The sequence below is a fragment of the Allosphingosinicella sp. genome, assembly GCF_035626655.1.
In the GTDB taxonomy this organism is placed as follows: domain Bacteria; phylum Pseudomonadota; class Alphaproteobacteria; order Sphingomonadales; family Sphingomonadaceae; genus Allosphingosinicella.
In genome coordinates this window covers 1-51,071 of record NZ_DASPNF010000019.1, presented here as the reverse complement: position 1 = coordinate 51,071, position 51,071 = coordinate 1, and the positions used below count along the sequence as shown (strand labels likewise).

The window sequence follows — 51,071 nt, the reverse complement described above, 5'->3', positions numbered from 1 at the left end:
CCGTGTCGGTCAGGTAGAGCCGGCCCAAAGTCTCGAAGACGACGCGGCGGCCGTCGGGCGAGACGGCGGCGAAGCGCGGCATGCGGGTGGTGACGGTTGCGGGCGCGGCGTCCACCTCGGGCCGTGGCGGATCGATGACGACGCGGTTGTCGGCGACCCGAAAGGGGATTTCCGCGGCGGCGGAGCCGTCGCGGTTCACGCGCCGGATCTTGCCTCCGGCCCAGAACACGATGGCGTTGCTGTCGGGCGTCCAGGCCATGTTCGGATAGACGCCGTGCACCGCCCAGGTCTCCTGCAGGTCCTGGTCGAGATCGGCATAGACCTGGCGCTGCTCGCCCGAGCGCAGGTCGCGGACGAACAGCCGCGAATGGCCGCCGGTGCGGTGGACGAAGGCGAGCCAGCGGCCGTCGGGCGAGGGCGTCGGGCGGACGGCGCCGCCGGGCCCGCCGGCGATCGTGCTGCGCTCGCCCGTGTTCATGTCGAAGCGCTCGATCGCGAACACCTGCTGGTTCGAATCCTGCGCATATTCGAAGGTGTTGCCGGGGGTGGTGTTGCGGCTGAAATAGATGGCGCGGCCGCCCGGCGCGAAGGCCGGCTCGCCCAGCTCCTTCTGAAATTGCGGATTGGGCCGCTCGACCAAAGCGACGCCTTCGCCGACGCCGGAGACGTGATAGAGCCAGATCTCCCCCGTGCCGAGCGAGCGCTGCGTCGTGAAATGCTTGCGCGCGGCGATATACTGGCCGTCCGGGCTCCAGGTCGGCGCATTCAGGAGGCGGAAATTCTCCCGGGTGATCTGGCGGACGCCGGTGCCGTCGGCGTTCATCACCCAGATATTGTCGCCGCCCCCCCGGTCCGAAGTGAAGGCGATCAGCCGGCCGTCGGGCGAGAAGCGCGGCTGCATGTCGAAGGCGAGGCCCGAGCTGATCCGCCGCGGCGTGCCGCCGCCGATCGGCATGGTGTAGATGTCGCCGAGCAGGTCGAAGGCGATCGTCGACCCGTCCGGGCTGACGTCGACGTTCATCCAGGTGCCTTCGGTCACGTTGATCGGCACCTGCCTGAGCCGCTGCCCCGGCGGCGCGTTCACGTCCCAGGCCGGCGCATCATTGTTGCCGCCGCCCCGGCCGCCGCGCTGCTGGGCGATCGCGGCGGTCGCGGTGGTGGAAAGAAGCAAAGCGGAAAGCGCGGCAAGGCTGCGGAACATGAGCAGAGACCCCCTCAGGACTCGGACGAAGAGCGGGGTTGGTGCACTATCCGCGCAACACAGGCAAGGCGGTGTCGACGGGCGACCTGTGAGAGGCTAATCTCGCCTCATGAAGCGGTTCATTCTCGCCGCGCTCCCTGCAGCCGTCCTCCTGCTGCCAGGATCGGCGAGCGCCTGCGGCATTCATCCGGCCTATGCGCTCATTCACAGCGCCTTGCCCAACCCGCTTCCCGCCGGGACGGTCATCGCCGACGCAGAGATAGCCCCGGACGGCGCAGGACCGGCTCCCGTCCTCCACGCAACCTTTGCCCGGGTGCGGCGCATGATCCAGGGTGAGGCCGCGCCGATGCTCATCCTGCGCACTGGTCGTCCGAACAGCTGCAAGCATCCGCTCGCCAATGGTAGGACAGGCCTGATCATTGCCACTCCGGAGGGCCGTCAGGACGGCATCCCGGTCGTCAGGGCGATATTCGTGCATGCCAACGACGGCTTCCGGCTTCCGGATGGCTATCAGCTTCCTCCGCCCGGCCCGCCCTGTGAGCCTTCCGACGACGAAGTGTGCATCGTGGACTGAAGAGCTAGTCCCCGAACGCCGCCTTCAGTTCATCCAGCCACGGCCCCGCATTGCCGTCGCTCGGCGCGCGCCAGTCGCCGCGGGGCGAGAGCGCGCCGCCGGCCGAGACCTTGGGCGAATTGGGGATGGCGCTGCGCTTGTACTGGCTGAGCTGGAAGAAGCGGAACAGGAAGACCTCGAGCCATTTGCGGATCGTCGGCAAATCATATTGCCGCTTCAGCGCCTCGGGATAATCGAGCGGCCAGAGCCCGGCCCCCGCATCCTTCCACGCCTCGTGCGCCAGGAAGGCGACCTTGGAGGGCGGCTGGCCGTGGCGCAGGATGTGCCAGAGGAAGAAATCGTGCAGCTCGTAGGGGCCGATCCGGTCCTCGGTCGACTGCATGCCGCTCTCGCCGTCGGCGGGGATCAGCTCGGGCGAGATCTTGGTGTCGAGGATTGCCTGCAGCACGCGGTTGGTGGCCTCGTCGAACTGGCCGGTCTTGATCACCCATCGGATCAGATACTGGATCAGGGTCTTCGGCACGCCGGCATTGACGCCATAATGGCTCATCTGGTCGCCGACTCCGTAGGTGGACCAGCCCAGGGCGATCTCCGAAAGGTCGCCCGTGCCGACGACGAAGCCGCCGCGCTGGTTGGCGAGGCGGAAGAGATAGTCGGTCCTCAGGCCCGCCTGCACATTCTCGAAGGTGATGTCGTAGACCGGCTCGCCGCTGGCGAAGGGATGGCCCATGTCGCCGAGCATCTGCGTGGCCGCCGGGCGGATGTCGATCTCCTCGCCGGTGATGCCGAGCGCGTTCATCAGCAGCCAGGCATTGCCCTTGGTCTGCTCGCCGGTCGCGAAGCCCGGCATGGTGAAGCCGAGGATCGTCGAGCGCGGCAGGCCGAGCGTGTCGCAGGCCTTGGCGGCGACGATCAAAGCGTGGGTGGAATCGAGCCCGCCCGAGACGCCGATGACGAGATGCGTGCCGCTCGTCGCCTCGAAGCGGCGGACCAGGCCCTGCACCTGGATGTTGAAGGCCTCGTAGCAATCCAGGTCGAGCTGCTCGGGCCGGTTCGGGACGTAGGGGAAGCGGCGGAGGGTGCGCGCGAAGCCGATCTCGGCCATGGCCGGCTTGTGCTCGAACCAGCAGGTGCGGAAGCGGCGCTCGGGATGGCCTTCGAGCCGGGCATTGTCGTGGAAGGTGCCGAAGCGCATCCGCTCGAGCCGCAGCTTCTGCACGTCGATGTCGGCGATGGCGAGCTCGGAGCCGCGGTCGAACCGGCTGGTCTCGGCGAGCAATTCGCCCAGCTCGTAGATCGAGCCCTGCCCGTCCCAGGCGAGGTCGGTCGTGCTCTCCCCCGGGCCCGAGGCGGAGAAGACATAGGCGGCGGCACAGCGCGCCGCATGGCTCGCGCAGAGCAGTTTGCGCTCGTCCGCCTTGCCGATCGTGATGTTGGAGGCGGAGAGGTTGGTGAGAATCAGGGCCCCGGCCAGCGCGCCCAGGGTCGAGGGCGGCTGCGGCGCCCAGAAATCCTCGCAAATCTCGATATGGAAGATGAAGTCCCGGAGGTCCTCGGCGGCGAAGAGCAGGTCGGTGCCGAAGGGCACCACCTGGCCGGCAATCTCCGCCTTCAGCCCCTCCAGCCCGGCGCCGCTCGCGAACCAGCGTTTCTCGTAATATTCGCGGTAATTGGGGAGGAAGATCTTCGGCACGGCGCCGAGGATCGTGCCGCGCGCGATGGCGAGCGCGCAATTAAAGAGCCGGCCGTTCCGCCGCACCGGGGCGCCGACCAGCAGCACCGTCCCGAGTTCCGCCGTTTCCGCGGCGAGCCGCCTGATCCCCGCCTCGACCGCTTCGAGGAAGGCGTCCTGAAGAAACAGGTCATCGACAGCGTAGGAGGAGAGGTTGAGCTCCGGGAAGACGGCGAGGTCGACGCCCTTCGCGTCCGCCTCGCGGGCCAGGGCGATCGTCTCCTCGACGTTGAACGCCACGTCGCCGGCCGAGGCGCGCGGACTCGCCGCGGCGACGCGCACGAAGCCGTGGCGGTGGATCGCCCCGAACGGCGGTTTCGTGCTTTCCGCCTCACTCATTTACAGCATCTCCGTCATCATCCCGACCGCGACCTCCAGCGCCGCGATCCGCGTGGCGCCCCGGCCGACCGGGCCGAAATGCGCCTCGCGATGCGCCGTTATACGTCCGTTCCGTGCGCAGGCGAAATGAACGAGCCCGGGCTCCTCGCCCGTATCGGCGAAGCCGGTGATCGCCAAGGCGATATTCGCGCGGCTGCGGGACAAGGCGCCCTCCGCCATCGCCACAGCGACCTCCTTCGAGACCGCCCCCCTCGCCGCGATCAGGGCGGCGGGGACGCCGAGCATCTCCGTCTTGGCCTCCTCGCTATAGGTGACGAAGCCGCGGTCGAAGGCATGGGCGACGCCCTGCACGTCGGTCAGCAGGCTGGCCAGCATCCCGCCCGTGCAGCTCTCCGCCGTGGCCAGCACCAGCTCGCGCTCGCAGGCCTTGGCGAGCAGCCGCCGGGTCGCTTCCTCCAGCGCATTGGGCAGGACCGGGGAAAGGGTTTCGGTCTCGCTCAAGATTCCTCCTGATCTCGTTGAAACAGGCGGAACCGGCTCCCGCTCCGGTTGTTCCACTTGCGCAATCAGGAGCTGGCGTCATGCCGACCAAAACCCCCCGTCGCCCGGCCGCCGCGCCGCGCGAAACCGAAACACGAGACGAAAGCGAGCCTCTCATGAAGTGGAACCGCAAGACCGGGATCATCGCCGCCGGCGCGGCCGCCGTCGTCGGCCTCGGCGCCGCCTTGTTCGTCCGCCGCCGCTGGCGCCGCGACGAGGAAGAGGTGCCGGCCCCCGCCACCGCCCGCGGCAAGACTGCGCCCGGCCCGGTCGGCCAGTCCGGCGCCGCCCGCTCGGCCGGCCCCGAGGCGATGCGCGACCCGCCCAGGGACTGGGAGAAGGTCGATCAGGCCGTGGACGAGAGCTTCCCGGCGAGCGATCCGCCGGCGGTCAGCCCGCACGTCGATTGAAGCGAATTATCCACAGGTCATCGCAAAGACTTCGGTAAGGTTTCGGGCGCATTCTCCCCTGGCTTGGGGGAGGGAATGCGATGGCGTCAGCCGCCCAGATCATCGAGCCGGAAGCGGACCGCCGCAGCGAGCCGCGCCTGGCCTGCGCCGGCGAGGAGTCGGTGCTGGTTTTCCGCGGCGCCTCCTATCCGGCGCCCGTGCTCAACATCTCCTCGCGCGGCACGATGATCGAAAGCGACATCAGCCCCCGGCTCGGCGAGAGCGTGATGATCCATTTCGCGGGCTGCAGCCCGATCTACGCCTTCGTCCGCTGGGCGAAGGACGGCCGCGTCGGCCTCAATTTCGGCTGCGAGCTGATCGTCGGCTGAGCCCGGCCGTGCCGGCCCGCACTTGATCCCGGTCCCGCGCCGGTCCACACCCCGGCGCTGACCAGAGGATCATCGTATGCGTCTCGCTCCTTTGCTTTGCGCCACCGCGCTCGCGCTCGTCGCCGTCACCGCCGCCGCGCAGGGCGACGCCCCGCCCGCCGGCAACGGCCTCAACGGCCTGTCGGAAGCGCTGGAAGGGCTGAGCGACAACAACGCGCAGGCGGCCGAGCCGCCGCCGGCCGAACCCGCCGCCAACAGCCAGGAGGCAGTGGTGAGCGAGCCGGCGACCGCGGCCCCCGCCGAGGCCCAGCCCGCCCCGCAGGAAACCCAGCCTGCCGCCGAGCAACCCCCGGCGCAGGATCCCGCACCGCCGCCACCGCCACCGCCTCCACCGCCCCCTGCGCGGCCGCCGATCGTGATGCCGCCCGAGCCGCTGACCCGCGCCCAGCTCGCCGAGCTGCAGGCCGCGGCCACGCGCGGGCGCCTGCTCGGCATGATCGAGCGGGCGGGCCGGGCCGGCACGCAGGACATGCTGAGCCACGTCTCCAATCCCGACGGCGCGGGAATCAGCGGCTGGATCGCCGAGGCCGAGGGCAACGGCACCTCCGTCACCTTCTATGCCGACACCGACGCCGGCCCGGTCATTGTCTACCGGGTGACGTTCAACGGCGGCCGCGCGGTCGACCGCGACATCCACCTCGCCGGCACGCGGCCGGCGCTCAATCCGCTTCAGGCGCGCATGGCCGCGGCCCGCGCCGTCGCCGCGCGGCAGGAGCACCGGCCCTGCGGCGCCGACCAGTTCAACTATTTCGTGGTGCCGCCGCTCACCCCGGACGGCCCGGTCGACGTCTACCAGATCAGCCCGCAGACGCAGCGCAACGTCTACCCGCTCGGCGGCCATTTCCGCACGTCGGTCGCGGCGGACGGCAGCGTCGTCGCCACCCGCGGCTATACCAATGCCTGCGTCAGCGCGACGGTCACGGATCCGCCGGCCGGCGCGCGGCCCGCGCCGATCGCGGTCACCCATCTGATGGACCCGCTGCCGCAGGACATCCATCCCTTCCTCTCGGCCTGGACCGGCCATCCGCTGCTGGTGGTGGCCGGCGATCCGCAGCGGCTGTTCGCGGTCACCCCGGAGGGCATTGCCGAGGTGCCGCGGAGCGGCCCCGGGCGCTAGTCGCCCCGGTCGCCCTCATTGCGGGGCTTCTTCGTCCCGGCATGCTGGCGCACGTCCCGGCTCAGCGAGGCGCCGACGTCGTCGGACTCGCCGAACGTCCCGTCCTCGTTGCGCCGCTGGAAGCGTTTGTCGCCCTTGTGGGGCTCGATCAGTTCGCGCTGGCTCATCATCTTCTCCTTTCCCGCCGCCAACGGCTGAGGAGTCGGAACGATCCTGTTAACATACATCATATTCAGTTACTTAGCTGGAACGAGCACCGTTTCCTCTCGTTTGTCAGCCATCCCGTTCACCCGGACGGGCAGCAACGCAAGACAAACGAGGAAGCAGAAAATGGCTGACAACAATCAGAACCAGCAGGGCACCGGTGGCATGGCGCAAGGCGGCCAGGGCGGTCAGGACCAGGGCGGCCAGGGCGGCGGCCAGCAGGGCGGCATGGGCGGCGGCCAGGGCCAGCAGGACCAGGGCGGCGGCGGCCAGGGTGGCGGCCAGCAGGGCGGCCAGGGCGGCGGCCAGCAGCAGCAGCAGCAGCAGGAAGAGCGCGAGCGTGAGCGTGAGCGCGAACGGGAGCGTGAGCGCGAATAGCCCCTGACGTTAACTTCTCCGGGCGGCCGCCCTCGTTGGGGGCGGCCGCATTCTTAGGGAGGCAGAATTGGCCCGCGACGAACTCCAGGCGGAGGCCTGGCCAGACATTCTCGACCGGCCGCAAATCTCCTTGGTCGGCGACATCGACAAATATTCGGTCGAGCGGTTCCTCGACCAGCTGAGCAAGGCCGAGCAGGCCGGCGGCGACGTGGCGCTCGAGGTCACCACGCTCGGCGGCGACCCGGAAATGGCGCGCAGGATCGTGCTGGAGATCGACCGCGCCCGCGCCCGCCTGGCCGGCCGCTTCCTCTTCCTAGGCAAGACCGTCGTCTATTCGGCCGGGGCGACGATCATGTCCGCCTTTCCCTGCCGCGACCGCTGGCTCACCGCGGACACGATGCTGATGATCCACGGGCGCAAGCTCGACAAGACGGTGGAGCTCTCCGGCCCGATCCGCGCCAGCATCCCGATGGTCGAGGCCCTGCTTTCCCAGCTCAAGGTCGGCATCGCCCATGAGGAGGAGAATTTCCGCCGGCTGATCGACGGCTGCGACGTCAGCCCCGAGGAATTGCGGCAGAAGGCACTGCACAACTGGTATCTGAGCGCGGAGGACGCGCTCGGGCGCGGCCTCGTCGCCGGCATCCTTCCGAATCCGCAGGGGCCAGCCGGATGAGCTGCGCGGACGCAGGCTCGACGTGCCGGACCTTGCCGCGCTGATGCGCGTTGGACAGTTTACCTCCGATGATCTGCATATGGAACGAATAGCGGCATGATCGACGCCTACCTTCTCAAGCTCCGCGCCCGCGACGCGGTCAGCGAGGAGGAGGAGGAGGCGATCCGCAGCCTGTTTTCGGAGGTGAAGGAGGTTGCGGCGGACAAGACCGTGGTCCGCGCCGGCGAGCGCCTCCATTTCAGCATCATGCTGCTCGACGGGCTGCTCTGCCGTTACAAGGATCTCCGCGACGGCTCGCGCCAGATCAGCGAGCTGCACGTCGCCGGCGATTTCGCCGATCTGCACGGGTTCACCCTCAAGAAGCTCGATCACAGCGTGATGACCCTGACTCCCTGCCGGATCGCGCTGGCGCCGCACGAGCGGATCAGGGCGGTCGCGACGGAGCATCCGCATCTCGCGCGCCTGTTCTGGCTGACCACCAATATCGACGCCGCGATCCACCGCGAATGGGTGCTCTCGCTCGGCCGGCGCACCGCGCTGGCGCGGGTGGCGCACCTGTTCTGCGAACTGAGGGAGCGGCTCGCCATCGTCGGCCTTGCGGACGAGACCGGCTTCGAGCTGTCCCTGACCCAGACCGATATCGCCGAGTGCATGGGGCTGACTCCGGTGCATGTGAACCGCACGCTCAGGGAACTGCGCGAGCGCGGCCTCGTCGAGTTTCGCAGCCGGCGGGTGACGATCCTCGACCTTGCCGGGCTGAAGCGCGTCGCGGAGTTCGACCCCGGCTATCTCGATCTCGAGCCGGAACCGCGTTAGCGGGGGGAGCCTCATGCCGCTTTATTATTTCAACATCTACAATGGCAACGGCCTCACCGAGGACGAAGAGGGCCGCGAGCTGCCCGACCTGGAGCCCGCGCGCCTCGAGGCGCTGCAGGGTATCCGCTCGATCCTCGCCGAGGACGTGCTGCAGGGCCGGCTGGACCTGCGCGGAAGGATCGACGTCCTGGATGAGCACGAGGAAACCCTGTTCTCGGTCGCCTTCAGGGAAGCGCTCGAGATCAAGGATGCTGTCCCGGCTGCGGATAACGCCGGTTAATGACTTGTGTTGTGGCGAATCGGTCCGCGACAAGCATATGTTTTCCGTCGGTTTTTCAGCCAACGGGGGACCCGGAATGCCGGAATATCGGCTCTATCTGCTCAACCGGCACAGCGGCCATATCGACGGCGTGGAGGAGTTCCGCAGCGCCGACGATATCGAGGCGATCTGCCTGGTCGGCCAGAAGGAACGCGATGTGCCGACCGAATTGTGGTGCGGCGGCCACAAGGTTGCCCGGTTCGACACCCAGCCCGAAATCTCGACAAGGACACGCTAGCGTCGAGCGCGGTTCCGTCAGTCGTCGGACGAAATCACCTCGACCGCTTCGGTGAACGGCAACCCGTGGACGATCGCGCCCGAGCCGTTCTCCACGTCAATCCGCATGTGCAGCGGCACCCGGCCCTCGAGCACCTCCGCCGCCAGGATCGACCGCGCCGAGTGGCGCGCCTGATCGCGCGCCCGATCGAGCCCCTCCAGCTCCACGCCTTCGGGATCCAGGAGCACGTCCTGGCCGTCGCGCAGGTGGAAATAGAACCGGGCCATCACCCTCGCTTCGTCCAGCGGGTCTCTTCACGCGGCCCCTTGCCGCACCCGGAACAAACTAATGGAAATTATGCTCTATTTCTCAACATATGTTAGGCTTCGTGTTTGGACCTGTGTTAAGGCTGGGCCCCCGGCGGAGCGATAAGCGAGCGTTCTGGCAGGGAGAAGCGGATCGTGGCCTTCACCCCTCCGCGGAAGGCGCAATGACCGAGCTACGCCCAGAACTCCTGCAGATGCTCCGCAAGTTCCGGATGCGCGCACCTCTGGACGAGGGCGACGAGGAAGCGCTGCTTGGCCTCCCGTACCGGATGCAGACGATCGAGCCCGGCGTGTATTTCGTGCGCGAAGGCGAGCGGCCAGACCGATCCTGCCTGATTGTCTCCGGCTTCGCCTATCGCCACAAGGTGACGATCGAGGGGGCGCGGCAGATCGTCAGCGTCCACATTCCCGGCGACTTCATCGATCTCGAATCGGCCATGCTCAACGTCGCCGATCACAACATCCAGACCCTGACCCGCTGCGAGCTCGCCTTCGTCCCGGGGTCGGCGATTCGGGAGCTGGCCATGGCGCATCCCAATGTCGGCATGGCGATGTGGATCGATACGCTGATCGACGCTTCAGTCTTCCGTGAATGGGTGGTCAATGTCGGCCGTCGCGACGCCCGCTCGCGCATCGCCCACCTGCTCTGCGAGTTCGCCCGCCGGCTCGAGGTTGCCGGCCTGGCCGAGCAATATGGCTACCAGCTGCCGATGACCCAGGAGCAGCTCGCCGACGCGACCGGCCTCACGCCGGTCCACGTAAACCGGGTCCTGCGCGCACTCGACCGGGAAGGCCTGATCGAGCGCGACCGCCGCTATGTCGGCATTCCGGACTGGGAGCCGCTGCGCCGCGTGGCCGGCTTCTCCGAAACCTACCTGCACCTCGATCAGGTCCGCAGCGCCGCCTGAGAAGCCTGGCCGGTCCGACAACATTTATTTTCAGTTATTATCATATGATGGGATTTATTGCCGCTCATAGGTTAAGCAGGGTGATCGCCGGGCGGAACCTTCCGGGCCCCGGCGGCTGAGAGACCAGTGCGCTCCCGCCCTGTTGACGCGGAGTAGCGCGATGACCGACCCCAAAGCCGTCCTTGGCCTCATGCTGAGAAAGTTCGAGCGCCGTGCCCAGCTGGCCCGGGAGGATCTCCTGGCGTTGCTGGATCTCCCTTTCCGGCTGCAGACGATCGAGGCCTCGGCCTATGTCGTGCGCGAGGGTGAACGGCCGACCCAGTCCTGCCTGATCGTCTCCGGCTTCGCCTACCGCCACAAGGTCACCGCCGAGGGCGCCCGGCAGATCGTCAGCGTCCACATTCCCGGCGATTTCGTCGATCTCGAGGGCGCCTTGCTCAACGTCGCCGACCACAATGTGCAGGCGCTGACCCGGTGCGAGGTCGCCTATGTCAAGCGCGAGGCGGTGCGCGACCTGATCCTCGCTCACCCGAAGGTCGGCATGGCGATGTGGGTGGACACGTTGATTGACGGCGCCGTCTTCCGCGAATGGGTGGTCAATGTCGGGCGCCGCAATGCCCACTCGCGCATCTCCCACCTGCTCTGCGAGTTCGCGCGCCGGCTCGAGGTGGCCGGCCTGGCCGAGGAATATCGCTACGAGCTGCCGATGACGCAGGAGCAGCTCGCCGACGCCACCGGCCTCACCCCGGTCCACGTCAACCGCATCCTGCAGCAACTGACCCGCGAGGGGCTGATCTCGCGGCAGAAGCGCCACATCGCCATCCCGAACTGGGAGAAACTGCGCAGCGCCGCCGGCTTCACCGAAACCTATCTGCATCTCGACCAGGTCCCGCGTGGCCTTGTGGCGCCCGTCGCGGCCTGATTTTCGCAAGAGCGATCAAGCGTTTCGTCGAAAAAGGGCTTGCGAATCAACGCGCAGGCGCCAACGGGTGCGCGCGGGGACATTGGCTTTATGGGGGCGACGGGGGCAGGCTGCACTCGCCGCCTGGAGGGATATTCATGAAAAACAAGCGTTTCGCGCTGGTCTCGGCGCTGCTGATCACGGCTGCGACGCCGCTGGTCGCCCAGACGGGCGACGCGCCCGCGCCGCGCCCGAGCGCCGCCTCGCGCTTTGCGCCCTGGGGCGTCGATCTCGCCGCGCGCGATCCGGCGATCAAGCCGGGCGACGATTTCTGGCGCTACGCCAACGGCAACTGGTTCCGCGCCAACCCGATCCCCAATGATCGCCAGGCCTGGGGCGTGGGCTCGGTGCTCAGCGAGGACGTCGAGGCGCAGCTGCGGGACATCGTCGAGACCGCCAATCGCGGCACCGACCCGGTCAGCCGCCAGGTCGCCGCAATGTATGCGAGCTGGATGGACGAGGCGGGGATCGAGGCGCGCGGCGCCGCCGTGCTTCGCCCCTGGCTCGACCGGATCAACGCCGCGCAGAGCCGCGACGATCTGATCCGCCTGTTCGCCACGCCGGGCTTCCCGTCGCCGGTCGGGGTCGGCATCACCATCGATACCCAGGATCCGACGCGCTACGTCGCCGGCGCCGGGCAGGGCGGCCTCGGCATGCCGAACCGCACCTATTATCTGAACGAGGGTCCGCAGTTCGACCGCTACCGCGCCGCCTACCGGACCTATGTCTCGACCATGCTGCGGCTCGCCGGCATCGAGAATCCGGAGGCCAGGGCCGACGCGATCATCGCGCTCGAGCGCCGCATCGCCGAGGCGCACTGGACGCCCGAGCGCAGCCGCGACGTCACCCAGTCGATCAATCCGATGACGCCCGCCCAGCTGCAGGAGCTGGCGCCCCAGTTCAACTGGCCCTTGCTGCTCCAGACCCAGGGCCTCGGCAACGTGCAGACGATCATCGTCCGCCAGACCACTGCCATCCAGGCCGAGGGCCGGCTCTTCGCCGAGGTCGACCTGCAGACCTGGAAGGACTGGATGGCCTTCCAGTTCATCCGCGGCGCCGCGCAATATCTGCCGCGCGCGTTCGACGAGGCGAACTTCAACTTCTACTCGCGCACGCTCTCCGGCACCCAGCAGCAGCGCGACCGCTGGAAGCGCGGCCTCGGCGTGCTCAACCAGACGCTCGGCGAGGCGGTCGGCGAGATCTATGTCCGCCGCCACTTCCCGGAGACGAGCCGCCGGCAGATGGCCGAGCTGATCGGCGACCTGCGCGGGGCGCTCGCCGAGCGGCTGCGCGCCAATCCCTGGATGGACGAGGCGACCCGGACCGCGGCGCTCGCCAAGCTGGACAGCTTCGATCCGAGGATCGGCAATCCGGTGCGCTTCATCGACTACAGCTCGCTCCGGGTCGCGCCGGACGACCTGCTCGGCAACATGATCCGCGCCGCCGAGTTCCAGCGCAACCTGGCGCTGTCCCGCCTGCCCAACCCGGTCGACCGTTCGCTCTGGGCGATGACCCCGCAGACGATCAACGCCTATTACAGCCCGCAGACCAACCAGATCACCTTCCCGGCCGCGATCCTGCAGCCGCCTTTCTTCAACCCGACCGCGGACGCGGCGGTGAACTATGGCGCGATCGGCGCGGTGATCGGCCATGAGATCGGTCACGGCTTCGACGACAATGGCCGCCGCTTCGATCCGCAGGGCCGCCTGCGCGACTGGTGGTCGCCGCAGTCGGCCGAGCGCTTCACCGAGCTCACCCGGCGCCTCGGCGCGCAATATTCCGCCTTCCAGTCGGCCGGCCAGAACATCAACGGCCAGCTCACCATGGGCGAGAATATCGGCGACCTGGGCGGCATCGAAATGGCCTATGCCGCCTATCAGCGCTACCAGGCCCGCCACGGCCGGGCGCGCGTGATCAACGGGCTCACCGGCGACCAGCGCTTCTTCCTGGCCTATGCCCAGGCCTGGCGGAACCAGGTCCGCGAGGATGCGCTGCGCCAGCAGGTGCTGACCGATCCGCACAGCCCGCCCGAATGGCGGGTCAACGGCGTCGTCCGCAATGTCGACGCCTGGTACCGCGCCTTCAACATCCGCCCGGGCGACCGGCTCTACCTGCCGCCCGAGCAGCGCGTCCATATCTGGTAATGCAGCCACAGGGGTCGGGCGGATGCCCGGCCCCTTTTTCGAATCCCCGACCTTCAAGGAAAGACCTTCATGCCCAGCCGCAAATTCCTTCTCGTCGCCTCGCTCCTCCTCGCCGGCGCCGCGCCCGTCATCGCCGGCGCCGCCCAGCCCGCCCGCCCTGCGGCCGGCAAGGCCCAATATGGCAGCTTCGGCATCGACCTTGCCGCCCGCGACATGGCGGTGAAGCCGGGCGACGACTTCTTCCGCTATGCCAACGGCACCTGGCTCCGGGCGACGCAGATCCCGGCCGACCGGACCAGCTGGAGCCTGTGGACCGTCCTTTCCGAGGATATCGAGCGGCAGGTCCGCGCCATCGTCACCGAGGGCGCCACTTCCCGGGATCCCGGCCAGCGCAAGGTCGCCGACTTCTACGCCGCCTGGATGGACGAGGCGGGCATCGAGCGCCGGGGCACCGCGCCCCTGCAGCCCTATCTCCAGCGCATCGCCGCGATCCGCGACCGCGCCGGCCTGCTCGCCGTCTTCGCGACGCCGGGCTATCAGTCGCCGGTCGGCGTCGGCATCATCCCCGATCTCGCCAATCCGACGCGCTACACCGCGATCGCCGGCCAGGGCGGGCTCGGCATGCCGAACCGCGATTATTACCTCCGCGAGGGCGAGCAGTTCGACCGCTACCGCGCCGCCTACCGCAATTATGTGATCCAGCTCCACCGGCTCGCGGGCATCGCCGATCCGGAGGCCAGGGCCGACCGCATCATCGCGCTCGAGCGCAGGATCGCCGAGGCGCACTGGACGCCGGAGCGCAGCCGCGACATCCAGGCGATCAACAATCCGATGAACCGCGCCCAGCTCGCCCAGCTGGCGCCGCAGTTCGACTGGCCCAATTACCTGCAGCGCCGCGGCCTCGGCAATGTCGACATCGTCATCGCCACGCAGACGACGGCGATCACCGGCATCGGCCGGCTGCTCGACGAGGTGCCGCTCGACACCTGGAAGGATTATCTGACCTTCCACTTCATCAACAGCTACGCGCAATATCTGCCGCGCGCCTTCGACGAGGCGAAGTTCGATTTCTTCAACCGCACGCTCGGCGGCCAGCAGCAGCAGCGCGAGCGCTGGAAGCGCGGCCTCGGCTACGTCAACGCCTCGATGGGCGAGGCGGTCGGCAAGATCTACATCGAGCGCCACTTCCCGGCCGAGAGCCGGCGGCAGATGACCGAGCTGATCGGCAATCTGCGCGCCGCCTTCGCCGAACGGCTGCGCAACCTGGAGTGGATGGACGACGCCACCCGCCAGGCCGCCCTCGCGAAGCTCGACGCCTTCGAGCCGCGCATCGGCGGGCCGGCGGTCTGGATCGACTATACGAATTACCGCGTCGACCGGAACGACCTGCTCGGCAACATGGTCCGGGCGGCCGAGTTCAACTGGAACCTGCAGCTGTCGCGCCTCCCGAACCCGGTCGACCGCCGGCTCTGGGGGATGAACGCGCACATCATCAACGCCTCCTACAATCCGCTGCAGAACCAGATCACCTTCCCGGCGGGCATCCTGCAGCCGCCCTTCTTCGACCCGAACGCCGATCCGGCGGTCAATTACGGCGCGATCGGCGCGGTGATCGGCCATGAGATCGGCCACGGCTTCGACGATCAGGGCCGCCGCTTCGATCCGCAGGGCCGGGTGCGCGACTGGTGGAGCGCGACCTCGGGCCAGCGCTTCATGGAACGGGCCGCCCGGCTCGGCGCGCAATATAGCAGCTACCGGCCGCTGCCCGACCTCGCCGTCAACGGCCAGCTGACCATGGGCGAGAATATCGGCGATCTCGGCGGGCTGGAAATGGCCTATGCCGCCTATCGCCGGCATGTCGCCCAGCATGGCGAGCCGCCGGTGATCGACGGCCTGACCGGCGACCAGCGCTTCTTCCTCTCCTGGGCGCAGGTCTGGCGCAGCCTCGACCGCGAGGGCCTCGCCCGCCAGCGCATCCTGACCGATCCGCACAGCCCCGAGGAGTTCCGCGTCAACGGCGCGGTCCGCAACATCGACGCCTGGTACCGCGCCTTCAACGTCCAGCCCGGCGACCGGCTCTATCTGCCGCCCGAGCAGCGGGTTCACATCTGGTAAGACATGGAAGGGGCCGGGCGAAAATCCGGCCCTTTTCATTTCGGGCGCAGGGGCGGATGATGCCGGCATGACGCTGACCCTGCTCGCCGCCGCCCTGCTCGCGCATGCCCCGTCCCATGACGAGTTCACCGTACGGCAGGTGTACGAAGGGTGCACCCGGCTCATCCGGCGAGGTGCGGCGCTCCGGCATTCTTCGCTAAGCCCCGAAGAGGCGATGTGTGACGCGGTCGTCACGATGCAGCTCGCCGTCCTCGATGCGCAGACCTCGCTCGCCGAAGATGGCGAGGCAGTTAGCCGCAGCTTCTGTTTGCCGGACAATGTGCTTGGCAGCGCCGAGCCGGCACTGGCGCTGGCGGAGGCTTTTATCGCCTATGTCGACCGCAATCCCGCCGTTCGCGATAGCGAGCTAGCCCAAGTCTTCGATAAAGCCATGATCGAGACTTGGCCCTGTCCGGCCTGAACCGCGCCTCAGTAGCCTCACGGGTTCGGCCGGCCGCGCGGCCGCCTTGCCAGCCGCCCGGTCAGCGTCCAGCCGCGGCGGCCGGGCCTGACCACCTCGTCCAGGAACCAGCGCCCGCCTTCCCGCACGAAGTGGAAGCGGAGCAGGACGGGCCGGCTCAAGTTGCGGAAACGAGCGGTGACGGTCTGTCGGTCGGGCCGGCGCCGGGGCTCAAGTGCGAGGTCGAGGCCGGCCAGCCGCCAGTCCACGCCGTCGATCCAGAAGTCCGCGCCGTCCAGTTCCTCGCCGCCCGCCGCCTCGTCAAAGGCGTGGAGAAGGCGGCGCAGGCGGGTGCTCGCATAACTGTCGAGTGCGATGGTTCGGTTGCCGTGCTGATATTCGCCGTAGCGCGCCGCCACGAACGCCATCGGATCGGCGACGCCGGGATAAGCCGGCGGCTCCGCCCGGCCCAAGGCCACAGCCAGCGCGAGGATCGGGGTCCACATGCGGCAATCCTCCCCGGCCGCCAGTGCAGCCGGGAAGGGCTGAACGCAGGCTTAAAGCGGCAGGGTCCTCAGTCTTTCTCTTCCTCGAAGCTCACCGCGACGTCGGCATTGGCCGACAGCCGCACCGTGTCGCCCTCCACCCCGGCGACCAGGCCCTTTGAGAGGAAATGATGGTGACCCTCATGGCTGCCCTGGCCGCTGTCCTTTTTGGTCAGCTTGATCTTGTCGCCCTCGACCCGGTCGACGGTGCCGACATGCACGCCGTCCGCGCCGATCACTTCCATGCCTTCCTTCACGTCGTCGAAACCGGCCATGTCCTTCACTCCTTCCAAGGGGATCGCGGGAAATTCGTTACGCGGTCTGAACGGCTTTCACCGTCTGCTGTTCCGGCGGACGGTTGGCGAGCCAGGCGTGGAGCAGGGCCACGACCTGCGCCCCGTCGCCGACCGAGGCGGCGACGCGCTTGACCGAGGAGGCGCGCACGTCGCCGACCGCGAACACGCCGCACCGGCTCGTCTCCAGCGCCAGCCGCTCCTCACCGACCGTGGCGCCGGCCTCGGCGCCGGTCAGCAGGAAGCCGCGCGGATCGCGGGCGATGCCGGCAGAGGCCAGCCAGTCGGTGTTGGGCTCCGCGCCGATGAAGGAGAAGAGGTGGCTGACCGCCCGGCAGGTCTCCTCGCCCGAGGCGACGTTGCGCCAGCAGACCGAGGAGAGCCGGTCATGCTCGCCGTCGAGCCGCGAAATCTCGACCCCGGTCACCACCTCGATATTGGGCTGCTGCGCGATCCGCTCGACCAGGTAATGCGACATGGTCGCCGAGAGCGGCCGGCGGGTCAGCAGCCAGACCTTCTTCGCCTGCCCGGCCAGATAGACCACGGCCTGCCCGGCGCTGTTGCCGCCGCCGACCAAAGCGACCTCCGCCCCGGCGCAGAGATTGCCCTCCATCGGCGATGCCCAGTAATGGACGCTGGCGCCCTCGAACCGGTCGAGCCCCGCCACGTCGAGCCGCCTGTAGGTCGCGCCGGTCGCGATCACCGCCGCCCGGGCGCGGACCCGCTCGCCCGTCGCGAGCCGGATCTGCAGAGGATCCATGCCGCATTCCAGCTGCACGGCCTCGTCCGGGATCGCCATCTCCACGCCGAACTTCTGCGCCTGGTTGAAGGCCCGGCCCATCAGCGCCATGCCGGTAATGCCGGTCGGGAAGCCCAGATAATTCTCGATTCGGGAGGAGGCGCCGGCCTGGCCGCCGAAGGAGCGGCAGTCGAGCGTCAGCACTTTCAGCCCCTCCGATCCCGCATAGACCGAGGTCGCCAGCCCCGCCGGCCCCGCGCCGATCACGACGACGTCGTAGAGCATGTCGGGGTCGATCGGCCCGACCAGGCCGAGGCAGCGGGCGAGCTGGCCCTCGTCCGGGTTGCGGAGCAATTTTCCGCTCGGGCAGAGCACGATCGGGAGCTCCTCCGGCGTCACCTCGAACCGGACGACCAGGGTGTGGGCGCAGCTGTCCTCGTCCGGATCGAGCTGCTGGTAGGGATGACCGTTGCGCCGCAGGAAGTTCACCAGCCGCAGCACATTGCCGTTGCCGGCATGGCCGACGATCACCGGGCCGCCGCCGCCGCTTTCGATCAGGCCGACGCGGCGCAGGATCAGGGCGCGCATGATCCGCTCGCCGAGCACCGCCTCGGCGATGATCAGGGCGCGCAGCCGGTCGGGCGACACCGCCACCGCCTCGACGTCGGTCAGGGCGTCCGCGTCGACCAGCACCGGCCGGCCGGACAGCTGCGCGAGCTCGCCCATGAACGATCCGGTCTTGTGGGTGACGATGGGCACGGGCGCCATGCCCGGCATGCGCTGCGTCACCTGCACCTCGCCGGCGAGGATCAGCATCAGGCCATGCCCGGTCTCCCCGGTCCGCTGCAGCGGCTCGCCGGCGGCGAAGCGGACCGGCTCGCCGAAGCGCCGGAGCCGGGCCAGCTCGGCCTCGCTCAGGGTCGGGAACATCTGCGCGCCGCGCTCGGCGATCAGGCTCTGCTGCGGATTGGTCATGCGGGCTCCCGTCAGGCGACTCATGGCAAAGTGAGATGCTAGCACGCCCGTCAACCGCAACCGCAATGCGAGCTTGAAGCGGCCCCGAATTCCGCGCAGGCTGCCGGAAAACTGGGGAGTTTCCATGCGCCGCTTCGCCACCCTCGCCACCCTGACCCTGCTCGCCACCGCCGCCGCGGCCCAGCCCGGGCGCTGGACGCCGCGCCCCATCCCCAATGCCACCGAGCCGGCCGAGGTGATCGCCAATGCCCCCGCCGCGGTATGGCGGCCGATCGCGCCGGAAAATCTGCTGGTCATGGACCTTCAGGAAGGGGGCCGCGTGATCATCGAGCTGGCGCCGGCCTTCGCTCCCGTCCATGTCGCCAATATGCGCCGCTACGCCCGCGCCGGCTGGTGGAACAACGCCACCATCTACCGGGTGCAGGACAATTATGTCGCGCAATGGGGCAATGGCGACGCCAACGTCCCGCTCCCCGAAGGCGTGGTCCAGCGTCCGCCTGCCGAATATGAGCGTCCCACCGCCGGGCTGACCCCGCGCGCGCTGGGCTTCCCGGACAGCTATGCGCCGATGACGGGCTTCGTCGACGGCTGGCCGATGGCCTGGGATCCGGCCCGGCGCAGCGCCTGGCTCACCCATTGCTATGCCACGGTCGGCGTCGGCCGCGATCTTCACCCGGACACGGGCACGGGCGGCGAACTTTATGCGGTGATCGGCCATTCGCCCCGGCCGCTCGACCGCAACATTGCCAATGTCGGGCGCGTGATCGAGGGGATCGCCCTGCTCTCGGCCCGGCCGCGCGGCACCGGCAATCTCGGCTTCTACCAGGCCGACCGCGGCGAGACCCCGATCCGCATCGCCCGCGTCCGCATCGCCGCCGACATGCCCGCGGCCGAGCGCCCGCGCTTCGAGGTGATGCGCACCGACACGCCGACCTTCGCCGCCTATCTCCGCGGCCGCGCCAATCGCGGCGGCCAGTTCTTCCGGGTGCCGGCGGGCGGGGTGGATATCTGCAACGTCAACGTGCCGGTGCGGAGAAGGGCGGGCTGAACCTCATTCCGGCCGGTGCACGACGATCTCCAGGCCTTCTTCGGCCGAGGGGGGCACGAAATAGGAGGTGATCAGGTCGAAATGCGCGTCCGTCGGCGCGAATTCGTGCGCACCGCTGGCATTGCGCGCATGCATCCGCGCCCGGCACAGCTCGTCCGGCACGTCGAGCCAGTGCAGCACATGCGCCGCGCCCGCTTCCTCGGCGACGCCCTTCATCCAGGCGCGTTCGCCACCGTGTTCGCCGGAAAGTCCAGCACCACCGAGACGCCCGCCCGGAGCAGGTCGACCACATGCGGCCCCATCGCCGCGCGCAGCTTCGCCGCGCAGCGGACATAATCCGCCACCGTCGCCATCTCGGCGCCGAACAGGGGCGCGGTCCATTTGTCCTCGCTGACCACCACGGTCAGCGAGGCATCGCCGAGCTGCGCGGCGAGCGAGGATTTCCCCGCGGCGATCTTGCCGCAGAGCATGTGCAGGGTGGCGGCCATCCCCCAGCCTAACCCAGCCCGATCTCCCGAGTCACCCCGATCGCGTCCAGAAAGGCCGCGTCGTGGCTCACGACGAGCAGCGCCCCGTCATAATCCCCGAGCGCCGCCTCCAGCATCTCGATCGACTCCACGTCGAGATGGTTGGTCGGCTCGTCGAGGATCAGCAATTGCGGCGGCTGCGGGCCCGAAAAGGCGATGGCGAGGCCGGCGCGCAGGCGCTCGCCGCCGCTATAGCTTCCCGCCGGCCGCAGCGCCTCGCGGTTGCGGAAGCCGAACCGGGCAAGCGCGGCATGGGCGTGGTTCGCGGTCAGCGCCGGATGGTGGTGGCGGAGCTTGCCGACCAGATCGAGCGCCGGATCGAGCCCGGCGACATGCTGGTCGAGCATCGCGATGGCGCCCTCCGCGCGGCGCACCGTGCCGGACGTCGGTGCCAGCGCCCCGGTGACCAGCTTCAGGAGGCTGGTCTTGCCCGCCCCGTTGGGCCCCGAGAGCGCCAGCCGCTCCGGGCCGCGGATCGTGAAGGACAGGGGGCCGAACAGCCGGCGTCCGCCGAGGTCCAGCGCCACCTCCTCGAAGGCCAGCAATGTCCGGTTCGCGGGCAGGCCGGAGGCCGGCAGCTCGATGCGGAGCGGGGTCAGGATCTCCACCTTCGCGCGCGCCGTGGCCAGCGCCTCCTCCGCCTCGCCGATCTGCCGCTCGCCGAGCACCCGCCCGCGGCCGGCGCTCTCCTCGGCCTTGCGCTTGAGGCCGCCCAGGATGATCTTCGGCGCGCCGCCCCGCGCGGCCGCCGCGCGTCCGGCCCTGTCGCGCCGCGCCTGCCGCTCGGTCCGCGCCTGCGCCGCGCGCTTTTCCTGGACCAGTGCGCGCTCCGCTGACTCCAGCGCCGCCCCGGCCCGGCCGAGCGCCGCCTCCCGTGCCGCGGCGAAGGCGGACCAGCCGCCGCCATAAGTGAAGATGCCGGCGGCGGAGAGATGGACGATCCGGTCCATGCCCTCGAGCAGGCGCCGGTCGTGGCTGGCGACCAAAGCGCCGCCGCGCCAGTCCGCAAGCAATGCCGCCACCGCCGCCCGGCCCTCGCGGTCGAGATTGTTGGTCGGCTCGTCGAGCAGCAGCAGGTCCGGGGCCTCGACCAGCAGCCGGGCGAGGCCGAGCCGGGTGCGCTCACCGCCGCTCAGCGACGCTGCGTCGCGGCCGAGGTCCGCGCCGGGGAGCCCGACGTCGGCCAGCGCCGCGTCCAGCCGCTCGGCGAGCGTCCAGTCCGCCTCGGCCATGTCCTCGGCCGAGCCTTCGCCCTGCGTCAGCCGCTCGAGCCGCGCGAGCGCGCCGGCCACGCCGAGCGCGGCGGCGAGCGTTCCGTCCGAGGGCTGGATTTGGCGCAGCACGCCGATCCGTCCGGCGCGGATGACATGGCCCGCGGCTGGCCTGGCCTCGCCGGCGGCGATGGCGAGCAGGGTCGACTTGCCGGCGCCGTTGCGTCCGACCAGGCCGATCCGCTCGCGGCCGATCGAAAGGCTCAGGTCCGAAAAGAGCAGGCGCCCGTCAGGCGCGGCGGCGGCGAGACAATCGAAGGTGAGAAAAGACATGGGGCACCTGGATGGCGGGGAAGGGAAAAGCGGGCTTCCGATCCGTGTTCATCCTGTCCTCCATGTCCTCGCGCGGCATTGCGCGGGGCCCATGTGGCGGCGTCGGGCCGGCGATGCAAGCCCGCCGGCGCCTGGCTCACCAGAAGGCGATCACCGCCGCATAGAGGCCGAGCCCGATCATGACCGGCGCGGTGAACAGCATCGCGACGCTGCGCCCGAGCTGCCAGCCGTCCATGCCGAGGCCGTGCAGGATGCGGCCGAGGATGAAGAGGCCCGCAACGATGGCGAGCCAGAGCTGGAACCCCCGCGCCGCCTCGATCAGCGCGATCAGGATCAGCACCACGGGCGCATATTCGGCGAAGTTGAGCTGCGCCCGCATCCGCGCGATCAGCCGCGGATGGCCGCCGTCGCCGACCGAGATCTTCTCGGACACGCGCAGCTCCGCAATGCGCCAGGAAAGCCAGAAATTGACCAGCGCCGCAGCGCCGGCGGTCGTCAGAGCGATCGGCAGCATGATCATGGCAAGCCCCTCCCCAGGGGGCGATATCTGGCACGCCGCACCCGGCCCCGCAACCGGCGCGGGCGCGCTCAGAGCGGCCTGAGCCCGACCTTGCGGAAGCGCACGATGCCGGCGCCATATTGCAGCGCGATCGGCCCTTCGCGATGTGTGGCGTCGCGCGCGCCGGCGACCGTGGTCCGGCCGTTCATCGCCACGTCGAAGCGGTCGCCGCGGGCGCGGATCGTCATCAGGTTCCACCGGTCGCCAGCCCGCACCGCAGGCGAGACCGGGGCGACATTGACGATCGCGCCGGTGGCGTAGGTCGGGTCCGGCCGCGTGTCGAAGATGTTGATCTCGTAGCTGTTCGCCACGCTGATCGCCGCGCGGTCCTGGCAGCGGATGAAGATGCCCGAATTGGCCTCCGGGCTGACCCGGAATTCGACGCGCAGCTCAAAATCGCGGAAGCTTTCCCGCGAGACGAGGAAGCTGATGCCGCCCCGGTCGGCGATGATCGCGCCGCGCTCCACCCGCCAGTTGGCGTCGCCGACCGTGGTCCAGCCGTCCAGGCAGCGCCGGTTGAACAGCCGCCGGAACCCGGGGCGGGCGAAGGCGGGGGCGGGGAGCAGCAGGGCGGCAGCGGTGCCAAAGATAAAGGTGCGGCGATTGTTCATTGCTACTTCCCCAATCGGGCCACCCCCAGCCTAACTGACCTGCCTCCACCTCCGCAACGGGCGCGGGCATGGCCAAGGTGCCCTCACTGCTCTAGCATCGAGGGAATGCTCGCTTTGGTCACCGCGCTCCTGCTTCTCCCCGCCCCGGCCACGGCCCAGCCGGCCAGCAACCGGCTGGTCGAGCGGATGCAGGCGATCGACCCCGCCACCGCCACTCCCGCGGCGTGCGAGGAGCGGATTGCACAGGCGCCCGCCCTGAACGGACCGGACCTCTTCCACGCGTCCGCGATCTGCTTCCATGCGGGGCGGCTCGTCGAGGGCAGCTTCCTCCTGAACGCGGGCCAGACCAGGTCGATCGCCGATATGGCGCTGATCGTCCCCGCGACCCGCGCGGACAGCGAAAAGCAGGCCGAACTGTACGGCTTCATCTATTTCAGTGCCGGCGGCCCCGGCAGCGACGAGGTGTTTCGCGACCCGGCTCTCAGGGCGCGTTTCTGGCGCCTCTATGACGCTTGGTCGCCCGCATTCGGCCCGGCCTACGATCCCGGCTGGAACGCGCGGCGAAGTCCGGACGCCGCAGCCTATCGGTCGGCGATCGCCGAGATCAGCGAGGGCAGGCGCCGGCAGCTGAACGAGATCGCCCGCCTCTATGCCGACGACGCCTATTACGCGCTGCATCGCCGCATGCAGGAACTGCAGGCGCGAACCCAGGGGCGGTATGTCGAGGGCACAGCGGATTACGATCTGTCACGCGACCTCGATCGGCAGATGAACGAGCGCGCCGTCGCCCTCGGCTTAAGGGAGCGGGCGAGCCCGCCGGAGCCGGGCGATCAGTCGCTGCCCCCCATGCCGCCTGCCTCCCCGGCGGCGGATGAGACCGTACAGCCCGCCGCTTCGGATCCTGTTTCCCGGCGATGCGCCGAGATGGCCGAGCGGATGACGATAGCCGCTGAGTCGCAGATCGCGCGAGTGTTGGTGACGGTGAGCCCCACCTGGGGAGTGATTTGGCGGGCAGACCTCACCGGCGGACGCGACCCGGCGATGCGCTTCACCTGCTCCGCGCGAACTACCGCTTCCGAGCCTCTGGGCGAGGGCCCGGGGGCGATCGCCCCGCTTCCTGATCGCCCCCCCGCCGCCTCCGGCACAACCCTGACCGTCAGCGCCACCTCTCCACCGGCGCCCTGATCAAATTCCGCCAGACATAGCCCCAGGGAATGAGCACCGGCGCCAGCGCGAGCGGGAGGAGGCCGACGAGGATCAGGTCTTCGCCCAGCCGCGGCGCATTCACCCCCGCGAACCAGTGCGGCAGACCGATGAAGGCCAGCCAGACCATCTTCCAGCCAAGCTCGAAGAGCAGCACCGGCAGCACCTTCAGCGGATGCAGGACGCCGATGATCCCCATGATCCAGAGCCCGCCCTTCACGCCCAGGAACAGATGGCGCTCCGGGCTGTGGTCGAGCAGCAGCGGCAGGGTCACCAGGAAGCCGTCGACCGCGAAGAAGAGATAGACGGCGCGCAGCGCATAGAGGCGAGCCAGCGACACCTCCTGGTCGCCCCGCTTCCAGATGCCGGGTGCGGGCCGGGACGACGCGGCCATCTCAATTCTCCTCCGCCGCGGGCCGCCGCCAGCGCGCGCCCGGCTGCGTCACGTAGGTCCTGACGACGTAGCGCCAGGGGATGACCGGGATGAGCACGACCGCGAGCAGGCATTCGATCACCGACTGCATCGTGCGCGGGTCCATGCGCCCGGCCGTCCACAGGGGAAGCGCGACCATGGTCAGCCAGATCGCCTTCCAGAGCAGTTCGAACAGCAGGACGGGCAGCATCTGCAGCGGATAGCGGAGCCCGAGCGCCGCCAGCACCGACACGCCCGCCATCATCCCGGCGACGACGCTGTTCATCAGCGGCCAGTCGCTCCGGTGGCTCAGCAGCGACGGCCAGATGACGAGCAGGATGCCGATCGCGACGAAGGCATAAGCGGCACGCAGCAGGTTCAGGCGGAGCAAAGAGACATGGGTCATGCGGGGCTCCCTTCGGGGGCGGCGGGAAGACTGGGACGGAAGCGCCGGCCGAAGCGCACCCGGACCAGCCAGAAGGCCATCACCGCAAACGGCGCGAAGGCGGGGACGAGGAGGAAGGGCGAGCGTTGCCAGGCGGCCGGCAGCACGTCCTGCTGGCCGAGGAAGAAGGAGCCGGTGGCGATGAAGAAGGCGAAGCACATCCGCCAGAGGTGGCGGCTGAGCCGCTGCGCCCGGCTCAGCGGGGCGCGCAGGATCGCGTTGAGGTCGAGCAGGCCAGCGAGCAGGACGAGGCCGGTCATCGCGAAGACCGGGCCCCGTCCGACCGGGGTCGCGCCGGCGCCGGTGAAGGCGCCGTAGAGCATCAGCGCGCCAAGCCCGAGCGCGGCGGCGCAGGCGATGACCTCGAACCGGCCCGTCCGCCCGTCGCCGCGGCGCGCGGCCATCCACGAGGTGGCGACGAAATAGCAGACGATGAGCCCGCCGATCGGCGAGCCCGGCGGGTTGCGCCAGGGCTCCAGCAAGGCCGCGGTGATGCCGAGCACGAGCATCGCGCCGAAGAAGAGGGTGCCGGACCAGGCGTGCAGCCGGCCCCCCTTGCGCGCCGCGACGGCGATCGTGCCGGCGGGCAGGGCGAGCACGCCGCCCGCAATGTGAATGGCCATGACGATGTTCATGCTGCCTTCGCCTCCTCCGCCGCGTCGGGCAGAAATTCGAGGATGTCGCCGGGCTGGCAGGCGAGCGCGGTGCAGATCGCCTCGAGCGTCGAGAAGCGGATCGCGCGCGCCTTGCCGGTCTTCAGGATGGAGAGGTTGACGATGGTGATGCCGACCCGCTCGGCGAGCTCGGTCAGCGTCATCCTGCGCGCGTGGAGCAGATCGTCCAGCTTGACGAGGATCGCCATCAGACCGTCCCTTCCAGATCCTCGCGCATCCGCGCGCCTTCCGCGAACACGCGGGCGAGCACGAAGACGAGCAGGATGGCGAGCAGGCCGGCGATGGAGGGGCCGGCGCTGATGTTGATCGGATGCGCCGGGGTCGAGATCATCCGGACGATGATCGCGATGACGAGGCCGAGCACCTGCAGGACGATCAGGATCCATGCGATGGTCTGCAGCCGGGCCGCGTTGGCGAGGACGAAGGGGTCGCCCTCCCGCACCGTCCCGACCATCGCGAGCAGGCGGGTGAGGATGAGGTGGTAGAGCGGGATGGTGAAGAGGCCGATCACGGCGATTCCCCGCATCCCCCAGACGATCCGCGTCGCCTCGGGCGAGGGCGTCAGCTTCAGCGAGATCATCAGCCAGTGCTCGTGCGGCATGACGAACAGCAGGACGAGCACCGCCACCGCGAACAGCCAGTTCAGCACGATCAGGATCCGGAGCCCGACCCAGGCGATGGGCAAAGCGGCGGAATAGGGATGCGACATGGACGGCCTCCGACGAATCAATATCGAAAAACGATAATGATATTATCGAAAGTCGTCAAATTAATTATCGATAGTCGCTTAATCAGGGCATGCGCAGAGGGCTGGCGCGACGCGGCCTTGCCTCACCGAAGGAGGTGGAAAGCTGCTAGCGCAGCACCATCGTGTCGCCGCGGATCTCGACGCTGCCGAGGCGCGACAGATAGGACTGGCCGAGCAGGGAGACGGGCAGCTCCTCGGCCACCGCGGCCTGCACGCCGCGCGCCTCGATGCCGCCGATCGCGATCCGCTCGAGGGTCACGGGCACGACCTCGACCGGGCCGCCGACGCCCATGGCCAGCGAACGCTCGGCCGGCAGCTGGATGCCCGCGCGCTGCGCATCCTCGGCGCGCAGCACCACCCAGGAGGCGCCGGTGTCGACCATGAAGCGGATCGTCGCGCCGTTGACCTGCGCGTCGGCGTAGAAATGGCCGTCGGGCCCGCGCCTCAGCTCGCGCGGCGAGGGCAGGCTGACCGGATCGGCGGACGAGATGCGCCCGGGGCGGGACACGGTATTGGCCACCGCGTCCGTCTCGTTGCCGGCCGCGGCGGGCTTCTCCCCGCTCCTGAGCACAGGCGAGAGCAGGCCGACGCCGATCAGCGCCAGCCCGGCGAAGACAAGGCCGTTTCCCGCGGACATGGCCGCGAATCTAGGCCGCGCGGTGCAAAGACCGGGTTAACGCCCGCCGCCGCTCCCGTCTTCGCGCGGCTCAGGCCGCGTGCTGGTGGTGCGGGTCGGGGATCAGCCGCCGGCGCACGGTGCGCACGATCTGGCTGCCGCCGATGCCCTGCGAGCCCTCGAGGGGCAGCGCCGTGCCGCAAAAGGCGCATTCGGCGAGTATCCGGCCGATATGCCAGTGCGACCGGCCGCAGCCCGGACAATAATTGGTCTCCTGATCGCGATAGACGACGTGATATCCACGCTGCGCCACGGGGGGAACCAGGCTCCCGCCGCGTGCCTCGAGCACATTATTATACGCGCTGGCCATGAGCCTGCTCCTTGTGTTCTGCTTTCGGTATGCTTCAACCCGCGAACCGCCTCGCGGTTGCATAACGGCCCCGACACGAACGGAACTTCAGCAGCTTAAGTGCTTTCTGGGCCACATGGCTTTTCTGCCCGCCTCAACCCGTAACGACCGCCGCGACCTGATCCTCGCGCGCGCCGAGGCGAGCCGCATCCGGCGGCTCGAGGAGAAGCGAATCCGCGAGGCGCAGGCGATGGTCGCCCGCTTCTTCGGCCTCGACAGGAAGGCGCCCGCGCCATGAGGAGCCGACGGGGCCTCAGGAAGCGGACCCTCGTCGGCAGCGCGGTCGCGCTCGTCGTCCTCATCCTGGCCGCCTCGATGCTGATCCCCGATTATGGCGACAACCGCGCCGTGGCCGAGCCGGTGCCGCCGCAGGCGCTGAACCGGATCGCGCAGAAGAACGACAATGCCGCGCTCAATGCGGCCGCCGCCATGCGCGCCAGATCGGCCCGCGAGGCACGCATCGCCGACGCGCGCCAGGACCAGCAGGACCGCGCCAAGGCCGTCCAGCCGCAGCGCTGACCGAACGTTCCCGAAGGCATGGACATGCGCCGCCCGCTGCGCTTCAATGCGCGCGGGGGAGGGCGATCTATGTCCGCACTGGCCATGGCAATGCTGCTGACGGGCGCCGGGGATGTGCAGAGGCAGCGGCCGCCGCGCAACCCGCCGCCTCCGGTTATGGTCCCGATGATGCCGCCGGTGCCGCCCGCGCCCTATATCCCGCCGCCGGTCATGGTCCCGCCGCCGCCCGCGCCGCCCGTGCCGGCCGCCACGCCGCCGCAGCGGGCGCGCGCCAATCTCGCCTCTTATTTCAGCGAGGACGATTATCCGGCCGCGGCGCTGCGCGCGCATGACGAGGGGACGACCGGCTTCCAGCTCACCATCGGGCCCAATGGCCGCGTCACCGACTGCCAGGTGACCGCCTCGAGCGGCTCGTCCGCGCTCGACAGCGCGACCTGCCGGATCATGCGCTCCCGCGCCCGCTACACGCCGGCGCGGGGCTATGACGGCAACCCGACGATCGGCCGCGACGCCGGCCGCGTCACCTGGCGGCTGCCCGAGGAGGAGGGGCGGGCCGGCCTGCCCATCGCCGCGCGGCCGGCCCGCCTGCTGACCCTGGAGGCCAGCCGCATGACCGCGGCCGATTTCCCGCGCGGTGTCCAGCCGGCCGGCGCGCAGGGGTCGAGCGGGCTGCGCGTCGCGATCGGCCGCACCGGGCGGGTGATCGGCTGCGACGTGCCGGAGACCAGCGGCGCGCCGGCGCTCGATGCGGCCGCCTGCCGGCTCTACGCCGCCCGCGCCCGCTACGAGCCGGCGCGGGATCTGGCCGGCGCCGCGATCTGCGACGTCGACTGGCTCTCGGTGGACTGGCCGGCGGCCGGCGCGATCGGCCAGCCTGCGGCGCGGCGGGCGCCCGCCTCTCCCGCGCCCGGACCGCTCCGCGGGCAGCTCAATGCCACACTCTGCCCCGGCTGGAGCCCGCGCTGAACGGAGGCGGGACGATGTCCGCTCTGGCCATCGCAATGCTGCTGACGGGCGCCGGCGAGGTGCAGAGGCAGCCGCCCGAGCCGCCGCCGATGATGCTGCCGCCGCCGCCCATGGCCGTGCCGCTGCACACCCCGCCGCCGCCGCGCTACGGGGCCCCCTCGGGCCAGCCCGAACGGGTCCGGGCCAAATGAACGCCTATTTCAGCGTCGACGATTATCCGGCGTCTGCCCTGCGGGCGCGCGCCGAGGGCACGACCGAGGTCCTGCTGACCGTCAATCCCGACGGGCGGGTGTCGGGCTGCGTGGTGAGCGAATCCAGCGGTTCGGCGGCGCTCGATATGGCCACCTGCCGCATTCTCCGCAGCCGCGCCCGCTATTTTCCTGCGCGCCCGCCGGTTCGCATTCCCGCCTTCGAGCCCGACAGGGTGCGGATCATCTGGCGGCTGCCGCCGCGCTGATCCTCAGCTAGCCGTCATGGTCCGGCGCCGCCCCGCGTCCCTGGGCGGGATGGGCGGCGTCGTGGTCGTTCTCGACCTCCTCGCGGCTCGGCCCGGCCAGCTTGGAGAGATTGTCCCCGCGCATGCCGCCGGCGACCTGGCTGACGAAAGAGTGCGGGCGGAGCTTGCGGGTCGGCTTCATGGCCGCCTGCATGGCATGAGCGCGCCCTGCCCGCCAGCCCTCGCGGCACGCCTAGGCGTCGCGGCGCAGCCGGATTACACTGGCGGCCATGAGCCCGGCCCTGCTCCTTGCCGCCACGCTCGCCGCTCAGGGCAACGCGGCCCCGGCGGCCGCCGCTGCCACGCCGGTGCCGCCTTCAGCAGCGCCGCCCCGGCCGACCGACTGGCCGCTGCCGATCAGCGACGACGATTATCCCGCCGCCGCGATCCGCGGCGACGAGGAGGGCAAGGTCAGGTATCGCCTCGACATCGGCGCCGACGGCCGCGTTGCCCGCTGCACGGTGACCGGCTCCAGCGGCTCCGCCACGCTCGATTCCGCCACCTGCCGGATCGTCACCCGCCGCGCCCGCTTCGCGCCGGCCCGGGACAGCCAGGGCAATGCCATCCCCGACGCCCGCGACGGCGAGGTCACCTGGCGGCTCGGCGAGCAGGGCGACGAGGACTGAGCGCGTCGCAGGGGCTGGTCATTCCGTCATTTTGCGGGCATTTCGTGACGCCGGCGTCATGAGACTCGCAAAGACAGGCGCCTTTTCTCGGGGGAAACTGAAATGGACATTCAATATCTGCTCACCCTGCTCGTCATCGGCGCCGTCTGCGGCTGGCTCGCGGGCCAGATCGTCAGGGGCTATGGCTTCGGCCTCGTCGGCAACGTCGTCGTCGGTGCTCTCGGCAGCTTCATCGTGGGCTATGCCCTGCCGGTGTGGCTCCACGTGGCGCTCCCGGCTATCGGCACCAGCTGGATCCTCAACGCCATCGTCTGGGGCACGATCGGTGCCGTCGTCCTGCTGCTGCTGGTCGGGATGGTGCGACGGCGCGCCTGACCCTCTGGCCTAACGCGTCGGCGCCGGGCGCGGCTCAGCCGTCCCGGTTGCCGGCGCCGGCCGGCGCGAGGCGATATAGGCAAGGAACATCGCCCGCCCGCCATTCCTGACCCGCTCGACATTGGCCGCGGCGGTCTCGGCGCCGCGCTCGGCGGCGATCGCGCGGCGCACCGCTTCCAGCTGGCTGGCGCAGCCGGCAATGGCGGCGTCGGTCAGCGCCTCGGGCGCGTCGCCGGACTGCAGCCGCGCGTCGATCCGGCCCTTCACGCAATCGCCCCAGGCGCGGCCGGCCGTTCGCCAGGCCGGGACCGGCGCACCCGAAGCGGGCGGCGTCGCGGAGGCGGTCTGTAGCAAGGCGGCGACGGCGAGCAGCATCATTCTGTTTCTCCTGAACTTTCCCCCGCCTATGGCGCCGCGCCACGGGTGACAAGCCGGCCCTCGGCGCCGGGCCCTGTCCCGGCACGCCCTGCCGCAAGGCTGCCGGCGGCCGCATATCCTGCTAGTAGGGGGCGATGACCGAGCCCGACGCGCCTTGGCACGCCCATATCTATTTCACCGAAGCCGACCGCGCCGCCGCCGAGGCGCTGCGCGACGATTTCATCCGGATGGCCGATGCCGGCCGCGACATCCTGTTCGTCGGCCGGATGATGGACGCGGGCGTCGGCCCGCACCCGATTCCCCAATATGAGATCCACTTCCACGAGGCTTCGGTCGGCGCGATCGTCGCGATGCTCGAAGCGTCCGGCCTCCGCGCCCTGGTCCACCCGCTCACCGATGACGACCTGGCCGATCACACCGCCCACGCCCGCTGGATCGGGGCGCCGCTCGAGCTGGACGTCACCACCCTCGATCCGCCCGGCCACAACCAGGGCATCCCCCGCTTCGGGATCACCGACTTCTAGGGCTTCGATATGAGATCCGATCTGCTCGTCATCGATCCGCAGCGCGCGCCGTCCGCGGTCCAGCGCGGGGAGGTGAGGATCGAGGTCATCCCCGGGCCGCGCTAGGCCCCTAGTCCCGGGACCCGACTGACGTTATCCCTGCCTCCGATGAACCCGGTCACGGCCACGCAATATACTCGCGACCGCGCCTGGCTGGGTTACCCGCTCGCGATCCTGTTCAGCCTGGCCGCGCTCGGCCTGCGCATCCAGCTCGGCGACACGCTCAGCGGCTTTCCCTTCCTCACCTTCTTCGTGGCGGTTATCCTGTCCGCCTTCCTCGGCGGCGCCGGCCCGGGCCTGACCGCGGCCATTCTCTCGGCCTTGTTCGCCGATTATTATCTGATGCCGCCGCTGCACAGCCTCAGCCTCGCCTGGCCCTCGGGCTGGATCGCGATGGGCTTCTTCCTGTTCACCACCGGCTTCATTGTCGTCCTGATCAACGCGATGCTGAAGGGCTATGCGGTTCGCCAGGAGGCGGAGCAGAAGCTCCGGAGCCTCAACGCGGAGCTGGAGGCCCGCGTCGCCGAGCGCACCGCCCAGCTCGAGGCGGAGGCGGCCGAGCGGCGCGAGGCCGAAGCAGTGATCCGCCAGATGCAGAAGATGGAATCGATCGGCCAGCTCACTGGCGGCATCGCCCATGACTTCAACAACATGCTGGCGATCGTCACCGGCTCGCTCGACATGGCGAAGCGGCGGCTGAAGGGCAACGAGGATCCCAGGATCGCCCAGTCGCTCGACAATGCCGCCGAAGGGGCGCGGCGCGCCGCCGTGCTGACCCAGCGGCTGCTCGCTTTCTCCCGCCAGCAGCCGCTTGAGCCGCAGGCGCTCGACGCCAATCGGCTCGTCTCGGGCATGTCGGAGCTGATCCGGCGGACGATCGGCGAGACGATCGCGGTCGAGACCGTGCTCGGCGGCGGGCTCTGGCCCTGCTTCGCCGATCCCGCCCAGCTCGAAAACGCCCTGATCAACCTCGCCGTAAACGCGCGCGACGCCATGCCCGACGGCGGCCGCCTCACCATCGAGACCGCCAACGTCCATCTCGACGATCTCTATGCCGCCGCCAACGTCGATGTCGCGCCCGGCCAATATGTGATGGTCGGCGTCACCGACACCGGCGTCGGCATGGCCGCCGAGGTGGTCGAGCGCGCCTTCGATCCCTTCTACACCACCAAGGGGCCCGGCCAGGGTACCGGCCTCGGGCTCAGCCAGGTGTTCGGCTATGTGAAGCAGTCGGGCGGCCATCTGAAAATCTACTCCGAGCCCGGCCGCGGGACGACCTTGCGCCTCTATCTGCCGCGCCATTTCGGCGATGCCGCCGTCGCCGTCGAAGCGCCGCGCCCGGCCATGGCCACCGTGCCGCAGGGTCGCGCCGACCAGCTCATCCTCGTCGTCGAGGACGAGGAGCAGGTCCGGACGATGACCGTGGAGGCGCTCAAGGACCTCGGCTATGGAGTCGTCGACGCCCCCGACGGCGCCGCGGCGCTCGCCCGGCTGGAGGCGCTGGCGCGGATCGACCTGTTGTTCACCGACGTCGTCATGCCCGGGATGAACGGCCGCGAGCTCGCCGACCGGGTCTGCGCGGCCCGGCCCGGCACCCCGGTCCTGTTCACCACCGGCTATACGCGCAACGCCGTCGTCCATAACGGCATGCTCGATCCCGGCGTCGCCTTCCTCGCCAAGCCCTTCACCGTGGATCAGCTGGCGCGGAAAGTGGCGGAGGCGCTGGCCAATACCGGGTCATCCCGGCGAACGCCGGGACCCATGAACTCGGTCGAAGCGGAATAGTGCTGACCCTGCGAACCTTCCACCGGAGGGCGTTCATGGGTCCCGGCTTACGCCCGGGATGACCAGCGAGGCTCAGCCCCTTACCCAGCGCACCCGCGGATCGTTGAAATCCATCACGTCGTTCAGCTCGTGCACGTTGCGATAGCCGTAGCCGACGAGGTTGATGAAGGTCTGGATGTTGAGCGCGAGCTGGACCAGCTTGGTCATCACCGGCTCGCGATTGTTCGAGAAATTATTGTTGCAATAGATGAGGATCGGCCGGTCGCTCCGGCCGATCACGCGGCGCAGGCTGGCCGCGTTGAAGTCCGGCAGCGGCAAATTCACCGCCCCCTGGATATGGCCCTGGCGGAAGGCGGCCTCGGAGCGGGCGTCGAGGATCAGCACGCCCCGCTCGCCGCGCCGCCGCTCGAACTCGGCCCAGTTGATCAGGCGCGTCTGGCGGTAGGGCTGCACCCGGGCGGCCAGGCGCTGGAAGCCCCGATAGTCGATCAGCGGATTGTCGCGCTGCACCGCCGGCCGCGCCGGCTGGGCGGCAGCGGTCGGCACCGCCGTGGCGATGACGAGCAAGGCGGCGAGGATCGGTCGGAGCATGGCAGGCACTCCTTCGCTTGAGGGATGATCAGCGGGCGCGGGACGAGTTGCCGGCGGCGGGCGCGCTGCTCACCCAGCGGATGCGCGGATCGTCCATCGTCACCACGTCGTTGAGCTCGCGGATGTTGCGGTAGCCATAGCCGTAGAGGTGGGTGAAGGTCGAAAGGTTGAGCGCCAGCCGCCCGGACTTCAGCGCGACAGGCGGCCGGTCCTCGCGGAAATTGTTGTTGCAGTAAATCAGGATCGGCCGGTTGCGATCGGGGCCGATCACCTCGGCAAGCGCTTCCTCGCTGAACTCGGTCAGCGGCAGGTTCACGGCGCCCTGGATATGGCCGGCAGCGAACTGGCGCTCCGAGCGGGCGTCGAGGATCAGCACGCCGGGCCGGCGGGCGGCGGCGGCGAACGTATCCCAGTCGATCAGCCGGGACAGGCGGTAGGGGCGGACCTCCTGGATCAGGTCGCGATAGCCGTCATAGCTCATCTGCGGGTTGAGCAGGGGCGCGGCCGGTGCGGGCCGGGCGGTGGCCGGCGCGGGATGCGCGGCGGCGGGGGCGGCGGTGGCGAGGACGAGCAAAGGGAAAGCGAGGACGCGATACATGGCAACCTCCATCGGGATGGGCACCCTGGCGGGTCCGCCATTGCTACGGGTCCGAAACTGTCGTGCCCCTGAATGGCGCGTTCATCCTAGAGCAGGGCGAAGGCCCGCACCGGGAACGTGCCCATGCCGGCGACCCTGGGCGGCACCGCGCTGAAGGCGAAGCCCTCTGCCGGGAGGGCCGCGAGACTGGTCATATGCTCGCAGATCAGCACGCCGGCGCCCAGCAGGATGGTGTGGACAGGGCGCGCGCGGGTGGACGTGTCGTCGATATTGTAGCTGTCGATCCCGACCAGCCGGGCGCCGCGTTCGGCCAGCAGCCGGGCCGCCGCCTCGGTCAGGAAGGGATGGCCGCTCGGATAGGCGTCGGTCCGCCAGTGCCGGTCCCAGCCGGTCTCGACCAGCACCGCCTTTCCGGCGAGGTCGAGCCCCTCGAACAGGCCGGCGTCCACCGCCTGCGCCGCCGCCTTCACCTTGAGGCCCGGGAGCGCGGCCAGCCGGTCGAGTTCCAGTGCGGCCAGATCGTCGCCGTCCGCATAACGGTGGAAGGGCGCGTCGAGATAGGTGCCGGTATTGGCGACCATGTCGATCCGCCCGATCTGGAAGCTCGAGCCGTCGTCATAATGCTCGGCCGAGCCCTCGCGCGTCCAATAGTCGCAGATATGGGGCCCGGGCAGGCCCTGATAGGTGATCATGCCATGCTCGATCACATGGCTGAGGTCGACGAGCCTTTGTGTTTCCATATCGTCCAGAGCGCTCCTGCTGCGAACAGCATCCAGATCAGGTTGAGCGTCGCCGAGGGCAAGGCGCCGTGCCACCAGCCGTTCACGAGGAAGCCCGCCGCGCCGATCAGGTTCATCCACTGGAACAGGGCGGACTGGCCGGTCAGCCTGCCCAGCGTGACCAGGATATAGGCGCCGAGGACCAATACCGCGCCAGTCCAGCCGGCGATCTCGACGGCGAGGTCGGTTGCGCTCAGGCCGCCGCTCCCCGCGCCAGGTTCCGCAGCACGTAATGGAGGATGCCGCCGTTGCGGAAATATTCGAGCTCGTTGGCGGTATCGATCCTGACCCGCGCGGCGAAGGTGAAGCTCGTGCCGTCCGCGCGCGTCACCGTGACGCCGATCTCCTTGCGCGGCGTGAGCTCGCCGACGCCGAGGATGGTAAAGGTCTCGGTGCCGTCGAACTCGGGCACCTCGTCGACGAACTGGAGCGGGATCACGCCCATGCCGACCAGGTTGGAGCGGTGGATCCGCTCATAGGTCTCGGCGATCACGGCGCGGACGCCGAGCAGGTTGGTGCCCTTCGCCGCCCAGTCGCGCGAGGAGCCCGTGCCATATTCCTTGCCGGCGATGATCACGAGCGGCGTGCCGGCCTCCTTGTAGAGCATGGCGGCGTCGTAGATCGGCATCTGCGCGCCGCTCGGGACATGCCTGGTGATGCCGCCTTCTATGCCGGGAACCATCTTGTTCTTGATGCGGATGTTGGCGAAGGTGCCGCGCATCATCACTTCGTGATTGCCGCGCCGGGCGCCGTAGCTATTGAAGTCCGCGCGGCTAACCTGATGTTCCGAAAGGTATTTTCCGCCAGGGCTGTCGAGCTTGATGGCGCCGGCCGGGGAAATGTGGTCGGTGGTGATGCTGTCGCCCAGGATCGCCAGCGGCCGCGCGTCGACGATGTCGCCGGGGGGCGTCGGGGTCATGGTCATGCCCTCGAAATAAGGCGGGTTGGCGATGTAGGTGGAGCCGGCGGGCCAGCCATAGGTGGAGCCGCCGATCACCTCGATCCCCTGCCAGCGCACGTCGCCTTTGTAGACGTCGGCATAACGCGAGCGAAACATGTCGCCGTTTACGTACTGGTCGATCATGCTCCGGATCTCGTCGTTCGACGGCCAGATGTCCTTGAGATAGACGTCCTGCCCCTGCAGGTCCTTGCCGATCGGCGCCGTGACCATGTCGCCGACCACGCTGCCCTTCACCGCATAGGCGACGACGAGCGGCGGCGAGGCCAGGTAATTGGCGCGGACGTCGGGGCTGACCCGGCCCTCGAAATTGCGGTTGCCCGAGAGCACCGAGGCCGCGACCAGGTCGTTCTTGTTGACTGCCGCAGAGATCGGCTCCGGGAGCGGCCCCGAATTGCCGATGCAGGTGGTGCAGCCATAGCCGACCAGGTCGAAGCCGAGCGCGTTGAGGTCCTCGGTGAGGCCGGCGCGGTCGAGATAGTCGGTCACGACCTGCGAGCCCGGCGCGAGGCTGGTCTTCACCCAGGGCTTGCGGTTAAGGCCCCGCGCCCGCGCCTTGCGCGCCACCAGGCCCGCGGCGACGAGCACCGAGGGGTTGGAGGTGTTGGTGCAGGAGGTGATCGCGGCGATCACCACGTCGCCATGGCCGATGTCGTAATCATTGCCCTCGACCGGGAAGCGGTTGCCCAGGGTCTCCGGCTTGTGGCCATATTCCTTCGCGAAGTTCGAGACGAACTCCTCGTCCACCTGGCTGAGCAGCACCTTGTCCTGTGGCCGCTTCGGGCCGGCCAGCGACGGCTCCACCGTCGCCATGTCGAGCCGCAGGGTCTCGGTGAAGACCGGGTCGTCCGCCCCTTCCTCGAGCCACAGGCCCTGCGCCTTGCAATAGGCCTCGGTCAAAGCGATCTCGTTTTCCGGCCGGCCGGTGAGCCGCATATAATCGAGCGTCTTGGCGTCGATCGGGAAGAAGCCGCAGGTTGCGCCATATTCGGGCGCCATGTTGGCGATCGTCGCCCGGTCCGCGACCGACAGCGCCGAGACGCCGGGGCCGAAAAACTCGACGAACCGCCCGACCACGCCCTTGGCGCGCAGCATCTGGGTGACGGTGAGAACGAGATCGGTGGCAGTGATCCCCTCCTTGAGCGCGCCGGTCAGGTGGAAGCCGACCACTTCGGGGATGATCATCGAGACGGGCTGGCCGAGCATCGCCGCCTCGGCCTCGATCCCGCCAACGCCCCAGCCGAGCACGCCGAGGCCGTTGACCATGGTCGTGTGGCTGTCCGTGCCGACGAGCGTGTCCGGATAGGCGACCTCGTCGGACCCGCCGACTTCCTTCGTGCTCCACACCCCGCGGGCAATGTACTCCAGATTGACCTGGTGGCAGATGCCGGTGCCCGGCGGCACCACCTTGAAATTGTCGAAGGCGACCGCACCCCATTTCAGGAACTGGTAGCGCTCGATGTTGCGCTGATATTCGAGCGCGACGTTCTCCTCGAACGCCATCGGCGTGCCGAAGGCGTCGACCATCACGCTGTGATCGATGACGAGGTGGACGGGGACGAGCGGGTTGATCTTCTGCGGGTCGCCGCCGAGCTTGGCCATGGCGTCGCGCATCGCCGCGAGATCGACCACCGCCGGCACGCCGGTGAAATCCTGCATCAGCACGCGCGCCGGGCGATACTGGATCTCGCGGGTGGAGCTGCGCTCCGTCTGCCAGTCGACCAAGGCCTGGACATCCTCGACGGTGACGGTGACGCCGTCCTCGAAGCGGAGCAGATTCTCGAGCAGCACCTTCATCGAGAAGGGGAGCCTGTCGACATTGCCGAGCTTCGCCGCGGCCTTGGCCAGCGAATAATAGGTGTAGCTCCTGCCGCCGACGTCGAAGCTGCTGCGCGTGCCGAGCGTGTCGTGCCCCGTGGAGGTCATAGTTTCGGGCCCCTTCCCAAGGATCGTCGTGAAAATGGGTACGCGCCGGGCACGCCCGGCTGTTGCCGAGGCGACTAGCAGAGAGGGGGCGGAGGGGGAAGGGAGGGGGTGGTGGCGAGCGGGAAGACCGAGCGCCGCGTCCCGGATCAAGCCCGGGATGACGATGGGGGGCAGAGTCGCATCCGGTCCGGATCAAGTTCGGCTCAACGGCCGCCGCCATCATCCCTCGCTGAGGGCCAATCGGCGGGGATCGCCGGCTTCTTGCCGCCGCGCGAACCCGCCTCTGCTCCGGCGCCGCGCTTGTCGTGGCTGTGGGCCTCCTCGGCGAAGGTGCCGCGCAGGCCCATGGCGGCCGTGATCGCGGCCAGAAGGATGGTCCCCAGGATCCACAGGTAGAGCTGCTGCCGGGCCTCGCCCCACAGGTTGCGCAAGAACTCCAAACGCTGCCTCCAGCCACCACGCGGTCACAGGCCGGGCTAGCATGGTTGCGTTAAGGCTCGGTAATGCGTCGAGCCCTCCTCCGCCCATGTGCAATCTCGGCACCACCAAGGCGAAGGCCGCGGAGATTGCCTTCAGCCACCCATGCCGAGGGACGCGTCATGGGCCGGCACGCGCGAATTGCTGGGGAGCGACGAGCGTGAAGCGCTGCGACGCGAGCACCCGGTCGCCCAGGCGGATCTCGATCGTCCAGATGCCGGGGATGAGCTCCCATGCCTCCTCGAGCTTGTAATCGGAATAGGACGTGCCGCCGACCTGCACCTGCTGGGGCGACGTTGTCTCACGCAGCGGGGTCCGTGCGCCCGGCGGCCACCCGCCGGGCGCGGGATAGCGCGTGATCCGCTGGACCGTGACGGGCTCGCCTTCCGGAGAACCGGCGATCCGGTAGGAGATGCCGAAGGTGATGCCCGGACGCATGGGGATGCGGGTGGTCGCCTCCACCAGGCGCTCGTCCTGCGTGTCGCTCTGGAGCACGCCGTCCGCGCCGCGGTGCGAAGACGAGACGCCCCGTTCGTAAATGCCCGCCTCGAAGATCTCGATGCCGCGCACCTGCGGCGCCTGCGCGGCGGCGGCGGTCGCGCAGCCGATCAGCCCGACTGCGACCAGAGCCAATTTCATCATTGCACCCCCCTCAGCGTAGCCCGCGGCGGACCGGCGGGCGGCTGGAGCGACATGGTAGAAAAGGTGGACGCCGGATCAAGTCCGGGATGACGGGAAGGGGGTGAGACGGCCCGGCCGGCGAGGCTGGGGATCGGCTTGATGCCGGCCCCGCAGCTGACGTCCCGACGCTGCGGTCAGGGGTTGAAGGGCGGCAGCCGGCCGGCCCGCCAGAGGTCGTCCAGGTCGACGAACTGGTGGACGAGGGTGCAGCGGCAGCTCGCCTCGGTCGGGAATTCCTCGGAATAGTCGACCATCAGCCGCCGCGGCGGGCCGGCGCGCAGCAGCAGCGCCCGGAGGGTCCCGGCGGAGGAGCGGGCATAGATGCGGGTGTAGCGGGAAAGGTCCGTCTCCCCCGCCGGCAGCGCGACCCTCGGCTCCGCCAGGTCGAGCATGCGGGCCTCGGTGGGCGTCGGCTCCCGGACGGCGCCGAGCGGCAGCAGGGTGTCGAGCCGGCCGAGGCGCGGATCGCCGCTCCGCCGCGCCCACCAATAAGACGCTGCGTCGCGGACGCGCATCCCGTCGTCCGAGCGCTGCAGGTACAGGATCCAGAGGCCGCCGGGCTTTGGCGCGCTCATCGTCCCGCAGACGGCGCTGTGCGACTCGCTCGAGAAGCGGATGTCCGGTTCGGCCATGGCCCCCGACAGGAGCGCCCAGGCCCGCGCGGTCGCGCGCCAGTCCTGGCCGGCGCCGTCCACGGAGGTTATCCGGGCAAGGACGACCGCGTCGGCCTCAGCGTCGCGCAGGGCCGCCGGTGGCGTGGGGATGCGACAGGCATGCGCCTCGGCGGGCGCGAGCAGGGCAAGCGCGGGCAGGAGGATGGCAAAGCTGGCAGATTTCACATCATTCTCCCCTGGCCCGGGGATAGCCTCTGCGCGACTACCGAAACATGAATGAACAGCGAGGTCTTCTCCGTTCGGGAAATCGTCCGGATTGGTTCATCATTGTATTTTGATTGCCGACGCCGGCGTGACTAGGGGCGGCTGACGGCCGGAATGCGCCTTGCGCGCCGTGGAAAAGCGCCTAACATGCGGGTGTTACGGGGTGTACGGGGAAGCGGCTGCAAGGCCCTGCGTCACGATCGCCTCACGCGTCCATGTACGGACGCTTCCTTCCCTGTCCCGACCCCGCGCAGGTGGAGGGAAGAGACATGACGCCAGCACGCAGGCTCAGCCGCCGTTCGTTCCTCGCCAGGGTCGCCGGGGGCAGCGTCCTCGCGGGCGGCGCCCTGCTGTTCGTCTCCGGCCGGGCCGAGGCGTTCCAGTGCACCGACGCCGACCCCGCGCCGCCGCGCGGCGATCCGTCCGGCGGCGGCCGCCGCTGCGCCAACACGGCGACCCGCCCGCGCACCGGCTGCAGCGACGGCGACCGCGGCCGCGGCTCGGATCCCGGCGCCTATGGCCGCCATTGCCGGCCGGCGACCGGCTATACCGACAACGATCCGGGCGATCCGACCAATGGCGGCCGCGGCTATCGCCGGCGGGAATGCAGCGATTCCGACAGCGGCTCCCGGGCAGACAATGCGGGCGAGGGCCGGCATTGCTGATCATTCTGCTGGATTAATGCAGGAGAGGATCGAATCCGGCGGCCTCAGCCGGTGAAAGCCCGTCCGCAGGAAGAACGGGCACCTGCTGAAAAAGCTGAAGAAGCGGGCCCGGCGGGAGGTGCACGCCGCCTGTGGCAAGGGCAATGCACGGGCGCTGATCGAGCGGCGACCGGCTGATCGGCATGGTGCAGCGGCGCCACGAGCGCGAGAAGCTGGCGCGGGCTGGACGCCGGGACCGGACGGCAGGCTGGTCGTGCCGCCTGGCTGGCGCATGCTGCCCGAACTGCCGCCGCCGCCCTGGCGGGGACGTGATCGCCAGGCCATCGATGAACCGCCGGTCGCAGACGGCCGGAACGGTGCCCGATAACATGGGTTTACACACCGGCACGCGGCTCCGTCGGGCCGCGCCCCAGCAGAGAGGATCCGACCATGGGCGAATATGAGAAGAACCAGGACATTGGCGGCGGCAAGCCGGATCAGGGGCAGGACCAGGGCGGCGGCAAGCCGGACTTCGACCGGCAGCAGGATCAGCAGGGCGGCAAGCCCGACCAGGGCCAGGACCAGGGCGGCGACTTCGGCGGGCCCGACAAGGGCGGCGATTACGGGGACAAGCCCCAGCAGCAATAGCGCCTGTCGCTGACGCGATGAGGGCCGCGGCCGGATCTGGCCGCGGCCCTTTTCGTGCGCGTCGCGCCCCGCGATCTGCTAGGGGCTAGCGATGGAAGGGGCGGAAAGACCCTTGCGGGAGAGGCGGCGGCGGGCGCTGGTCCGGCTGGCGATCCTGTTCGTGCTGCTGCTGAGCCCGCTGGGCGCGCCGGCCGTGGGACTCCTGCTCACCACGGTCTGGGAGCCCAACTTTTTCACCACTTATCCGCGGCCGTGCGTCCTGCCCCATATTCTCACTGACTATTTCACCGGCATGCTGTTCGTGTCGCTGACCCCGGGCAGCCTCGTCATTGCCGCATTGTGGCTGGTGCTGGCGGGCGGCGTGGTGCTCGGCTTCCTCGTCTATGCGGTGACGGCGGCCTGGCTCTACGGAGTCGAGCGGGCGGCGGCGGAACAGGACGCCGCGCCGGACGACGACGGCGCCGTGCTCTGACCGAATTCAGCGCGCCACGCCGTAGCGCAGGAACACGCAGTCCTTCGCGATCGGGCGCGCCTCGCGCAGGACCAGGCTCACCTGGCGCGCCATCGGCCGGAAGAAGGGGATGCCGCCGCCGAGCAGGACGGGGTGGACGTTGAGGCCGATCTCGTCGACCACCCCGCCCTCGATCAGCTGCGAGGCGAGGTCGCCGCCGCCCATGACGATGATGTCGCCGCCCTCCTTTTGCTTGAACTCGCGGACGAAGGCGGCGGGGTCGGTGGCGACGAGGGTCGCGCCCTTCGGCGCCTCCGTCATGGTGCGCGAGAAGATGAAGGTGCGGATCGGGGAGTCGCCGGCATCGCCGCCGCCGCCGGACCTGGCCGCGAAGTCCCAGGTCTTGCGGCCCATCAGCAAGGTGTCGACGCCCTGCCAGCGGGCGCCGCTGATCTGCGCCGCGTCGTCGCTCCAGCGCAGCCAGTCGAGGCCGCCGTCCGGGCCGGTGAGCATGAGGTCGAGGCTGCAGGCCGCGCCCCAGGTCACCTTGCGCATGGCGGACCTCCCGTTCAGCCCTCGACGACGATCTCGCAGTTCAAAGTATTGGCGATGAAGCAGCGCTCATGCGCCTCGTGGTGGAGGCGGTCTATTTCCGTCTCGTCCGGCGTCCGGCCGGCAAAGGCGATGCGGGGGCGAAGCGCGATCCTCACGATCGCATATTTGCCGGGGCCGGTGCGGCCCATCTCGGCGACGGCCTCGTCCTCATAGCTGTCGACGACGAGCCCCGCCTCCTGCGCGAGGCTCAGGAACCAGAGCATGTGGCACGAGGCGGCCGAGGCGGCGAGCGCCTCCTCGGGGTCGACGCCGGCCGGGTCCGAGCGCGGCACCGGGACGACGTCGGGCGAGGCCGAGGCGAGGACCTCGGCGCCGCCGTCGAACCGCCAGAGGTGGCGGCGGCTGTAGCTGTTGTCGGCGAAGCCGCCGTCCGAGCGCCAGGCGATGGTCGCCCGGTGCCGGCTCATGGCTCTTGTTGCCGCATCGTTAGGGCGGAAAACCCGTGTCCACTTTTCCGCACGATGCTAGGCCGACTTGACGAAGATGTCGGCCTGGTCGCCGCCGGCGTCGTCGGTGGTCTTCGCGCTCTTGCCGCGGCCCGGCGAGAAGCTGACCGGCGTGGCGATCAGGGGCGCCTCGTCCAGGCCGAGCGCGGCGCGGCGCGCGAGCCGGCCCTCGAGCTGGGCGCCGGCGTCCATGCTGATCGTCTCGTAGGTGACGTCGCCGAGGATCCTGGCGCTCGCCTCGACGAGCAGGGTGCGGACATTGACCTGGCCCTCGACCGTGCCGGCGAGCCGCGCCTCCTCCGCCTGGATGTTGCCGGCGATGATCCCGGCCTCGCCCTGGACGAGCTGGCTGCAGCGGACATTGCCGTCGATCCGGCCGTCGACATGGAGCTGCGCGTCGGTGGCGAGATCGCCGCTGACCAATACCTCCGGACCGATGAAGCTGAGCCCGGCCGGGCCCGAGCGGGACGCCTTGGGCAAAGCGGCGCCGGTCTTTTCACGCGAGAACATGATGGTGAGCCTCCCCTGTGCGCGGCGAGTGTGGCCGGGGCGGGCGGAGAGTCAAGCAAAGTGCGGCGAGGGGAGGGATTAAAGAGGGTTAATCCGGGGATACCACGGTAGCTACTCTCTCTCCCGTCATTCCAGCGAAGGCTGGAATCCCGACGGAGGTCGTGCCGGGCGACGAGACAGGCTGGATTCCAGCCTTCGCTGGAATGACGGAGGGAGGTGGTATCACCACACGGCCCCAGACAGTAATGGGGGCCGGCATTGCTGCCGGCCCCCACTGTCCCTTTGCATCCGGTTCCGCCGAAGCGGGCCTTTTGCAATGGGCGGTTTCGAGGGCGGTAACCGGGACAGGTCCCGGCCCCGCTTCCTCCGGAGTCCGCCGAAGGCCGAAGCCTCGGCGGGTTCCCCGCTGGCTCCCCGGCAGGGCCGAAGCCCTGACGGTTCGCCGGCTGGCGGATTTGGAACTCGCGTTCCGCTTCCTTGCCCTGGCGCATTCATGGACCGAAGCCCCTGAACCCGCGTCCGGCAGGATCCTTGGCCGAAGCCTTGGTTCCGCCTGGCAGTCCATGAGCCGAAGCCCTGGGTCTGCCGGTTTCGCAGCTCCCGGGCCGAAACCCGGTCCTGCCCGACCCCTCCGGAGCCGAAGCCCCTTCTGAGCCGGTGGCAGCGCGCTTGTCCGAAGACATCGCTTTCTGCCGGGCTAGTCCTGGACCCGAAGGTCCGGTGTCCGGCCTGGCCGTTCCGCAGACCCGAAGGTCTTTGGGCCGGCACCGGTTCCTGTCGTGCCCGAAGGCCGTTCAGGTTCCGGATGGGCGCTTCACGAAGCCTGCCGCCTTAGCATCCGCTGAAGGGCAAGCCCGTCCTCGTCCGCTGCGCGGCGGCTTCGTCAGCCGCCCTGCCGTCCGCGTCTGCCGACCGCCAGTCCGAAGACGGGGCCAGGCATCCGCCTGGGCTGTGGCTGGGAAGGCTCTCCTCCGTTGCCGGAAGATCGTCTCGGCCACGACCTGAAGCTGTCATGGATTCCGAGTCGGTCCAAGCGGATTCCGCCTGTGGATAACGAGGATAACGTGCATAAGTTTTGGCCCCGGAATCGGCGGCATTTTCCGCGCCCGCCGGCCCCGCTTCGCCGTTCCGCCGCGGCGCACGCGCCGCTTGCCCCGCGCGCCCCGCCCGCATAAAGGAAGCGCCAATCGGAGCGGGTCGCTCCTGTCGAACAGAGGGTCAAGGCTGCATGGACGGTCGGTTCAACACGATTGCCGGATGGGTGCTGGGCGCGGGGATCGTCTTCCTGGGCGCCAATCTGCTCACCGCCGAAATCTTCAAGAGCGAGCATAGCGAGAAGATGGGCTTTCCGGTCAACGGTGCCGAGGAGACCAAAAGCGGCGGCGCGGCGGAGCGGCCGATCGCCTTCTACCTGCAGACCGCCGACGCGACGCGCGGCCAGAGCCAGTTCTCCAAATGCGCGGGCTGCCACACGATCAACCAGGGCGGCGCCAACGGCACCGGCCCGAACCTGTGGGGCGTGATGGGCGAGCCGATCGGCCAGGGCCATGGCGGCTTCGCCTTCTCCGACGCGCTGCGCAACAAGGGCGGCAATTGGGACTGGGAGAATATGAGCGCCTGGCTGGCCTCGCCCCGCGCCTTCGCCCCGGGCACCAGGATGGGCTTCGGCGGCATGTCCAATCCGCAGGACCGTGCCGACCTCCTGCTCTACCTGAACGCGCAGGGCGGCCACCTGACCGTACCGCCGCCGCCCGCCGAGGCCCCGGCCGCCGGCAACGAGTCGGCGGGCAATGCGTCGGCCGGCAACGAGGCCGCGCCGGCCGGCAATGCCGCCGCGCCCGCGGGCAACGCCGCAGCGCCCGAGGGGAACGCGCAGTAAGAGCCGGTCACCGGGCCCAGGGGTCAGGGCGCAATTGGAATCGGTCGGATCGACCACACCGAGAATTGCCCGGCTATCCGGAAACCTGATTGAGCACCGACCCTAGGCATATTCGCTGAGGCGAATCGCCGCCACGGCGGCGGCCATGTCCGGCGCCTGCCGCGCGAGCGCCTTGTCCGCTTTCTTCAGCACGCCCCTCAGATGGGGCTCGAGCCAGGGCGCCGCCTCGGCCGGGTCGCGCCCCGCGAGCCGCTGGAAGATCACAGTGGCGGTGACCAGGGCCTGCTCGCTCAGATAGCCCTTGAGCGAGCTCCGCCAGCCGGTGGCTCGTCCCGTCCCGAACGTCTCGAAGGAGCGGGCGGCATTCGCGAGCAGCACGCCGAAGCCCATATAGCACGCAGCGAGATCGGTGTGCAGTTCGTGCAGCTCCCAGCCGCCGGGCGGGGCCTCGCTCGCCGTCGCCATCAGATAATGGCCGAATTCGTGCGCGAAGGTCGCCGCCAGCCCGGCCCGGTCGCGGGCCATGCCCGGATCAAAGGTGATGATGGCGTGGCGCCCCTCCGGCCCCTCGCCGATCCGGAACGTGCCGCAGGGTGTGCTGCCGGACACGGACAGGCCCATGCCGATCGCCGCGCCGCCGGCCAGCGGATGATCGCTGTCGCCGGCCTCGAGCTGGCACGGCCAGTCCGCCATCCCTGCATGCTCGCGCACCTGTTCGAACAGCTCTTCCGTCGCTGCCTGGACCCGGCTTTCGGTCAGCGGGAAGAAATCGGGATTGGGCAGGATCAGCGGCCGGTCCCCGACCGGGCCGAACTCCCGGATCAGCCATTTGAAGGTGGCGAGCTGGAAGTCCAGCTCATCCTGGTCGATCGGCAGCCGGGCGCCGAACGGCCACATCGTTCAGCAATCGGGCCCGTCGGCCGAGCCCGCATAATGGCGGCAGACATGGTCCCAGGCTTCCTCGGCGCTCTCGCAATAGGAGAAGAGTTTGAGGTCGTCGGCGGAGATCACGCCTTCCTCGGCCAGCGCCTCGAAGTCGATCACCCGCTCCCAGAAGGCCTTGCCGAAGAACAGGATCGGGATCGGCTTCACCTTGCCGGTCTGGATCAGGGTGAGCAGTTCGAACGCCTCGTCGAACGTTCCGAAGCCGCCCGGGAAGACCGCGACCGCGCGGGCGCGGAGCAGGAAGTGCATCTTCCTGAGCGCGAAATAGTGGAACTGGAAGCTCAGGGCCGGCGTGACATAGGGATTGGGCATCTGCTCGTGCGGCAGCACGATGTTGAGCCCGATCGATTCCTTGCCCTCGTCCACCGCGCCGCGGTTCGCCGCCTCCATGATCGAGGGGCCGCCGCCCGAGCAGACCACGAAATGGCGCTTGCCGTCCTCGTCCGGATCGTGCCGGCTGGCGAGCCGCGCCAGCTGGCGCGACACGTCATAATATTTGCTGTTCGCCTTGAGCCGCTCGGCGGTGCGGCGCTGGCTGTCGGTCGAGGCGGCGGCGATAAGGGCGTCGGCCTTGTCCGGCTCCGGGATGCGGGCCGAGCCGTAGAAGACGAAGGTGGAGGCGATGTTCGCCTCGTCGAGCAGCAATTCCGGCTTCAGCAATTCGAGCTGGAAGCGGACCGGGCGCAGATCCTCGCGCAGCAGGAAATCCATGTCCTGGAAGGCGAGGCGATAGGCCGGGTCGACGGTCTGCGGGCTGAGCGTGGTCTGCGCCGCGGTCGCGGCCTCGGTCCGGGCCGGCTCGAACACGCGCTTGGGGGGAACTGGGTCGGTCATTTCGGAGGGCTTTAATTGGGAATTCGGGCTTAGTCATCCCAACGGCGCACCCTCCCGTCATTGCGAGCGCAGCGAAGCAACCCAGTTCGGCTTTGGAGGCCCACTGGATTGCTTCGTCGCTTCGCTCCTCGCAATGCCGGGCCTGCTAGTGGACGATGCTATCCCAGAGGTCGGTCCAATCCGGGTTCATCGCTTCGATCAGCGCCAGCTTCTTCTTCCGTGAACCCGCCTTGATCTGCTTCTCCCGGGCAATCGCCGAGAGCATTTCCTCGTGGATCTCGTACCGGACCAGCATCTTGCAGCCATAGCGGCCCGTGAAGCCGGTGTTGCCCTCCCGGTGCTGCCAGACCCGCTGGACGAGGCCGGAGATAACGCCGGTGTAGAGCGTCCCGGCGCGGCGGCTTGCCATGATGTAGACAGCGGGCTGCTTCATCAGAAGCCGTCATTGCGAGGAGCGAAGCGACGAAGCAATCCAGACTGCATCCACTTCGGACTGGGTTGCTTCGCTTCGCTCGCAATGACGGATGAGGCGCAGCCCCGACCCCCTACCGACAGTAAGGCCCGTTCGGGCCCATGTCGAAGTGCAGGTGGTTGTAGTGATAGCGGTCGGACTCCGGCGAGAGGCCGATGTTGAAGCGGCGGCAGCCGCCCTGGTGGACTTGGCGGAGGAAGCGATGGACGCGGTCGTCGTCGCCGCGCCAGCCCTGCTCGACCGTGATCCGCCGCCCGTCCGCGAGCACGAAGCCGGAGACGTCCACCGCATTGGCGAAGGCGTGCTGGGAGAGCCGTTCGCCGGGCTGGCTGTTGCGGGTGCGGCAGGCATAGGTGCCGAACGTCTCGATCCTGACCACCGGGCTGCCGAGATGCTGGTCGGCGGCGGACTGGACGGATTCCCGGCTCCAGCGCGAGAATTGGCGGGCGAGCGGGCAGGTCATCGCGCGCAGGCCGGTGGCGGGCGTGCCCATGTCGACGAGCTGGACCGCGCCGACGGCCGAGCAGCCGCCGGCGAAATGCTGGTCGGGCAGGCGGCGGAAGCGGATGCGCTCGCGGGCGAGGTCGATATGGCATTGCAGGAGGTCGGCGCTGCCGCGGTCGGCGAGCGGGCGGGTCGGCGTGCGCGGCTGGCGCCCGCGGTCGGCGCGCGGGATGCAGCCGCCGAGCGCGAGCATCGCGAGCAGAAGCATCCCCCACCGCATCGCCGCGAGCCTCCGGGCGCGCCGCTTTTCGGTCAAGCCGTTTGAGTCGAAGCGTTTATCCGGCGGGCCGGGCGGCGGCCGGCGCCGGCAGGCGGAAGGTGATCGTGGTGCGGAAGATCGTGCCGGCGGCCGGCGCGCCATTGGCCAAGGTCGGCGCCGCGCGCAGCCAGGCGCTGAGCTGCAGCGCGGCGAGCTGGAATTCGGGCAGGAGCGGCCCGGGGTCCGAGCCCGTGGCGGCTGCCGGGTTGATGCAGAACAGGCTGAGGTCGCCCTGCACCCGGCAGTCGAGGCGCATCCGGCCCTCCAGCCCGATGGCGAGCGCGCCGCGCGGATAATAGGCCTCGCTCTGCGCAGCGGTCATCAGCCCGGCAAAGGTGACGTTGGCGACCGGGCGCTGCACATATTCGAAGAGGCGCGCCGGGGGGACGACGTCGGCGGGCATGATCCGGCCCGTGATCGTCACCGCCAGCGCGCGCCGGTTCGCGGCGGCCTGCGCAGGCGCCAGCCGGAACTGGTAGAGCGAGCCGAGGCCGAGCGCGGCGGCGCGATAGGGATCGGCTACGGCCGGATCCTGGCAATGGGTGACGCGGCCGCTGGACCGGTCGACGAGGCAGCGCACGCTGAAGGGTGCGCCGCCGGGCGGAATGGGGGGGCGGCCCGCGAGCAGGAAATGCCGCGCCGCGGCCCCGGGCCGGACAAGTATATTGGCCTCGTCGAAGGGCAGGAGCTCGGCGTCGGCGGGGATGGTCGCGGCGACCGGTGCCGGCGCCGTATTCTGGCCTGGCAGGACGAAGTTGCCCGGCGGCGCGCCCGGCTGCGCGGCGGCGAGGACGGCGAACATGGACGCGAACCAGGACATGCGGATTTCCCCTATCGGCCGAGCATAGGCCGCGGCCGCGCTTGACAGCAAGGCGGGCTGCTTTATCCCCGTCGGCGGGCCACGCCGTCCCAACGCGGCGCGTGCTCTCTGCAAGGAGAGTCGACATGACCGATCTGTTGCCGGAGGCTGCCGGCGCGCCTGCGCGGCTCGACAAGCCCCACGTCCGTCCCGCACGGCCTTTCTTCTCTTCCGGCCCCTGCGCCAAGCCGCCCGGCTGGTCCCCCGAAAAGCTCGCCACCGGCTGCCTCGGCCGCTCGCACCGCTCGAAGCTCGGCAAGGCGCGGCTGCAGCATGCGATCGACCTGATGCGCGAATTGCTGCGCCTGCCGGCGACGCACCGGATCGGCATCGTGCCGGGCTCCGACACCGGCGCCTTCGAGCTGGCGATGTGGACCATGCTCGGCGCCCGGCCGGTCACCTGCCTCGCCTGGGAGAGCTTCGGCGAGGGATGGGTGACCGATGCGGTGAAGCAGCTGAAGCTGGAGCCGAACGTGCTCCGCGCCGATTATGGCGCGCTGCCGGACCTCTCGCAGGTCGACTGGTCGCACGACGTGCTCTTCACCTGGAACGGCACCACCTCGGGCGTGCGCGTGCCGGACGGGGACTGGATTGCCGGCGACCGCGAGGGGCTGAGCTTCGCCGACGCGACCTCGGCGGTGTTCGCCTCTGATCTGCCCTGGGAGAAGATCGATGTCGCCACCTTCTCCTGGCAGAAGGTGCTCGGCGGGGAGGGCGGCCATGGCGTGCTTATCCTCGGCCCGCGCGCGGTCGAGCGGCTGCAGAATTACACGCCCGCCTGGCCGCTCCCCAAGCTCTTCCGGCTGATGGCGAAGGGGGCGCTCAACGAAGGCGTGTTCAGGGGCGAGACGATCAACACGCCCTCGATGCTCGCCGTCGAGGACGCGATCTGGGCGATGGAATGGGCGGTGATGGAGGGCGGCCCCAATGCGCTCATCGCCCGCTGCGAGGCCAATGCCGCGGCGCTCGACGCGATCGTGGAGGCGCGGGACTGGCTCGGCCATCTCGCCGCCGACCCCGCCAGCCGCTCGAAGACCAGCGTCTGCCTGACCGTCGAGGGCGCGGACGCCGAGTTTATCAAGCGCATGACGAGCCTGCTCGAGCTGGAGGGCGCCGCCTACGACATCGCCGCCTATCGCGACGCCCCGCCGGGCCTGCGCATCTGGTGCGGGGCGACGGTGGACGTGGAGGACGTGGAGGCGCTCGGGCCGTGGCTGGACTGGGCGTACCAGGAAGCGAAAGCCGTCTAGCCGTCATCCCGGCGAAGGCTGGGGTCCAGGCGGCGTTTGTGCCCCTCTCGGATCAAGCATGGATCCCAGCCTTCGCTGGGATGACGAAGGAAAAGAAGAATGCCCAAAGTGCTCATCTCCGACGCCATGGATCCGAAGGCGGCCGAGATCTTCCGCGCCAATGGCGTTGAGGTGGACGAGAGGCCCGGCCTGTCGAAGGACGAGCTCAAGGCGATCATCGGCGACTATGACGGGCTCGCCATCCGCTCGGCGACCAGGGTGACCGCGGAGCTGCTCGAGGCCGCCACGAAGCTGAAGGTGGTCGGCCGGGCCGGGATCGGCGTCGACAATGTCGACATCCCGGCGGCGACCGCGCGCGGGGTGGTGGTGATGAACACGCCCTTCGGCAATTCGATCACCACCGCCGAGCATGCCGTCGCCCTGATGTTCGCGCTCGCCCGCGAGCTCCCCGCCGCCGATTTTTCCACCCAGGCGGGCAAGTGGGAGAAGAACCGCTTCATGGGCGTCGAGCTCTACGGCAAGACGCTGGGCCTGATCGGCGCCGGCAACATCGGCTCCATCGTCGCCGACCGCGCCAACGGCCTGAAGATGCACGTGGTCGCCTACGACCCGTTCCTGTCGCCGGAACGGGCGGTCGAGATCGGCGTCGAGAAGGTCGAGCTGGATGACCTGCTGGCCCGCGCCGATCTCATCACCCTGCACACGCCGCTGACCGACAAGACGCGCAACATCCTGTCGGAAGAGAACCTGCGCAAGACGAAGAAGGGCGTCCTGATCGTCAACTGCGCCCGCGGTGGCCTCGTCGACGAAGCGGCGCTGCGCAAACTGCTCGACGAGGGTCATGTCGGCGGCGCCGCCTTCGACGTCTTCGTCGAGGAGCCGGCCAAGGAGAACCCGCTGTTCGGGGCGGAGAACTTCATCGCAACCCCGCACCTGGGCGCCTCGACCCTGGAGGCGCAGGAGAACGTCG

Annotated in this window: 69 protein-coding genes (1 of these 69 running past the window's edge); 31 read left to right on the top strand and 38 right to left on the bottom strand. The window is 69.4% G+C overall.

Annotated features, from left to right (window positions below):
• A protein-coding gene (locus VEC11_RS14920; RefSeq protein ID WP_464133087.1) for an amidohydrolase family protein crosses the window boundary here: on the bottom strand, window positions 1–1,201 show its 5' portion. It extends 2,057 nt beyond the left edge of the window; the window shows 1,201 of its 3,258 coding nt (coding positions 1–1,201); it begins with the start codon at window positions 1,199–1,201; its stop codon lies off the left edge, out of view.
• Window positions 1,202–1,310: 109 nt separating this feature from the next.
• Between VEC11_RS14920 and VEC11_RS14915 the strand changes: the two genes are divergently transcribed.
• Window positions 1,311–1,775, top strand: coding sequence for a hypothetical protein (locus VEC11_RS14915; protein ID WP_464133082.1), 465 nt, complete (start codon window positions 1,311–1,313; stop codon window positions 1,773–1,775).
• Window positions 1,776–1,779: 4 nt separating this feature from the next.
• On the opposite strand, the gene VEC11_RS14910 is transcribed toward VEC11_RS14915, so the two are convergent.
• Entirely contained in the window at window positions 1,780–3,846 is a 2,067-nt protein-coding gene (locus tag VEC11_RS14910) for an NAD(+) synthase (RefSeq protein WP_464133077.1), read from the bottom strand.
• Entirely contained in the window at window positions 3,847–4,350 is a 504-nt protein-coding gene (locus VEC11_RS14905; protein WP_464133796.1) for a CinA family protein, read from the bottom strand.
• Window positions 4,351–4,502: 152 nt separating this feature from the next.
• On the opposite strand from VEC11_RS14905, the gene VEC11_RS14900 reads away from it, so the two are divergent.
• The 3 genes from VEC11_RS14900 (at window position 4,503) to VEC11_RS14890 (ending at window position 6,341) form a co-directional block, all read left to right on the top strand.
• Entirely contained in the window at window positions 4,503–4,796 is a 294-nt protein-coding gene (locus tag VEC11_RS14900; RefSeq protein ID WP_464133071.1) for a hypothetical protein, read from the top strand.
• A gap of 80 nt (window positions 4,797–4,876) precedes the next feature.
• A complete protein-coding gene (locus VEC11_RS14895) occupies window positions 4,877–5,164 on the top strand; it encodes a PilZ domain-containing protein (protein ID WP_464133067.1) in 288 nt (95 codons plus the stop codon).
• 76 nt (window positions 5,165–5,240) lie between these two features.
• Window positions 5,241–6,341, top strand: a complete 1,101-nt coding sequence (locus VEC11_RS14890; RefSeq protein WP_464133063.1) for a hypothetical protein — start codon at window positions 5,241–5,243, stop codon at window positions 6,339–6,341.
• Here VEC11_RS14890 and VEC11_RS14885 read toward each other — a convergent pair.
• Window positions 6,338–6,508 carry a hypothetical protein gene (locus tag VEC11_RS14885; RefSeq protein ID WP_464133059.1) on the bottom strand — a complete coding sequence of 57 codons (171 nt, stop codon included), beginning with the start codon at window positions 6,506–6,508 and terminating at the stop codon, window positions 6,338–6,340. The genes VEC11_RS14890 and VEC11_RS14885 overlap by 4 nt on opposite strands.
• A gap of 163 nt (window positions 6,509–6,671) precedes the next feature.
• Here VEC11_RS14885 and VEC11_RS14880 point away from each other — a divergent pair, with 163 nt between their 5' ends.
• The 5 genes from VEC11_RS14880 (at window position 6,672) to VEC11_RS14860 (ending at window position 8,969) form a co-directional block, all read left to right on the top strand.
• Window positions 6,672–6,923, top strand: coding sequence for a hypothetical protein (locus VEC11_RS14880; RefSeq protein ID WP_464133056.1), 252 nt, complete (start codon window positions 6,672–6,674; stop codon window positions 6,921–6,923).
• Window positions 6,924–6,990: 67 nt separating this feature from the next.
• Window positions 6,991–7,596 (top strand): peptidase S14, encoded by a 606-nt coding sequence (locus VEC11_RS14875; protein ID WP_464133050.1) that lies wholly within the window; start codon window positions 6,991–6,993, stop codon window positions 7,594–7,596.
• Between the two features lie 96 nt (window positions 7,597–7,692).
• A complete protein-coding gene (locus tag VEC11_RS14870) occupies window positions 7,693–8,412 on the top strand; it encodes a Crp/Fnr family transcriptional regulator (protein ID WP_464133046.1) in 720 nt (239 codons plus the stop codon).
• A 13-nt stretch (window positions 8,413–8,425) separates the two neighbouring features.
• Window positions 8,426–8,692, top strand: coding sequence for a DUF6894 family protein (locus VEC11_RS14865; RefSeq protein WP_464133042.1), 267 nt, complete (start codon window positions 8,426–8,428; stop codon window positions 8,690–8,692).
• 76 nt (window positions 8,693–8,768) lie between these two features.
• A complete protein-coding gene (locus tag VEC11_RS14860; RefSeq protein ID WP_464133038.1) occupies window positions 8,769–8,969 on the top strand; it encodes a hypothetical protein in 201 nt (66 codons plus the stop codon).
• A 17-nt stretch (window positions 8,970–8,986) separates the two neighbouring features.
• Here the strand turns inward: VEC11_RS14860 and VEC11_RS14855 are convergent, their stop codons facing one another.
• A complete protein-coding gene (locus VEC11_RS14855; protein WP_464133033.1) occupies window positions 8,987–9,235 on the bottom strand; it encodes a DUF6894 family protein in 249 nt (82 codons plus the stop codon).
• A gap of 203 nt (window positions 9,236–9,438) precedes the next feature.
• On the opposite strand from VEC11_RS14855, the gene VEC11_RS14850 reads away from it, so the two are divergent.
• From VEC11_RS14850 to VEC11_RS14830, 5 genes are all read left to right on the top strand, one after another.
• Window positions 9,439–10,182, top strand: coding sequence for a Crp/Fnr family transcriptional regulator (locus VEC11_RS14850; protein ID WP_464133029.1), 744 nt, complete (start codon window positions 9,439–9,441; stop codon window positions 10,180–10,182).
• A gap of 160 nt (window positions 10,183–10,342) precedes the next feature.
• Window positions 10,343–11,104 (top strand): Crp/Fnr family transcriptional regulator, encoded by a 762-nt coding sequence (locus tag VEC11_RS14845; protein ID WP_464133024.1) that lies wholly within the window; start codon window positions 10,343–10,345, stop codon window positions 11,102–11,104.
• 137 nt (window positions 11,105–11,241) lie between these two features.
• Complete coding sequence (locus VEC11_RS14840; RefSeq protein ID WP_464133020.1) at window positions 11,242–13,287, top strand: M13 family metallopeptidase; 2,046 nt, start codon at window positions 11,242–11,244, stop codon at window positions 13,285–13,287.
• A 69-nt stretch (window positions 13,288–13,356) separates the two neighbouring features.
• Window positions 13,357–15,402 (top strand): M13 family metallopeptidase, encoded by a 2,046-nt coding sequence (locus VEC11_RS14835; RefSeq protein WP_464133015.1) that lies wholly within the window; start codon window positions 13,357–13,359, stop codon window positions 15,400–15,402.
• Between the two features lie 67 nt (window positions 15,403–15,469).
• Window positions 15,470–15,862: a Rap1a/Tai family immunity protein gene (locus tag VEC11_RS14830; RefSeq protein WP_464133009.1), complete on the top strand. Its 393-nt coding sequence runs from the start codon at window positions 15,470–15,472 to the stop codon at window positions 15,860–15,862.
• A gap of 17 nt (window positions 15,863–15,879) precedes the next feature.
• Here the strand turns inward: VEC11_RS14830 and VEC11_RS14825 are convergent, their stop codons facing one another.
• From VEC11_RS14825 to VEC11_RS14815, 3 genes are all read right to left on the bottom strand, one after another.
• A complete protein-coding gene (locus VEC11_RS14825) occupies window positions 15,880–16,347 on the bottom strand; it encodes a YchJ family protein (RefSeq protein WP_464133003.1) in 468 nt (155 codons plus the stop codon).
• Between the two features lie 68 nt (window positions 16,348–16,415).
• Window positions 16,416–16,661, bottom strand: a complete 246-nt coding sequence (locus tag VEC11_RS14820) for a DUF2171 domain-containing protein (RefSeq protein WP_464132999.1) — start codon at window positions 16,659–16,661, stop codon at window positions 16,416–16,418.
• A gap of 37 nt (window positions 16,662–16,698) precedes the next feature.
• Window positions 16,699–18,417, bottom strand: coding sequence for an FAD-dependent oxidoreductase (locus VEC11_RS14815; protein WP_464132994.1), 1,719 nt, complete (start codon window positions 18,415–18,417; stop codon window positions 16,699–16,701).
• Between the two features lie 100 nt (window positions 18,418–18,517).
• On the opposite strand from VEC11_RS14815, the gene VEC11_RS14810 reads away from it, so the two are divergent.
• A complete protein-coding gene (locus VEC11_RS14810) occupies window positions 18,518–19,441 on the top strand; it encodes a peptidylprolyl isomerase (RefSeq protein WP_464132990.1) in 924 nt (307 codons plus the stop codon).
• A 3-nt stretch (window positions 19,442–19,444) separates the two neighbouring features.
• Here VEC11_RS14810 and VEC11_RS14805 read toward each other — a convergent pair whose 3' ends face one another.
• The 5 genes from VEC11_RS14805 to VEC11_RS14785 form a co-directional block, all read right to left on the bottom strand.
• Window positions 19,445–19,657 (bottom strand): P-loop nucleotide/nucleoside kinase family protein, encoded by a 213-nt coding sequence (locus VEC11_RS14805; protein WP_464132985.1) that lies wholly within the window; start codon window positions 19,655–19,657, stop codon window positions 19,445–19,447.
• Window positions 19,654–19,929 (bottom strand): P-loop nucleotide/nucleoside kinase family protein, encoded by a 276-nt coding sequence (locus tag VEC11_RS14800; protein ID WP_464132978.1) that lies wholly within the window; start codon window positions 19,927–19,929, stop codon window positions 19,654–19,656. Before VEC11_RS14800 ends, VEC11_RS14805 begins: the two co-directional genes overlap by 4 nt.
• An 8-nt stretch (window positions 19,930–19,937) precedes the next feature.
• On the bottom strand, window positions 19,938–21,512 hold the full coding sequence (locus tag VEC11_RS14795; protein ID WP_464132974.1) for an ABC-F family ATP-binding cassette domain-containing protein: 1,575 nt from the start codon (window positions 21,510–21,512) through the stop codon (window positions 19,938–19,940).
• A 136-nt stretch (window positions 21,513–21,648) separates the two neighbouring features.
• Entirely contained in the window at window positions 21,649–22,032 is a 384-nt protein-coding gene (locus VEC11_RS14790; RefSeq protein ID WP_464132969.1) for an MAPEG family protein, read from the bottom strand.
• A gap of 68 nt (window positions 22,033–22,100) precedes the next feature.
• Window positions 22,101–22,682, bottom strand: a complete 582-nt coding sequence (locus VEC11_RS14785; protein ID WP_464132965.1) for a 3-keto-disaccharide hydrolase — start codon at window positions 22,680–22,682, stop codon at window positions 22,101–22,103.
• A gap of 105 nt (window positions 22,683–22,787) precedes the next feature.
• Here VEC11_RS14785 and VEC11_RS14780 point away from each other — a divergent pair, with 105 nt between their 5' ends.
• Window positions 22,788–23,867 (top strand): hypothetical protein, encoded by a 1,080-nt coding sequence (locus VEC11_RS14780; RefSeq protein WP_464132959.1) that lies wholly within the window; start codon window positions 22,788–22,790, stop codon window positions 23,865–23,867.
• Here the strand turns inward: VEC11_RS14780 and VEC11_RS14775 are convergent.
• From VEC11_RS14775 to VEC11_RS14745, 7 genes are all read right to left on the bottom strand, one after another.
• On the bottom strand, window positions 23,839–24,279 hold the full coding sequence (locus VEC11_RS14775) for a hypothetical protein (RefSeq protein WP_464132953.1): 441 nt from the start codon (window positions 24,277–24,279) through the stop codon (window positions 23,839–23,841). The genes VEC11_RS14780 and VEC11_RS14775 overlap by 29 nt on opposite strands.
• A 1-nt stretch (window position 24,280) precedes the next feature.
• Window positions 24,281–24,703: a hypothetical protein gene (locus VEC11_RS14770; RefSeq protein WP_464132948.1), complete on the bottom strand. Its 423-nt coding sequence runs from the start codon at window positions 24,701–24,703 to the stop codon at window positions 24,281–24,283.
• The gene (locus tag VEC11_RS14765) at window positions 24,700–25,377 is read right to left on the bottom strand and encodes a DUF2306 domain-containing protein (protein WP_464132943.1); all 678 of its coding nucleotides are present in this window, start codon (window positions 25,375–25,377) and stop codon (window positions 24,700–24,702) included. Before VEC11_RS14765 ends, VEC11_RS14770 begins: the two co-directional genes overlap by 4 nt.
• Window positions 25,374–25,604: a helix-turn-helix domain-containing protein gene (locus VEC11_RS14760; protein WP_464132939.1), complete on the bottom strand. Its 231-nt coding sequence runs from the start codon at window positions 25,602–25,604 to the stop codon at window positions 25,374–25,376. Before VEC11_RS14760 ends, VEC11_RS14765 begins: the two co-directional genes overlap by 4 nt.
• Window positions 25,604–26,125 (bottom strand): DUF2975 domain-containing protein, encoded by a 522-nt coding sequence (locus VEC11_RS14755; RefSeq protein ID WP_464132934.1) that lies wholly within the window; start codon window positions 26,123–26,125, stop codon window positions 25,604–25,606. The genes VEC11_RS14760 and VEC11_RS14755 overlap by 1 nt, the downstream gene beginning before the upstream one ends.
• Before the next feature lie 145 nt (window positions 26,126–26,270).
• A complete protein-coding gene (locus VEC11_RS14750; RefSeq protein WP_464132928.1) occupies window positions 26,271–26,801 on the bottom strand; it encodes a retropepsin-like aspartic protease family protein in 531 nt (176 codons plus the stop codon).
• Between the two features lie 70 nt (window positions 26,802–26,871).
• Window positions 26,872–27,150 (bottom strand): hypothetical protein, encoded by a 279-nt coding sequence (locus tag VEC11_RS14745; RefSeq protein WP_464132924.1) that lies wholly within the window; start codon window positions 27,148–27,150, stop codon window positions 26,872–26,874.
• Window positions 27,151–27,265: 115 nt separating this feature from the next.
• On the opposite strand from VEC11_RS14745, the gene VEC11_RS14740 reads away from it, so the two are divergent.
• The 5 genes from VEC11_RS14740 to VEC11_RS14720 all read left to right on the top strand — a co-directional run bounded on the left by VEC11_RS14740 (window position 27,266) and on the right by VEC11_RS14720 (window position 29,131).
• On the top strand, window positions 27,266–27,427 hold the full coding sequence (locus tag VEC11_RS14740; RefSeq protein ID WP_464132920.1) for a hypothetical protein: 162 nt from the start codon (window positions 27,266–27,268) through the stop codon (window positions 27,425–27,427).
• Window positions 27,424–27,708, top strand: coding sequence for a hypothetical protein (locus VEC11_RS14735; RefSeq protein WP_464132915.1), 285 nt, complete (start codon window positions 27,424–27,426; stop codon window positions 27,706–27,708). The genes VEC11_RS14740 and VEC11_RS14735 overlap by 4 nt, the downstream gene beginning before the upstream one ends.
• A 69-nt stretch (window positions 27,709–27,777) precedes the next feature.
• Window positions 27,778–28,674 carry a TonB family protein gene (locus tag VEC11_RS14730; protein ID WP_464132910.1) on the top strand — a complete coding sequence of 299 codons (897 nt, stop codon included), beginning with the start codon at window positions 27,778–27,780 and terminating at the stop codon, window positions 28,672–28,674.
• 14 nt (window positions 28,675–28,688) lie between these two features.
• The gene (locus VEC11_RS14725) at window positions 28,689–28,865 is read left to right on the top strand and encodes a hypothetical protein (RefSeq protein ID WP_464132906.1); all 177 of its coding nucleotides are present in this window, start codon (window positions 28,689–28,691) and stop codon (window positions 28,863–28,865) included.
• The gene (locus tag VEC11_RS14720; protein WP_464132901.1) at window positions 28,862–29,131 is read left to right on the top strand and encodes an energy transducer TonB; all 270 of its coding nucleotides are present in this window, start codon (window positions 28,862–28,864) and stop codon (window positions 29,129–29,131) included. Before VEC11_RS14725 ends, VEC11_RS14720 begins: the two co-directional genes overlap by 4 nt.
• A 7-nt stretch (window positions 29,132–29,138) precedes the next feature.
• Here the strand turns inward: VEC11_RS14720 and VEC11_RS14715 are convergent, their stop codons facing one another.
• Window positions 29,139–29,312, bottom strand: a complete 174-nt coding sequence (locus tag VEC11_RS14715; protein WP_464132898.1) for a hypothetical protein — start codon at window positions 29,310–29,312, stop codon at window positions 29,139–29,141.
• Window positions 29,313–29,400: 88 nt separating this feature from the next.
• Between VEC11_RS14715 and VEC11_RS14710 the strand changes: the two genes are divergently transcribed.
• Window positions 29,401–29,796, top strand: a complete 396-nt coding sequence (locus VEC11_RS14710; protein ID WP_464132894.1) for an energy transducer TonB — start codon at window positions 29,401–29,403, stop codon at window positions 29,794–29,796.
• 102 nt (window positions 29,797–29,898) lie between these two features.
• Entirely contained in the window at window positions 29,899–30,171 is a 273-nt protein-coding gene (locus VEC11_RS14705) for a GlsB/YeaQ/YmgE family stress response membrane protein (protein WP_464132887.1), read from the top strand.
• A 9-nt stretch (window positions 30,172–30,180) separates the two neighbouring features.
• Here VEC11_RS14705 and VEC11_RS14700 read toward each other — a convergent pair whose 3' ends face one another.
• On the bottom strand, window positions 30,181–30,549 hold the full coding sequence (locus VEC11_RS14700) for a hypothetical protein (RefSeq protein ID WP_464132884.1): 369 nt from the start codon (window positions 30,547–30,549) through the stop codon (window positions 30,181–30,183).
• A gap of 134 nt (window positions 30,550–30,683) precedes the next feature.
• On the opposite strand from VEC11_RS14700, the gene VEC11_RS14695 reads away from it, so the two are divergent.
• Entirely contained in the window at window positions 30,684–31,073 is a 390-nt protein-coding gene (locus tag VEC11_RS14695) for a DOPA 4,5-dioxygenase family protein (protein ID WP_464132878.1), read from the top strand.
• Between the two features lie 147 nt (window positions 31,074–31,220).
• Window positions 31,221–32,897, top strand: a complete 1,677-nt coding sequence (locus VEC11_RS14690) for an ATP-binding protein (protein WP_464132873.1) — start codon at window positions 31,221–31,223, stop codon at window positions 32,895–32,897.
• 72 nt (window positions 32,898–32,969) lie between these two features.
• Here the strand turns inward: VEC11_RS14690 and VEC11_RS14685 are convergent, their stop codons facing one another.
• From VEC11_RS14685 to VEC11_RS14650, 8 genes are all read right to left on the bottom strand, one after another.
• On the bottom strand, window positions 32,970–33,488 hold the full coding sequence (locus VEC11_RS14685) for a rhodanese-like domain-containing protein (protein WP_464132870.1): 519 nt from the start codon (window positions 33,486–33,488) through the stop codon (window positions 32,970–32,972).
• Window positions 33,489–33,516: 28 nt separating this feature from the next.
• Window positions 33,517–34,086, bottom strand: coding sequence for a rhodanese-like domain-containing protein (locus tag VEC11_RS14680; protein WP_464132866.1), 570 nt, complete (start codon window positions 34,084–34,086; stop codon window positions 33,517–33,519).
• Window positions 34,087–34,172: 86 nt separating this feature from the next.
• A complete protein-coding gene (locus VEC11_RS14675; RefSeq protein ID WP_464132860.1) occupies window positions 34,173–34,826 on the bottom strand; it encodes a cyclase family protein in 654 nt (217 codons plus the stop codon).
• Entirely contained in the window at window positions 34,790–35,035 is a 246-nt protein-coding gene (locus tag VEC11_RS14670) for a CBU_0592 family membrane protein (RefSeq protein ID WP_464133791.1), read from the bottom strand. The genes VEC11_RS14675 and VEC11_RS14670 overlap by 37 nt, the downstream gene beginning before the upstream one ends.
• A gap of 23 nt (window positions 35,036–35,058) precedes the next feature.
• Window positions 35,059–37,749 (bottom strand): aconitate hydratase AcnA, encoded by a 2,691-nt coding sequence (acnA, locus tag VEC11_RS14665; RefSeq protein WP_464132857.1) that lies wholly within the window; start codon window positions 37,747–37,749, stop codon window positions 35,059–35,061.
• Window positions 37,750–37,952: 203 nt separating this feature from the next.
• Complete coding sequence (locus VEC11_RS14660; RefSeq protein ID WP_464132852.1) at window positions 37,953–38,189, bottom strand: hypothetical protein; 237 nt, start codon at window positions 38,187–38,189, stop codon at window positions 37,953–37,955.
• A 157-nt stretch (window positions 38,190–38,346) separates the two neighbouring features.
• Window positions 38,347–38,868, bottom strand: coding sequence for a DUF3859 domain-containing protein (locus VEC11_RS14655; RefSeq protein WP_464132848.1), 522 nt, complete (start codon window positions 38,866–38,868; stop codon window positions 38,347–38,349).
• A gap of 173 nt (window positions 38,869–39,041) precedes the next feature.
• Entirely contained in the window at window positions 39,042–39,746 is a 705-nt protein-coding gene (locus VEC11_RS14650) for a hypothetical protein (protein ID WP_464132844.1), read from the bottom strand.
• A gap of 308 nt (window positions 39,747–40,054) precedes the next feature.
• Here VEC11_RS14650 and VEC11_RS14645 point away from each other — a divergent pair, with 308 nt between their 5' ends.
• The 3 genes from VEC11_RS14645 (at window position 40,055) to VEC11_RS14635 (ending at window position 41,549) form a co-directional block, all read left to right on the top strand.
• Entirely contained in the window at window positions 40,055–40,450 is a 396-nt protein-coding gene (locus VEC11_RS14645; RefSeq protein ID WP_464132839.1) for a twin-arginine translocation signal domain-containing protein, read from the top strand.
• 429 nt (window positions 40,451–40,879) lie between these two features.
• The gene (locus VEC11_RS14640; protein ID WP_464132833.1) at window positions 40,880–41,077 is read left to right on the top strand and encodes a hypothetical protein; all 198 of its coding nucleotides are present in this window, start codon (window positions 40,880–40,882) and stop codon (window positions 41,075–41,077) included.
• Between the two features lie 112 nt (window positions 41,078–41,189).
• The gene (locus VEC11_RS14635) at window positions 41,190–41,549 is read left to right on the top strand and encodes a hypothetical protein (protein WP_464132829.1); all 360 of its coding nucleotides are present in this window, start codon (window positions 41,190–41,192) and stop codon (window positions 41,547–41,549) included.
• Between the two features lie 6 nt (window positions 41,550–41,555).
• On the opposite strand, the gene VEC11_RS14630 is transcribed toward VEC11_RS14635, so the two are convergent.
• Genes VEC11_RS14630 through VEC11_RS14620 form a run of 3 tightly spaced genes read right to left on the bottom strand, consistent with a single transcriptional unit; the run spans window position 41,556 to window position 43,099 of the window.
• Window positions 41,556–42,083, bottom strand: coding sequence for a dihydrofolate reductase family protein (locus VEC11_RS14630; RefSeq protein WP_464132826.1), 528 nt, complete (start codon window positions 42,081–42,083; stop codon window positions 41,556–41,558).
• 14 nt (window positions 42,084–42,097) lie between these two features.
• Complete coding sequence (locus VEC11_RS14625) at window positions 42,098–42,550, bottom strand: OsmC family protein (protein WP_464132823.1); 453 nt, start codon at window positions 42,548–42,550, stop codon at window positions 42,098–42,100.
• A gap of 57 nt (window positions 42,551–42,607) precedes the next feature.
• Window positions 42,608–43,099 (bottom strand): bactofilin family protein, encoded by a 492-nt coding sequence (locus tag VEC11_RS14620; RefSeq protein ID WP_464132818.1) that lies wholly within the window; start codon window positions 43,097–43,099, stop codon window positions 42,608–42,610.
• A 1,228-nt stretch (window positions 43,100–44,327) separates the two neighbouring features.
• Here VEC11_RS14620 and VEC11_RS14615 point away from each other — a divergent pair.
• Window positions 44,328–44,978, top strand: coding sequence for a c-type cytochrome (locus VEC11_RS14615; protein ID WP_464132814.1), 651 nt, complete (start codon window positions 44,328–44,330; stop codon window positions 44,976–44,978).
• 102 nt (window positions 44,979–45,080) lie between these two features.
• On the opposite strand, the gene VEC11_RS14610 is transcribed toward VEC11_RS14615, so the two are convergent.
• The 5 genes from VEC11_RS14610 to VEC11_RS14590 all read right to left on the bottom strand — a co-directional run bounded on the left by VEC11_RS14610 (window position 45,081) and on the right by VEC11_RS14590 (window position 48,812).
• Window positions 45,081–45,875 carry a hypothetical protein gene (locus VEC11_RS14610; RefSeq protein ID WP_464132810.1) on the bottom strand — a complete coding sequence of 265 codons (795 nt, stop codon included), beginning with the start codon at window positions 45,873–45,875 and terminating at the stop codon, window positions 45,081–45,083.
• A 3-nt stretch (window positions 45,876–45,878) separates the two neighbouring features.
• Entirely contained in the window at window positions 45,879–46,757 is an 879-nt protein-coding gene (locus VEC11_RS14605) for an LOG family protein (RefSeq protein WP_464132806.1), read from the bottom strand.
• A gap of 145 nt (window positions 46,758–46,902) precedes the next feature.
• Window positions 46,903–47,190: a GIY-YIG nuclease family protein gene (locus VEC11_RS14600; RefSeq protein ID WP_464132804.1), complete on the bottom strand. Its 288-nt coding sequence runs from the start codon at window positions 47,188–47,190 to the stop codon at window positions 46,903–46,905.
• Window positions 47,191–47,302: 112 nt separating this feature from the next.
• Window positions 47,303–47,941, bottom strand: a complete 639-nt coding sequence (locus tag VEC11_RS14595; RefSeq protein WP_464132798.1) for an extensin-like domain-containing protein — start codon at window positions 47,939–47,941, stop codon at window positions 47,303–47,305.
• A gap of 67 nt (window positions 47,942–48,008) precedes the next feature.
• Window positions 48,009–48,812 (bottom strand): hypothetical protein, encoded by an 804-nt coding sequence (locus VEC11_RS14590; protein ID WP_464132795.1) that lies wholly within the window; start codon window positions 48,810–48,812, stop codon window positions 48,009–48,011.
• Window positions 48,813–48,937: 125 nt separating this feature from the next.
• On the opposite strand from VEC11_RS14590, the gene VEC11_RS14585 reads away from it, so the two are divergent.
• Window positions 48,938–50,101: a phosphoserine transaminase gene (locus VEC11_RS14585; protein ID WP_464132792.1), complete on the top strand. Its 1,164-nt coding sequence runs from the start codon at window positions 48,938–48,940 to the stop codon at window positions 50,099–50,101.
• Window positions 50,102–50,200: 99 nt separating this feature from the next.
• On the top strand, window positions 50,201–51,071 hold an 871-nt coding region (locus VEC11_RS14580; protein WP_464132788.1), incomplete at its 3' end, for an NAD(P)-dependent oxidoreductase.

What these genes read in the sequence shown, in the direction of transcription:
- VEC11_RS14915 (WP_464133082.1), top strand. Translation starts at nt 1,311, where the DNA reads ATGAAGCGGTTCATTCTCGCCGCGCTCCCTGCAGCCGTCCTCCTGCTG.
- VEC11_RS14910 (WP_464133077.1), bottom strand. Translation starts at nt 3,846, where the DNA reads ATGAGTGAGGCGGAAAGCACGAAACCGCCGTTCGGGGCGATCCACCGC.
- VEC11_RS14900 (WP_464133071.1), top strand. Translation starts at nt 4,503, where the DNA reads ATGAAGTGGAACCGCAAGACCGGGATCATCGCCGCCGGCGCGGCCGCC.
- VEC11_RS14895 (WP_464133067.1), top strand. Translation starts at nt 4,877, where the DNA reads ATGGCGTCAGCCGCCCAGATCATCGAGCCGGAAGCGGACCGCCGCAGC.
- VEC11_RS14890 (WP_464133063.1), top strand. Translation starts at nt 5,241, where the DNA reads ATGCGTCTCGCTCCTTTGCTTTGCGCCACCGCGCTCGCGCTCGTCGCC.
- VEC11_RS14885 (WP_464133059.1), bottom strand. Translation starts at nt 6,508, where the DNA reads ATGAGCCAGCGCGAACTGATCGAGCCCCACAAGGGCGACAAACGCTTC.
- VEC11_RS14880 (WP_464133056.1), top strand. Translation starts at nt 6,672, where the DNA reads ATGGCTGACAACAATCAGAACCAGCAGGGCACCGGTGGCATGGCGCAA.
- VEC11_RS14870 (WP_464133046.1), top strand. Translation starts at nt 7,693, where the DNA reads ATGATCGACGCCTACCTTCTCAAGCTCCGCGCCCGCGACGCGGTCAGC.
- VEC11_RS14865 (WP_464133042.1), top strand. Translation starts at nt 8,426, where the DNA reads ATGCCGCTTTATTATTTCAACATCTACAATGGCAACGGCCTCACCGAG.
- VEC11_RS14860 (WP_464133038.1), top strand. Translation starts at nt 8,769, where the DNA reads ATGCCGGAATATCGGCTCTATCTGCTCAACCGGCACAGCGGCCATATC.
- VEC11_RS14855 (WP_464133033.1), bottom strand. Translation starts at nt 9,235, where the DNA reads ATGGCCCGGTTCTATTTCCACCTGCGCGACGGCCAGGACGTGCTCCTG.
- VEC11_RS14850 (WP_464133029.1), top strand. Translation starts at nt 9,439, where the DNA reads ATGACCGAGCTACGCCCAGAACTCCTGCAGATGCTCCGCAAGTTCCGG.
- VEC11_RS14845 (WP_464133024.1), top strand. Translation starts at nt 10,343, where the DNA reads ATGACCGACCCCAAAGCCGTCCTTGGCCTCATGCTGAGAAAGTTCGAG.
- VEC11_RS14840 (WP_464133020.1), top strand. Translation starts at nt 11,242, where the DNA reads ATGAAAAACAAGCGTTTCGCGCTGGTCTCGGCGCTGCTGATCACGGCT.
- VEC11_RS14835 (WP_464133015.1), top strand. Translation starts at nt 13,357, where the DNA reads ATGCCCAGCCGCAAATTCCTTCTCGTCGCCTCGCTCCTCCTCGCCGGC.
- VEC11_RS14830 (WP_464133009.1), top strand. Translation starts at nt 15,470, where the DNA reads ATGACGCTGACCCTGCTCGCCGCCGCCCTGCTCGCGCATGCCCCGTCC.
- VEC11_RS14825 (WP_464133003.1), bottom strand. Translation starts at nt 16,347, where the DNA reads ATGTGGACCCCGATCCTCGCGCTGGCTGTGGCCTTGGGCCGGGCGGAG.
- VEC11_RS14820 (WP_464132999.1), bottom strand. Translation starts at nt 16,661, where the DNA reads ATGGCCGGTTTCGACGACGTGAAGGAAGGCATGGAAGTGATCGGCGCG.
- VEC11_RS14815 (WP_464132994.1), bottom strand. Translation starts at nt 18,417, where the DNA reads ATGAGTCGCCTGACGGGAGCCCGCATGACCAATCCGCAGCAGAGCCTG.
- VEC11_RS14810 (WP_464132990.1), top strand. Translation starts at nt 18,518, where the DNA reads ATGCGCCGCTTCGCCACCCTCGCCACCCTGACCCTGCTCGCCACCGCC.
- VEC11_RS14805 (WP_464132985.1), bottom strand. Translation starts at nt 19,657, where the DNA reads ATGAAGGGCGTCGCCGAGGAAGCGGGCGCGGCGCATGTGCTGCACTGG.
- VEC11_RS14800 (WP_464132978.1), bottom strand. Translation starts at nt 19,929, where the DNA reads ATGGCCGCCACCCTGCACATGCTCTGCGGCAAGATCGCCGCGGGGAAA.
- VEC11_RS14795 (WP_464132974.1), bottom strand. Translation starts at nt 21,512, where the DNA reads ATGTCTTTTCTCACCTTCGATTGTCTCGCCGCCGCCGCGCCTGACGGG.
- VEC11_RS14790 (WP_464132969.1), bottom strand. Translation starts at nt 22,032, where the DNA reads ATGATCATGCTGCCGATCGCTCTGACGACCGCCGGCGCTGCGGCGCTG.
- VEC11_RS14785 (WP_464132965.1), bottom strand. Translation starts at nt 22,682, where the DNA reads ATGAACAATCGCCGCACCTTTATCTTTGGCACCGCTGCCGCCCTGCTG.
- VEC11_RS14780 (WP_464132959.1), top strand. Translation starts at nt 22,788, where the DNA reads ATGCTCGCTTTGGTCACCGCGCTCCTGCTTCTCCCCGCCCCGGCCACG.
- VEC11_RS14775 (WP_464132953.1), bottom strand. Translation starts at nt 24,279, where the DNA reads ATGGCCGCGTCGTCCCGGCCCGCACCCGGCATCTGGAAGCGGGGCGAC.
- VEC11_RS14770 (WP_464132948.1), bottom strand. Translation starts at nt 24,703, where the DNA reads ATGACCCATGTCTCTTTGCTCCGCCTGAACCTGCTGCGTGCCGCTTAT.
- VEC11_RS14765 (WP_464132943.1), bottom strand. Translation starts at nt 25,377, where the DNA reads ATGAACATCGTCATGGCCATTCACATTGCGGGCGGCGTGCTCGCCCTG.
- VEC11_RS14760 (WP_464132939.1), bottom strand. Translation starts at nt 25,604, where the DNA reads ATGGCGATCCTCGTCAAGCTGGACGATCTGCTCCACGCGCGCAGGATG.
- VEC11_RS14755 (WP_464132934.1), bottom strand. Translation starts at nt 26,125, where the DNA reads ATGTCGCATCCCTATTCCGCCGCTTTGCCCATCGCCTGGGTCGGGCTC.
- VEC11_RS14750 (WP_464132928.1), bottom strand. Translation starts at nt 26,801, where the DNA reads ATGTCCGCGGGAAACGGCCTTGTCTTCGCCGGGCTGGCGCTGATCGGC.
- VEC11_RS14745 (WP_464132924.1), bottom strand. Translation starts at nt 27,150, where the DNA reads ATGGCCAGCGCGTATAATAATGTGCTCGAGGCACGCGGCGGGAGCCTG.
- VEC11_RS14740 (WP_464132920.1), top strand. Translation starts at nt 27,266, where the DNA reads ATGGCTTTTCTGCCCGCCTCAACCCGTAACGACCGCCGCGACCTGATC.
- VEC11_RS14735 (WP_464132915.1), top strand. Translation starts at nt 27,424, where the DNA reads ATGAGGAGCCGACGGGGCCTCAGGAAGCGGACCCTCGTCGGCAGCGCG.
- VEC11_RS14730 (WP_464132910.1), top strand. Translation starts at nt 27,778, where the DNA reads ATGTCCGCACTGGCCATGGCAATGCTGCTGACGGGCGCCGGGGATGTG.
- VEC11_RS14725 (WP_464132906.1), top strand. Translation starts at nt 28,689, where the DNA reads ATGTCCGCTCTGGCCATCGCAATGCTGCTGACGGGCGCCGGCGAGGTG.
- VEC11_RS14720 (WP_464132901.1), top strand. Translation starts at nt 28,862, where the DNA reads ATGAACGCCTATTTCAGCGTCGACGATTATCCGGCGTCTGCCCTGCGG.
- VEC11_RS14715 (WP_464132898.1), bottom strand. Translation starts at nt 29,312, where the DNA reads ATGAAGCCGACCCGCAAGCTCCGCCCGCACTCTTTCGTCAGCCAGGTC.
- VEC11_RS14710 (WP_464132894.1), top strand. Translation starts at nt 29,401, where the DNA reads ATGAGCCCGGCCCTGCTCCTTGCCGCCACGCTCGCCGCTCAGGGCAAC.
- VEC11_RS14705 (WP_464132887.1), top strand. Translation starts at nt 29,899, where the DNA reads ATGGACATTCAATATCTGCTCACCCTGCTCGTCATCGGCGCCGTCTGC.
- VEC11_RS14700 (WP_464132884.1), bottom strand. Translation starts at nt 30,549, where the DNA reads ATGATGCTGCTCGCCGTCGCCGCCTTGCTACAGACCGCCTCCGCGACG.
- VEC11_RS14695 (WP_464132878.1), top strand. Translation starts at nt 30,684, where the DNA reads ATGACCGAGCCCGACGCGCCTTGGCACGCCCATATCTATTTCACCGAA.
- VEC11_RS14690 (WP_464132873.1), top strand. Translation starts at nt 31,221, where the DNA reads ATGAACCCGGTCACGGCCACGCAATATACTCGCGACCGCGCCTGGCTG.
- VEC11_RS14685 (WP_464132870.1), bottom strand. Translation starts at nt 33,488, where the DNA reads ATGCTCCGACCGATCCTCGCCGCCTTGCTCGTCATCGCCACGGCGGTG.
- VEC11_RS14680 (WP_464132866.1), bottom strand. Translation starts at nt 34,086, where the DNA reads ATGTATCGCGTCCTCGCTTTCCCTTTGCTCGTCCTCGCCACCGCCGCC.
- VEC11_RS14675 (WP_464132860.1), bottom strand. Translation starts at nt 34,826, where the DNA reads ATGGAAACACAAAGGCTCGTCGACCTCAGCCATGTGATCGAGCATGGC.
- acnA (WP_464132857.1), bottom strand. Translation starts at nt 37,749, where the DNA reads ATGACCTCCACGGGGCACGACACGCTCGGCACGCGCAGCAGCTTCGAC.
- VEC11_RS14655 (WP_464132848.1), bottom strand. Translation starts at nt 38,868, where the DNA reads ATGATGAAATTGGCTCTGGTCGCAGTCGGGCTGATCGGCTGCGCGACC.
- VEC11_RS14645 (WP_464132839.1), top strand. Translation starts at nt 40,055, where the DNA reads ATGACGCCAGCACGCAGGCTCAGCCGCCGTTCGTTCCTCGCCAGGGTC.
- VEC11_RS14640 (WP_464132833.1), top strand. Translation starts at nt 40,880, where the DNA reads ATGGGCGAATATGAGAAGAACCAGGACATTGGCGGCGGCAAGCCGGAT.
- VEC11_RS14630 (WP_464132826.1), bottom strand. Translation starts at nt 42,083, where the DNA reads ATGCGCAAGGTGACCTGGGGCGCGGCCTGCAGCCTCGACCTCATGCTC.
- VEC11_RS14625 (WP_464132823.1), bottom strand. Translation starts at nt 42,550, where the DNA reads ATGAGCCGGCACCGGGCGACCATCGCCTGGCGCTCGGACGGCGGCTTC.
- VEC11_RS14620 (WP_464132818.1), bottom strand. Translation starts at nt 43,099, where the DNA reads ATGTTCTCGCGTGAAAAGACCGGCGCCGCTTTGCCCAAGGCGTCCCGC.
- VEC11_RS14615 (WP_464132814.1), top strand. Translation starts at nt 44,328, where the DNA reads ATGGACGGTCGGTTCAACACGATTGCCGGATGGGTGCTGGGCGCGGGG.
- VEC11_RS14610 (WP_464132810.1), bottom strand. Translation starts at nt 45,875, where the DNA reads ATGTGGCCGTTCGGCGCCCGGCTGCCGATCGACCAGGATGAGCTGGAC.
- VEC11_RS14605 (WP_464132806.1), bottom strand. Translation starts at nt 46,757, where the DNA reads ATGACCGACCCAGTTCCCCCCAAGCGCGTGTTCGAGCCGGCCCGGACC.
- VEC11_RS14600 (WP_464132804.1), bottom strand. Translation starts at nt 47,190, where the DNA reads ATGAAGCAGCCCGCTGTCTACATCATGGCAAGCCGCCGCGCCGGGACG.
- VEC11_RS14595 (WP_464132798.1), bottom strand. Translation starts at nt 47,941, where the DNA reads ATGCTTCTGCTCGCGATGCTCGCGCTCGGCGGCTGCATCCCGCGCGCC.
- VEC11_RS14590 (WP_464132795.1), bottom strand. Translation starts at nt 48,812, where the DNA reads ATGTCCTGGTTCGCGTCCATGTTCGCCGTCCTCGCCGCCGCGCAGCCG.
- VEC11_RS14585 (WP_464132792.1), top strand. Translation starts at nt 48,938, where the DNA reads ATGACCGATCTGTTGCCGGAGGCTGCCGGCGCGCCTGCGCGGCTCGAC.